Source organism: Type-F symbiont of Plautia stali (genome assembly GCF_059731105.1).
The window spans coordinates 341,552-396,897 of record NZ_AP035910.1 but is presented as its reverse complement, the minus strand read 5'-3'; the positions used below and the strand labels follow the sequence as shown (position 1 = coordinate 396,897).

56 protein-coding genes, 2 pseudogenes and 1 riboswitch (1 of these 59 cut by a window edge) are annotated in these 55,346 nt (G+C 55.9%); of the genes and pseudogenes, 34 read left to right on the top strand and 24 right to left on the bottom strand.

Translation table 11 applies throughout. The features are described 5' to 3' along the window. The first annotated feature begins 180 nt into the window (after positions 1–180). Positions 181–609 (top strand): MarR family winged helix-turn-helix transcriptional regulator, encoded by a 429-nt coding sequence (locus AC6I7A_RS21345; RefSeq protein ID WP_058957235.1) that lies wholly within the window; start codon positions 181–183, stop codon positions 607–609. 129 nt (positions 610–738) lie between these two features. On the opposite strand, the gene AC6I7A_RS21340 is transcribed toward AC6I7A_RS21345, so the two are convergent. Continuing rightward, positions 739–1,401 (bottom strand): glutathione S-transferase, encoded by a 663-nt coding sequence (locus tag AC6I7A_RS21340; RefSeq protein WP_153009190.1) that lies wholly within the window; start codon positions 1,399–1,401, stop codon positions 739–741. Between the two features lie 181 nt (positions 1,402–1,582). Here AC6I7A_RS21340 and AC6I7A_RS21335 point away from each other — a divergent pair, with 181 nt between their 5' ends. Then, on the top strand, positions 1,583–2,158 hold the full coding sequence (locus AC6I7A_RS21335; RefSeq protein ID WP_009092721.1) for a TetR/AcrR family transcriptional regulator: 576 nt from the start codon (positions 1,583–1,585) through the stop codon (positions 2,156–2,158). A 76-nt stretch (positions 2,159–2,234) separates the two neighbouring features. On the opposite strand, the gene AC6I7A_RS21330 is transcribed toward AC6I7A_RS21335, so the two are convergent. Continuing rightward, complete coding sequence (locus tag AC6I7A_RS21330) at positions 2,235–2,834, bottom strand: TetR/AcrR family transcriptional regulator (protein ID WP_046102852.1); 600 nt, start codon at positions 2,832–2,834, stop codon at positions 2,235–2,237. Between the two features lie 141 nt (positions 2,835–2,975). Between AC6I7A_RS21330 and AC6I7A_RS21325 the strand changes: the two genes are divergently transcribed. Beyond that, positions 2,976–3,368 (top strand): RidA family protein, encoded by a 393-nt coding sequence (locus AC6I7A_RS21325; protein WP_046102853.1) that lies wholly within the window; start codon positions 2,976–2,978, stop codon positions 3,366–3,368. A gap of 57 nt (positions 3,369–3,425) precedes the next feature. Here AC6I7A_RS21325 and AC6I7A_RS21320 read toward each other — a convergent pair whose 3' ends face one another. From AC6I7A_RS21320 to AC6I7A_RS21310, 3 genes are all read right to left on the bottom strand, one after another. Continuing rightward, a complete protein-coding gene (locus tag AC6I7A_RS21320) occupies positions 3,426–4,739 on the bottom strand; it encodes an NAD(P)/FAD-dependent oxidoreductase (RefSeq protein ID WP_058957233.1) in 1,314 nt (437 codons plus the stop codon). Positions 4,740–4,895: 156 nt separating this feature from the next. Beyond that, the gene (locus AC6I7A_RS21315) at positions 4,896–5,504 is read right to left on the bottom strand and encodes a dTMP kinase (protein WP_058957232.1); all 609 of its coding nucleotides are present in this window, start codon (positions 5,502–5,504) and stop codon (positions 4,896–4,898) included. Between the two features lie 95 nt (positions 5,505–5,599). Continuing rightward, positions 5,600–6,283, bottom strand: coding sequence for a hypothetical protein (locus AC6I7A_RS21310; RefSeq protein WP_058957231.1), 684 nt, complete (start codon positions 6,281–6,283; stop codon positions 5,600–5,602). A 278-nt stretch (positions 6,284–6,561) separates the two neighbouring features. Between AC6I7A_RS21310 and AC6I7A_RS21305 the strand changes: the two genes are divergently transcribed. Continuing rightward, a complete protein-coding gene (locus tag AC6I7A_RS21305; RefSeq protein WP_009092715.1) occupies positions 6,562–6,873 on the top strand; it encodes a cupin domain-containing protein in 312 nt (103 codons plus the stop codon). Between the two features lie 110 nt (positions 6,874–6,983). Here the strand turns inward: AC6I7A_RS21305 and AC6I7A_RS21300 are convergent, their stop codons facing one another. Further along, a complete protein-coding gene (locus tag AC6I7A_RS21300; protein WP_058957230.1) occupies positions 6,984–8,102 on the bottom strand; it encodes an ABC transporter ATP-binding protein in 1,119 nt (372 codons plus the stop codon). Positions 8,103–8,424: 322 nt separating this feature from the next. Here AC6I7A_RS21300 and AC6I7A_RS21295 point away from each other — a divergent pair, with 322 nt between their 5' ends. From AC6I7A_RS21295 to AC6I7A_RS21270, 6 genes are all read left to right on the top strand, one after another. After that, complete coding sequence (locus AC6I7A_RS21295; protein WP_058957229.1) at positions 8,425–9,645, top strand: extracellular solute-binding protein; 1,221 nt, start codon at positions 8,425–8,427, stop codon at positions 9,643–9,645. 41 nt (positions 9,646–9,686) lie between these two features. Continuing rightward, positions 9,687–10,994, top strand: coding sequence for a carbohydrate ABC transporter permease (locus AC6I7A_RS21290; RefSeq protein ID WP_058957228.1), 1,308 nt, complete (start codon positions 9,687–9,689; stop codon positions 10,992–10,994). 10 nt (positions 10,995–11,004) lie between these two features. After that, a complete protein-coding gene (locus AC6I7A_RS21285) occupies positions 11,005–11,856 on the top strand; it encodes a sugar ABC transporter permease (RefSeq protein ID WP_046102861.1) in 852 nt (283 codons plus the stop codon). Positions 11,857–11,859: 3 nt separating this feature from the next. Further along, positions 11,860–13,053 carry a glycoside hydrolase family 53 protein gene (locus AC6I7A_RS21280; protein WP_046102862.1) on the top strand — a complete coding sequence of 398 codons (1,194 nt, stop codon included), beginning with the start codon at positions 11,860–11,862 and terminating at the stop codon, positions 13,051–13,053. Positions 13,054–13,094: 41 nt separating this feature from the next. Beyond that, on the top strand, positions 13,095–15,155 hold the full coding sequence (locus AC6I7A_RS21275) for a beta-galactosidase (RefSeq protein ID WP_058957227.1): 2,061 nt from the start codon (positions 13,095–13,097) through the stop codon (positions 15,153–15,155). 226 nt (positions 15,156–15,381) lie between these two features. Next, complete coding sequence (locus AC6I7A_RS21270) at positions 15,382–15,696, top strand: PTS sugar transporter subunit IIB (protein WP_046102864.1); 315 nt, start codon at positions 15,382–15,384, stop codon at positions 15,694–15,696. Positions 15,697–15,801: 105 nt separating this feature from the next. Here AC6I7A_RS21270 and AC6I7A_RS21265 read toward each other — a convergent pair whose 3' ends face one another. Continuing rightward, a complete protein-coding gene (locus AC6I7A_RS21265; protein WP_058957226.1) occupies positions 15,802–17,064 on the bottom strand; it encodes a maltoporin in 1,263 nt (420 codons plus the stop codon). 265 nt (positions 17,065–17,329) lie between these two features. On the opposite strand from AC6I7A_RS21265, the gene AC6I7A_RS21260 reads away from it, so the two are divergent. Beyond that, on the top strand, positions 17,330–18,400 hold the full coding sequence (locus AC6I7A_RS21260) for a LacI family DNA-binding transcriptional regulator (RefSeq protein ID WP_058957225.1): 1,071 nt from the start codon (positions 17,330–17,332) through the stop codon (positions 18,398–18,400). 124 nt (positions 18,401–18,524) lie between these two features. On the opposite strand, the pseudogene AC6I7A_RS21255 reads toward AC6I7A_RS21260, so the two are convergent. After that, a pseudogene (locus AC6I7A_RS21255) lies at positions 18,525–19,298 on the bottom strand (COG4705 family protein). A gap of 393 nt (positions 19,299–19,691) precedes the next feature. On the opposite strand from AC6I7A_RS21255, the gene AC6I7A_RS21250 reads away from it, so the two are divergent. Further along, positions 19,692–20,939 (top strand): sensor domain-containing diguanylate cyclase, encoded by a 1,248-nt coding sequence (locus AC6I7A_RS21250; RefSeq protein WP_009092713.1) that lies wholly within the window; start codon positions 19,692–19,694, stop codon positions 20,937–20,939. 71 nt (positions 20,940–21,010) lie between these two features. On the opposite strand, the gene AC6I7A_RS21245 is transcribed toward AC6I7A_RS21250, so the two are convergent. Next, a complete protein-coding gene (locus tag AC6I7A_RS21245) occupies positions 21,011–21,391 on the bottom strand; it encodes a winged helix-turn-helix transcriptional regulator (RefSeq protein WP_009092712.1) in 381 nt (126 codons plus the stop codon). A gap of 98 nt (positions 21,392–21,489) precedes the next feature. Here AC6I7A_RS21245 and AC6I7A_RS21240 point away from each other — a divergent pair, with 98 nt between their 5' ends. After that, a complete protein-coding gene (locus AC6I7A_RS21240; RefSeq protein ID WP_058957224.1) occupies positions 21,490–22,218 on the top strand; it encodes an SDR family NAD(P)-dependent oxidoreductase in 729 nt (242 codons plus the stop codon). Between the two features lie 78 nt (positions 22,219–22,296). On the opposite strand, the gene bla is transcribed toward AC6I7A_RS21240, so the two are convergent. After that, positions 22,297–23,193 (bottom strand): class A beta-lactamase, encoded by an 897-nt coding sequence (gene bla / locus AC6I7A_RS21235; RefSeq protein WP_498004900.1) that lies wholly within the window; start codon positions 23,191–23,193, stop codon positions 22,297–22,299. Between the two features lie 160 nt (positions 23,194–23,353). On the opposite strand from bla, the gene AC6I7A_RS21230 reads away from it, so the two are divergent. Continuing rightward, positions 23,354–24,223 carry a LysR substrate-binding domain-containing protein gene (locus AC6I7A_RS21230; protein ID WP_471803811.1) on the top strand — a complete coding sequence of 290 codons (870 nt, stop codon included), beginning with the start codon at positions 23,354–23,356 and terminating at the stop codon, positions 24,221–24,223. A gap of 72 nt (positions 24,224–24,295) precedes the next feature. Here AC6I7A_RS21230 and AC6I7A_RS21225 read toward each other — a convergent pair whose 3' ends face one another. Both AC6I7A_RS21225 and AC6I7A_RS21220 read right to left on the bottom strand, forming a co-directional pair. Further along, positions 24,296–24,781 (bottom strand): glutathione peroxidase, encoded by a 486-nt coding sequence (locus AC6I7A_RS21225; protein WP_058957223.1) that lies wholly within the window; start codon positions 24,779–24,781, stop codon positions 24,296–24,298. Between the two features lie 171 nt (positions 24,782–24,952). Next, positions 24,953–25,753 (bottom strand): SDR family oxidoreductase, encoded by an 801-nt coding sequence (locus AC6I7A_RS21220; protein ID WP_058957222.1) that lies wholly within the window; start codon positions 25,751–25,753, stop codon positions 24,953–24,955. A gap of 357 nt (positions 25,754–26,110) precedes the next feature. On the opposite strand from AC6I7A_RS21220, the gene AC6I7A_RS21215 reads away from it, so the two are divergent. Further along, the gene (locus tag AC6I7A_RS21215) at positions 26,111–26,563 is read left to right on the top strand and encodes a GNAT family N-acetyltransferase (protein ID WP_058957221.1); all 453 of its coding nucleotides are present in this window, start codon (positions 26,111–26,113) and stop codon (positions 26,561–26,563) included. Here the strand turns inward: AC6I7A_RS21215 and AC6I7A_RS21210 are convergent, their stop codons facing one another. Beyond that, on the bottom strand, positions 26,564–27,043 hold the full coding sequence (locus AC6I7A_RS21210) for an Lrp/AsnC family transcriptional regulator (RefSeq protein ID WP_009092704.1): 480 nt from the start codon (positions 27,041–27,043) through the stop codon (positions 26,564–26,566). A gap of 432 nt (positions 27,044–27,475) precedes the next feature. Here AC6I7A_RS21210 and AC6I7A_RS21205 point away from each other — a divergent pair, with 432 nt between their 5' ends. Next, the gene (locus AC6I7A_RS21205; protein ID WP_058957220.1) at positions 27,476–28,102 is read left to right on the top strand and encodes a LysE family translocator; all 627 of its coding nucleotides are present in this window, start codon (positions 27,476–27,478) and stop codon (positions 28,100–28,102) included. A 156-nt stretch (positions 28,103–28,258) separates the two neighbouring features. On the opposite strand, the pseudogene AC6I7A_RS21200 reads toward AC6I7A_RS21205, so the two are convergent. Further along, positions 28,259–28,507: pseudogene (locus AC6I7A_RS21200) on the bottom strand (DUF2938 family protein); the annotation flags it as partial. 273 nt (positions 28,508–28,780) lie between these two features. On the opposite strand from AC6I7A_RS21200, the gene AC6I7A_RS21195 reads away from it, so the two are divergent. Beyond that, a complete protein-coding gene (locus tag AC6I7A_RS21195; RefSeq protein ID WP_058957281.1) occupies positions 28,781–30,121 on the top strand; it encodes an MFS transporter in 1,341 nt (446 codons plus the stop codon). A 534-nt stretch (positions 30,122–30,655) separates the two neighbouring features. Here AC6I7A_RS21195 and AC6I7A_RS21190 read toward each other — a convergent pair. Further along, positions 30,656–31,606 carry a hydroxyacid dehydrogenase gene (locus tag AC6I7A_RS21190; protein WP_046102874.1) on the bottom strand — a complete coding sequence of 317 codons (951 nt, stop codon included), beginning with the start codon at positions 31,604–31,606 and terminating at the stop codon, positions 30,656–30,658. Continuing rightward, a complete protein-coding gene (locus AC6I7A_RS21185) occupies positions 31,606–32,298 on the bottom strand; it encodes an RraA family protein (RefSeq protein ID WP_046102875.1) in 693 nt (230 codons plus the stop codon). Before AC6I7A_RS21185 ends, AC6I7A_RS21190 begins: the two co-directional genes overlap by 1 nt. Before the next feature lie 172 nt (positions 32,299–32,470). On the opposite strand from AC6I7A_RS21185, the gene AC6I7A_RS21180 reads away from it, so the two are divergent. The 5 genes from AC6I7A_RS21180 (at position 32,471) to AC6I7A_RS21160 (ending at position 37,072) form a co-directional block, all read left to right on the top strand. Continuing rightward, a complete protein-coding gene (locus AC6I7A_RS21180; protein WP_009093107.1) occupies positions 32,471–33,181 on the top strand; it encodes an IclR family transcriptional regulator in 711 nt (236 codons plus the stop codon). A 337-nt stretch (positions 33,182–33,518) separates the two neighbouring features. Continuing rightward, positions 33,519–34,502 (top strand): DUF1852 domain-containing protein, encoded by a 984-nt coding sequence (locus AC6I7A_RS21175; RefSeq protein WP_498004895.1) that lies wholly within the window; start codon positions 33,519–33,521, stop codon positions 34,500–34,502. 23 nt (positions 34,503–34,525) lie between these two features. Beyond that, a complete protein-coding gene (locus AC6I7A_RS21170; RefSeq protein ID WP_009093105.1) occupies positions 34,526–35,557 on the top strand; it encodes a methionine synthase in 1,032 nt (343 codons plus the stop codon). Between the two features lie 306 nt (positions 35,558–35,863). Beyond that, positions 35,864–36,493, top strand: a complete 630-nt coding sequence (locus tag AC6I7A_RS21165; RefSeq protein WP_058957219.1) for a LysE family translocator — start codon at positions 35,864–35,866, stop codon at positions 36,491–36,493. A gap of 141 nt (positions 36,494–36,634) precedes the next feature. Beyond that, entirely contained in the window at positions 36,635–37,072 is a 438-nt protein-coding gene (locus AC6I7A_RS21160; protein ID WP_009093102.1) for a GFA family protein, read from the top strand. A 42-nt stretch (positions 37,073–37,114) separates the two neighbouring features. Here the strand turns inward: AC6I7A_RS21160 and AC6I7A_RS21155 are convergent, their stop codons facing one another. Next, positions 37,115–37,444 carry a DNA topology modulation protein FlaR gene (locus AC6I7A_RS21155; RefSeq protein ID WP_318250623.1) on the bottom strand — a complete coding sequence of 110 codons (330 nt, stop codon included), beginning with the start codon at positions 37,442–37,444 and terminating at the stop codon, positions 37,115–37,117. A 442-nt stretch (positions 37,445–37,886) separates the two neighbouring features. Here AC6I7A_RS21155 and AC6I7A_RS21150 point away from each other — a divergent pair, with 442 nt between their 5' ends. The 6 genes from AC6I7A_RS21150 to AC6I7A_RS21125 all read left to right on the top strand — a co-directional run bounded on the left by AC6I7A_RS21150 (position 37,887) and on the right by AC6I7A_RS21125 (position 42,561). Further along, positions 37,887–39,005 carry an alkene reductase gene (locus tag AC6I7A_RS21150; protein ID WP_058957217.1) on the top strand — a complete coding sequence of 373 codons (1,119 nt, stop codon included), beginning with the start codon at positions 37,887–37,889 and terminating at the stop codon, positions 39,003–39,005. Between the two features lie 16 nt (positions 39,006–39,021). After that, positions 39,022–39,339, top strand: coding sequence for an ArsR/SmtB family transcription factor (locus AC6I7A_RS21145; RefSeq protein WP_009093099.1), 318 nt, complete (start codon positions 39,022–39,024; stop codon positions 39,337–39,339). 107 nt (positions 39,340–39,446) lie between these two features. Then, a riboswitch (TPP riboswitch) is annotated at positions 39,447–39,567 on the top strand. Positions 39,568–39,651: 84 nt separating this feature from the next. Further along, positions 39,652–40,635, top strand: a complete 984-nt coding sequence (locus AC6I7A_RS21140; protein ID WP_195910803.1) for an FAD-dependent oxidoreductase — start codon at positions 39,652–39,654, stop codon at positions 40,633–40,635. Then, a complete protein-coding gene (thiS, locus tag AC6I7A_RS21135) occupies positions 40,625–40,822 on the top strand; it encodes a sulfur carrier protein ThiS (protein ID WP_009093097.1) in 198 nt (65 codons plus the stop codon). The genes AC6I7A_RS21140 and thiS overlap by 11 nt, the downstream gene beginning before the upstream one ends. Before the next feature lie 2 nt (positions 40,823–40,824). Beyond that, the gene (locus AC6I7A_RS21130; protein ID WP_058957216.1) at positions 40,825–41,583 is read left to right on the top strand and encodes a thiazole synthase; all 759 of its coding nucleotides are present in this window, start codon (positions 40,825–40,827) and stop codon (positions 41,581–41,583) included. Positions 41,584–41,592: 9 nt separating this feature from the next. Beyond that, complete coding sequence (locus AC6I7A_RS21125) at positions 41,593–42,561, top strand: HesA/MoeB/ThiF family protein (protein ID WP_058957215.1); 969 nt, start codon at positions 41,593–41,595, stop codon at positions 42,559–42,561. Positions 42,562–42,569: 8 nt separating this feature from the next. On the opposite strand, the gene AC6I7A_RS21120 is transcribed toward AC6I7A_RS21125, so the two are convergent. After that, positions 42,570–42,983: an ASCH domain-containing protein gene (locus AC6I7A_RS21120; RefSeq protein ID WP_009093094.1), complete on the bottom strand. Its 414-nt coding sequence runs from the start codon at positions 42,981–42,983 to the stop codon at positions 42,570–42,572. Positions 42,984–43,220: 237 nt separating this feature from the next. Next, complete coding sequence (locus tag AC6I7A_RS21115; protein WP_009093093.1) at positions 43,221–43,763, bottom strand: DsbA family protein; 543 nt, start codon at positions 43,761–43,763, stop codon at positions 43,221–43,223. A 318-nt stretch (positions 43,764–44,081) separates the two neighbouring features. Here AC6I7A_RS21115 and AC6I7A_RS21110 point away from each other — a divergent pair, with 318 nt between their 5' ends. The 6 genes from AC6I7A_RS21110 to AC6I7A_RS21085 all read left to right on the top strand — a co-directional run bounded on the left by AC6I7A_RS21110 (position 44,082) and on the right by AC6I7A_RS21085 (position 50,549). After that, entirely contained in the window at positions 44,082–44,351 is a 270-nt protein-coding gene (locus AC6I7A_RS21110) for a hypothetical protein (protein ID WP_046102883.1), read from the top strand. A gap of 454 nt (positions 44,352–44,805) precedes the next feature. Next, on the top strand, positions 44,806–45,396 hold the full coding sequence (locus AC6I7A_RS21105; RefSeq protein WP_058957214.1) for a fimbrial protein: 591 nt from the start codon (positions 44,806–44,808) through the stop codon (positions 45,394–45,396). A gap of 54 nt (positions 45,397–45,450) precedes the next feature. Next, the gene (locus tag AC6I7A_RS21100) at positions 45,451–46,119 is read left to right on the top strand and encodes a fimbrial biogenesis chaperone (protein WP_058957213.1); all 669 of its coding nucleotides are present in this window, start codon (positions 45,451–45,453) and stop codon (positions 46,117–46,119) included. A 141-nt stretch (positions 46,120–46,260) separates the two neighbouring features. Further along, on the top strand, positions 46,261–48,705 hold the full coding sequence (locus AC6I7A_RS21095; RefSeq protein WP_058957212.1) for a fimbria/pilus outer membrane usher protein: 2,445 nt from the start codon (positions 46,261–46,263) through the stop codon (positions 48,703–48,705). 16 nt (positions 48,706–48,721) lie between these two features. Further along, complete coding sequence (locus tag AC6I7A_RS21090; protein ID WP_058957211.1) at positions 48,722–49,831, top strand: fimbrial protein; 1,110 nt, start codon at positions 48,722–48,724, stop codon at positions 49,829–49,831. 190 nt (positions 49,832–50,021) lie between these two features. Next, positions 50,022–50,549: a sterol desaturase family protein gene (locus AC6I7A_RS21085; protein WP_009093087.1), complete on the top strand. Its 528-nt coding sequence runs from the start codon at positions 50,022–50,024 to the stop codon at positions 50,547–50,549. On the opposite strand, the gene crtB is transcribed toward AC6I7A_RS21085, so the two are convergent. The 5 genes in view from crtB to AC6I7A_RS21060 are tightly spaced (at most 9 nt apart) and all read right to left on the bottom strand, a layout consistent with a single transcriptional unit that may run on beyond the window. Continuing rightward, positions 50,488–51,417, bottom strand: coding sequence for a 15-cis-phytoene synthase CrtB (gene crtB, locus AC6I7A_RS21080; RefSeq protein WP_058957210.1), 930 nt, complete (start codon positions 51,415–51,417; stop codon positions 50,488–50,490). The genes AC6I7A_RS21085 and crtB overlap by 62 nt on opposite strands. Further along, on the bottom strand, positions 51,414–52,892 hold the full coding sequence (locus AC6I7A_RS21075) for a phytoene desaturase (RefSeq protein WP_058957209.1): 1,479 nt from the start codon (positions 52,890–52,892) through the stop codon (positions 51,414–51,416). Before AC6I7A_RS21075 ends, crtB begins: the two co-directional genes overlap by 4 nt. Next, the gene (gene crtY / locus AC6I7A_RS21070) at positions 52,889–54,049 is read right to left on the bottom strand and encodes a lycopene beta-cyclase CrtY (protein WP_058957208.1); all 1,161 of its coding nucleotides are present in this window, start codon (positions 54,047–54,049) and stop codon (positions 52,889–52,891) included. Before crtY ends, AC6I7A_RS21075 begins: the two co-directional genes overlap by 4 nt. Then, positions 54,036–55,328, bottom strand: a complete 1,293-nt coding sequence (locus AC6I7A_RS21065) for a glycosyltransferase (RefSeq protein ID WP_058957207.1) — start codon at positions 55,326–55,328, stop codon at positions 54,036–54,038. The genes crtY and AC6I7A_RS21065 overlap by 14 nt, the downstream gene beginning before the upstream one ends. Positions 55,329–55,337: 9 nt before the next feature. Further along, positions 55,338–55,346 carry the 3' portion of a polyprenyl synthetase family protein gene (locus AC6I7A_RS21060; protein WP_009093081.1) on the bottom strand. The gene runs 900 nt beyond the window's last position, so only the last 9 of its 909 coding nucleotides appear in the window; the start codon falls outside the window, past its right edge; the stop codon is at positions 55,338–55,340.

Genomic DNA, 55,346 nt, shown 5'->3' with positions numbered 1-55,346 from the left:
ATGGTTCGTATACGAACGAAATGCAAAATACGCCTCTGCAGAGTGGTGCGCAACAAGTTTATCGGGTGATTATTTCATAGCTAACTAAATGTCGGGTTTTACTCATGATCTGGTTAAGTACTTAATGTTATGATTTGGCATCGAAAATTGGGGAACTTATCGCGTCACAACGGGAAGGCTATGAGTAACGATTTAGGTAATCTGTTTTTTCATCTTTCCAGGCAGCTTCTTCAGGAACATACTGCACTCTGGCAGCAACATCTGCCCGAACTCACCAAGCAGCAGTATGCGGTATTGTGCGCCGTGTCTGCGAAACCCGGTATCGAGCAGTTCGAACTGACGGAAGCCGCGCTGAGTTCGAAGGCAACGCTGGCGGAATTGCTGGTGCGGATGGAAAAGAAAGCGCTGATTAAGCGTGAGGAAGGAGAAACTGACAGGCGTCGTCGCTTTATTACCTTAACGCCTTCTGGCGAGCAAATTTTAAAAAAAGCGCGGCCTGTCGCTCAACAGACCGACGCACATTTTCTGAATCGTCTGCAGGCGTTGCAGCAGACCGAACTGGTTAACCTGTTGAAAATTATGTTAAAGAAAGAGAGTGTTCGCTCATAGCTCATCAGGGGAGTGGCGGGGCAGACCCGCAGCCCGCGACGTTGACCTTCCCTGTCAGTTGTCCGGGCAGGCTCAGAGCAGCGAACCCAATATTCAGACAAACCGCTCCCGCCATGATCTGACCCGGGACTAGGCTTCTGCGCCGGGACGGCCTGCGTCTACCATGGCCTGCCACTGCTGATAGCTGGGACGCTGCTGGATCTTCAGGTACCACGCTTTCAGCGCCTCACACTCCTCCGGAATAGCCAGATTCACCAGGGCGGCGAATATCATTCCACCGGTGACGGCGATATCGGCCATTGAGAAGGTGTTGCCCGCCACATAGGGCTGTGAGCGTAAAATGCGGTCAAAGTAGTGCATGCCCCTGAGCGCTTTTTCGCCCATCTTCGCACCCCATTCCGGATTCTGATAAAGCTCAACCTCGGGTCCCAGACCTGCGGTGGCATGATGGAAATAGACGCTTACCGCATCCAGAAATTCAATCTCGGCCCGTTTAGTCATCATATGAATCACCCCCTGTTCCAGCGGGGTCATACCCGTCAGAAGAGGATGCTGATCCTGCCGATCCAGATATTGCGTGATTGCCGTACACTCCGCGATCAGCGTCCCATCACTCAGTTCTAACACCGGCAGTGTGCCTGAGTAGTTGATGGCTAGAAAATCCGCCTTTTTATGTTCCCCTTTCCAGAGATTGACCGGAATAAATTCGACCTGAGAAAGCAGACCTTTTTCCGCCAGGGCTATTCTGACCCGGGCAGGATAGGGGCCGTCATACCAGTCGTAGATTTTCATCGAAGGTTGAGTTGAAACGTGTGATACAGCGTCTGAAGAAGTCATGATTTATTTACCTACCTGTCAAATGGTAGGTAGATTGTGGCCAGGGAAATTCGGCCTGTCAACATCTGTCTACCAGTTGGCAGGTAAAAATTTTTTCCTTATACTTCCTCCTCACGTTTCAGAGGAAAACAGCGTTATGAGCTTGAATGCGCGTGAGGCCATCCTGGCAGCCGCAAAGCGTGCTGCGCAGAATCATGGTTACAACGGGATAAATTTCCGCACCATTGCTGACGAAGTCGGCATCAAAAATGCCAGTATCTATTATCACTTCGCCAGTAAGGCAGACCTTGGCGCGGCTGTGGCAAATCGCTACTGGCAGGATACTGCACAGGCGTTACAGACCATCCGGGAGCAAAGTGCCTCTCCCGCTGAAGCCCTGAAGCACTATCCGCAAATTTTCCGGCGTTCTCTGGCTGACGCCAACAGGCTCTGTTTATCCAGCTTCATGGCGGCCGAATATGATGATTTGCCTGAAGAAGTGAAGCGTGAGGTGCAGTGTTTCGTCGACGCGAACGTGGCATGGTTGCATCAGGTGCTGAATGAAATGACGCCCGATGACGCACAAAAAAATGCGCAGCGTGCGCTGGCCATCTATACCGCGGTTGCCGGTGCGCAGTTAATTGCCCGCACGCGGCAGGATATTACCCTGTTCGATCATCTGATGGCGACCTATGAGGAGAGCGGCCTGATTCCGCAGCCGACGCAAGCCTGAATATCCCCGCCAGAACGCGTTGTTCAGCGACGGGCGGCAGCCGCTGAGCAGGATTCGCGTCACGACGGATAACGCCTCAGGTCTTAACCGCCTGATGGCGCAGGCCGCCTGCCAGTAGCGTGAAGGCTTCAAGCATCTCTGGGAGCGCCTTTTCCGGGTTGCTGCTGGCTGCAACCCAGAGTGCAGCATTGAGGGCGCTGCTGTTAAGCAGATGTGCGGCGGCGTCGGCATCGACCGGCTTAACCGCACCGCTTTCAATCAGCCTGACGAGACGTTCCCGTGTGGCCGCCAGGCAGCTGTTCTGGCTGGGCCACTGTGCAGGATCGCCCAGGAAAGCCGGGCCATCCCGCAACACGATGCGCTGGACTTCGGCATCCATCGCCAGACGAATGTAGGCGATCCCTTCGGCGATCAGCCTTTCCCACTCATCCGTTACCGAAGCGGCCGCCGCCTGAGCCCGCTGCGCCATTTCCCCATCGACCTGCGCCACCACCGCTGCCAGCAGCCCTGTTTTGTCGCCAAAATTGTGATAAAGCGCGCCGCGCGTCAGCCCGACGCTCGCCGTCAGTTCATCCATTGAGGCCCCGGCAAAGCCCTTTTCAGCAAAGGCTTTCCGTGCTGCTGCGATCAGTTTTGCACGGTTTGCTTCCATCGTTTCAGCGCGACTGGCTGCCATAAACTCCTCCAGCTCACATACGCCGCGTATATTATTTGACATACGGCGCGTATGTATTATTAATGTGACATACGCGGCGTATATTAAATCATTCCGGTTTGTGCCGCATCCTGCATTCATTCCGTAACCCGAGGAAACACGATGATCACGCGCGAACCCATTTTTCCCGCTCACCGGCACGCACTTTATCAGCAGCATGGCTATTCCGCGGCAATCCGCTCAGGCGATCTGTTGTTTGTCTCCGGTCAGGTCGGCAGCCGGGCAGACGGCACGCCGGAACCTGATTTCGCGGCCCAGGTCGCCCTCGCATTTGACAATCTGGCTGCGACGCTGGCGGCGGCAGGATGCACCTTTGATGATTTGATCGACGTCACCACATTTCACACCGATCCTGAAAATCAGTTTGCGACGATCATGCAGGTCAAAGCGTCCATCTTTCCGCAACCGCCTTATCCCAACTGGACCGCTGTCGGCGTGACCTGGCTGGCGGGGTTCGATTTTGAGATCAAGGTCATTGCCCGCATTCCCGGATAGCGGAAAGTTCTCGTCACACCATCCTGCCAGCGACACTGGCGTTCAGCGGGGCTGTGATCACTTCTCTTTACGTCCCAGGAAACGCTCTTTCATCAGCGAAAGGGCAATGTCGATATCCAGCACGGGCGAGGGCGGCATGAAACTGGCCTGGCCCAGCGACAGCATATCCGCAAGGTGCGGGTTATCCTGCTTCAGCATGAAGTCAGCCAGCAGCGAGCCCGTCACGGTCTGTTTCGATACGCCCGCGCCGTTACAGCCGCCCGCCGTGCAGATAAATCTGTTCAGCACCCCCCATTGCGGCGCGCCGTTGCGTGTCACGCTCAGGGTGCCGGACCAGGTGTGAGTGATCTTCACGCTGTTCAGGGTGGGATAGAGTTTGCTGAACAGGCGCTGATGGTGTTGCGTCGCCTGATGGGTTTGTGCCGCAGTGACCTGTCCCCGAAGCGCGGGAATAACATGCTGGCGAATCAGAAAACGGCGGTCGGAGGTGAAACGAAAGGTGGCACCGGCAATGGCATTCACCGGCGTGACGCCCCAGCTCTGCATCGGGGGCAGCGTCGCCAGTTGCGCGTCTGTCAGCGGTTCGGTGATGCTGGCGAAGGTGGCCATAGCGGCCTGACGGGCCAGGCCAGGGCGCAGTTCTGGCGATAACGCGTTGGTCGCCAGCATGACCTGAGCTGTTCTGATTGTGCCAAAAGGGGTGACCACTTCCGCCAGGCTACCGGTGCGAATCCCCAGCACGGGTGTATTTTCGAAGCGCTGAACATTTTCCGGTAAATGATGGTGCAGGCCGGCGATCAGCTGCGCCGGATTAACCAGCACACAGCCCGGCGTGAAGATCCCTTTGCTGTAAAAGCGGGTACCGAGTTTATGGTACAACTCATCGCTGTAAGCCAGCGTCCAGGGTTCATCCATGAGATCGAGATGGCGGCTGTATTCATTTAAAATACGATCGTTGCCCCGTTCCGCCTGACAGTGATATTTCCCCACCTTCTCCCAGTCGCATTGAAGGTTATGCTGCGAAATCACCTGCTCCAGCTGCCGGATGCCTTCCTGGAGCAGATTCCGGTAAGCATGCGCCTTTTTTAACTCCGCCGTGGAGCTGCCAATATTGTGGGGCAGTCCGATAACAAACCCTGAGTTGCGCGCCGATGCGCTCTCCCTTGTGGTAAAGGCATCGACAATAACGATTTTCAGCTCAGGTTTAATTTCTGCCAGGCGGCGCGCAAAAGCGACACCGGCGAACCCCGCGCCGACGATAACCCAGTCTGCCGTGATATCGCCTCGCAGAGCCGGTTGCGGTGCATAAGCGTGCCCGCCCGCAGGCCAGCCCGGTTCATTATGATTAAAAGGTAGTGATGCGTAGCGCAATTCCCTGTGCCCTATAGAAAAATAAAGGAATTTTATAAGGGAAAGCAGGATCGCAGTGCCAGCGGTAACCTGACGAAGATTGATTTCAGACAAATTTCGCGGGCAGAGGTCGCTATCCTCTTTACCGCCTTGCCAGCAGGCGATAAGGATTTCAGATTAAATCACCCGGATTATCTCAGCCGTGACCTGCATGGCGGCTTCATCCAGCGTGCCTTCATTACGGCATAAAACCCAGCCGGTGCGGGCAATTTCACGCTCGAACGCCCGCGTGCATTCGGCATGCTCTTCCAGCCTGTGAAGGACCGTGCTTCCCAGCCCGCGGGAACGTGCTGCGGCCCGTGACCATGAAATCTCAGGCGCGGTGACCACGCCGACATGCAGGTCCGGTATGCGCACGTCCTGCGCGTGGTTCATCTGCAAAATCTCTGCAAACGGGATCCGCCGGCGAAAGGCCGCGTCGGAGGGATACCAGCGATCCATCAGGATAATGCTGTCGGGCGGCTGGCGGGTCAGCACGTTGCGGGAAATCCACGCCCGGCTGGCCGCTAAGCGCTCACAAACTTCCCGTTCCAGATCCAGAGAGGGATCTCTGGCGAGCCGGTTGACCAGCGCCATGGTCTGCGCTCTGTCAGGATCGCTTTTTTTCTCGCAAAGCCGGACCACCTTTCGGTTGTCTGCCCTTAACCGTGCCGTGATCGCTTCCAGCAGGGTCGTTTTACCGGCACCTTTGGGGCCATCCAGAGAAACAAACAGCTGACGATTCATGGTCTGACTGACGGATGAGAGGGGATGTGGGTGAAATCTTTCTTTGCCAGAGACATCTTCTTTCCTGAATGAATGAGCTGATTCTGATCGCGCAATTAATCCTGCAAAGGATAACAGGTTGTCCAGTTGTAGTTGACCTCTGCCAGCATCAGTTCGCCTTCCACCTTCCCGTAATCGAGGGTCTGGCGGGCCAGAAAGAACTGCCGCAGCGGCGCGGGTAAATAAGCCGCGCCGTAGCGCAGCAGGGTCGAGTGCCAGAAGGGGGCCGGCAGGGCGCTGCCGGTGTGACGCTTCAGCAACTCTTCTTTCCAGCGGGAGTTGAGAACCTTTTCACAGAAGGCGTGACGCAGGTCTGTTGCCGGCGCGTCGGGGATGCCCGCCAGCAACAGCTGTCCCGGCAACGCGACTAAACGAAGATCTCTGATAACAATGTTTTGCGCGTGAAAACCGGACCAGAGCGCCCTGAGTTCAGCTATTTTTTCCGGCAAAGGTGCGTGCTCAATATAGAGCGGCAGGGTCAGGGGTAAAAAGGTAAAGTGCAGACCCTGCTCCGGCAAGGTATCGGCCAGAGGGTCATCTCCGGTAAGCTGTTTCAGTTCATCCAGCAAACGTGAAACCGCGGGGGGAACGGCGGGCTGAATGCCGGTTGCCAGGGCCAGCTTCACCGGGTCGTAATAGCTCTCTTTCTTAATCTCCCCAATCCCCGCGTTTTTCGCCCACATCGCGAGCGTTTTCTCACTGGCAGCGTGATAGAGGTTTTGCAGAGTCGCTGAATTCATGACACTCCTTCTGACAGTCGGGGGAAACAGAGACGCATCGTCAATATTATCCCTGCCATCGCGTTCGGGCCAGGCGATTCATTAAGTGATCATTCCGGAAGCGGTTAGCCTCACCACATACCGGGCTTTATCGGGGCGACCGGATCTCCTGATACCGCCTTAACCGGACAACATCGGGACAGATCGGGACAAGCGCGGGCATGAGTCTGGAATCCATGTTGTTGCTCTGCTATTCATGAGGCCGATGACGAAAACGTATGTCTGTTACCGGAGATAAAATGAATTTTTACCGCAGCACAGAATTTACCGGTTTGAAGGCCTGGGACGCTCAGCACATCGCGAGCTTCGGCAATACCAGCGTGAAACTTCACTGGACCGATCGGCCCTATAAGTGGCACATCAACGATGGGCAGGAGGTTTTTGCGGTGATGGATGGGTGTGTTGAAATGCAATATAAAGAACAGGGTGAGATTAAAAGCAGGGTTCTGAATACAGGCGATATTTTCTATGCCAGTGAAGGAACAGAGCATATCGCGCGTCCCCAGGGCGTTGCCCGCGTGCTGGTCATCGAGAAAGAGGGATCGGTTTAACCGGTAACCTGTTCCGCCGGGTCAGGAGGCGCATCAGACTGACCGGATAGGCCGCTCCGGCAGTAAAGGCCGTTTCCGGCCTTTTTTCCCGGACATATCAGTCAGCGATCTCAGGCTGCGCGCACCTGTGGCATCTCAATATCTGCGCTGATACGTGCTCCGTCAGCATCAAACACCATGCAGTGCTGCGGATGGAAAGTGGGACGCAGGGTCTGGTAGGGATGGAAGTGCACGTCCCCGGGCAGCAGCATTTTGAAACCATCATAACCGTGGCTCTGCCCAAACAGACAGGTGTTGTTGCCCAGACGTTCCACGACCTCGCAGTGAAAGTGGATGCTGAGTGGCGCATCACCGTTGATCTGAAGCTGTTCCGGTCGGATGCCCAGCGTGATTTCATCGCCAGGCTGCAGCTGGCGCAGAGGTAAAGGAAGCTGCAACCGGTGTTCCCCATCATTGATCAACGCGACCAGCCCCGCCGGGCCACACTGTTCCACGCGGGCGGGCAGAAAGTTCATCCTGGGTGAGCCGATGAAACCCGCCACAAAACGGTTAATCGGATTGTAATAGAGTTCCATCGGTGGGCCGACCTGTTCCACCTTGCCATCGTTCAACACCACAATCCTGTCGGCCAGCGTCATCGCTTCGGTCTGATCATGCGTGACATAGACCATCGTGGTTTTCAGCTCCTGATGCAGTTTTGCAATGTGCAGCCGCATATCGATGCGCAGCTCCGCATCCAGATTCGACAAAGGCTCATCAAACATAAATACCCCAGGATTACGCACAATGGCACGACCAATGGCCACGCGCTGACGCTGGCCGCCGGAAAGCTGCCGGGGTTTGCGATCCAGCAGGTGCGCAAGCTGAAGCGTCTTTGCAACGGTTGCGACCTGATGCTCAATCTGTGCCTTTGGCAGCCCATTCACTTTCAGGCCATAGCCAATATTTTCTGCCACCGTCATATGGGGATAGAGCGCGTAGGACTGAAACACCATTGCCACGCCGCGATGTGAGGGGGCGACATCATTCATCACCTCCTCACCGATCAGGATCTCCCCGTCACTGATCTCTTCAAGCCCGGCAATCAGCCGCAGCAGGGTGGATTTACCGCAGCCTGAGGGACCCACGAAGACCGCAAACTCTCCGGCTTCAATATTAAGCGCGATGTTTTTCAGCGTTTCTGTTTTACCAAAGCGTTTGGTCACATTTCTCAATCTGATGCTGGACATGCTGATCCTCATGGTATGGTTCTGGTGGCTTAAATGTAATACGTATACCAGATGGTCGATTTACATGTCAGCCGTGATGCTACCTGCCATGACTATAACGTTACGCCAGGAGGCGCCCTACCGCTGTTTTTGATTTCTGTAATAGCGATCACACATTGGCACGAAGGGGCTGGAGCGTTTCTGATGTTCCGCGTAGCGTAAGCGAAATTGCGATACGTTAATCACGTTGCATTTGCCTGATAACTCCCTGCCATCTGGAAAATTGTCAGGTTTATATCAGCGGAAATAACATTAAATGTAATACCTTCACATGAGGCCAGTAATGAAAATCAAAACCAGCGTGACGCTACTTCTGTCAGCATTGATGCTGAATCAATCCGTCTGGGCCGCTCAGCAACTCACAGTCTGGGAAGATATTAAGAAAGCGGATGGCATCAAAGCAGCGGTCGCTGATTTCCAGAAGCAGTTCAATGTTGATGTGAAAGTACAGGAGATGCCTTTTGCACAGCAGATTGAAAAGCTGCGCCTGGACGGGCCGGCCGGAATCGGCCCTGATGTTCTGGTCATTCCTAACGATCAGCTTGGCAGCGCGGTCGTGCAGGGATTACTGGCCCCACTGAAGATTGACGCAGCAGAGCAGGGCGCTTACACCCCTTCGGCGATGGCGGCCTTTACGCAGAATAAGGTGGTCTATGGCATACCCAAAGCCGTAGAAACGCTGGTGCTGATTTACAACAAAGATCTGCTGCCCGCGCCGCTGAAAACCCTGGATGAGTATCGCGCGTTCTCGCAGAAGCAGCGCGAGGTAAAACAGTATGGCCTGCTGGCGAAGTTCGACCAGATTTACTACAGCTGGGGCGTGATGGCTCCGATGGGCGCTTACATCTTTGGTAAAAATGCACAGGGTGCCATCAACACTCAGGATATTGGACTGAACACGCCGGGCAGTGTGGAGGCCGTGACCTACCTCAGGCGCTTCTTCAGCGAAGGATTGTTGCCTGGCGGCATCATGGGTGACAACGGACTCAATGCCATCGACTCGCTGTTTACCGAGAAGAAAGCGGCGGCGGTGATCAACGGGCCGTGGGCGTTCCAGCCTTATCAGGCGGCCGGGATCAACTACGGCGTGGCACCACTGCCGCTACTGCCAAACGGCAAGCCGATGAGCTCTTTCCTGGGCGTTAAAGGCTATGTGGTATCGACCTGGAGCAAAGATCAGGCGCTGGCACAGCAGTTCCTCTCCTTTATCAACCAGCCGCAGTACGTGAAAGCGCGCTATCAGAAAACCCAGGAGATCCCGCCGGTGACTGCGCTGATGAACGATCCGATGATTAAAGATGATGAGAAAGCGAATGCGGTCGCGGTGCAGTCAGCGCGCGCGTCAGCCATGCCAGGCGTGCCGGAGATGCAGGAAGTGTGGGGGCCGGCTAATGCGGCGCTGGAACTGAGCGTTTCCGGCAAGCAGGCGCCAAAAGCCGCGCTGGATAACGCGGTGAAACAGATCACCATGCAGATTGAAGCGATGCAGGCCAGTAATCAGTAAGGCCGGTTCACGGGATTACCCTACAGGATAAGGATCAGAGAGTGGCTATATCTTCCGAGGAACATCTGGTGACGGCCAGGCGTCCGCGTCGTCATGCGACGACCGGTGCACTGCTGGCACTGCTGCCTGGCTTCGGCCAGTTTTACCACCGCCAGTGGGCGAAAGGCGTCTGCTTTCTGATTCTGCTCAGCAGCTTTGCCGGCATCTTCCATGATTTTCTGCGAGAAGGATTCTGGGGTCTCTACACGCTGGGTGAAGCGGTGCCGCGTGATAACTCCATTTTCCTGCTGGCGGAGGGAATTATCAGTGTGCTGATAGCCGCTTTCGGCGTGGCGATCTGGGGGTTGTCGGTGCGCGACGCCTGGATCAATGGCGTTAAGCGCGACAGGGGAGAGCCACTTAACAGTGTGCGTCAGCAGTATCAGCTGCTGCTGCGTGACGGCTTCCCCTACCTGATGATCTCGCCGGGCTTTATTCTGCTGGTGTTTGTGGTGGTGTTTCCCATTCTGTTTGGATTCGCCATCGCCTTCACCAACTACAACCTCTATCACACGCCACCGGCGAAGCTGGTGGACTGGGTGGGTTTCAAAAACTTCATCAACATTTTTACGCTGTCAATCTGGCGCTCCACCTTCTTCGATGTGCTGCAATGGACCGTGGTCTGGACGCTGCTGGCGACCACGCTGCAGTGCACCGTCGGCGTGATGCTGGCGATTCTGGTCAATCAGAAGGACCTGCGCTTTAAGCCGCTGATCCGCACTCTCTTTATCCTGCCCTGGGCGGTGCCGGGCTTTGTCACCATTCTGGTATTTGCCGGGATGTTTAATGACAGCTTTGGCGTAATCAACAATGCGATTCTCGACTTCTTTGGCATCGCACCTAAAGCCTGGATGACCGACCCGTTCTGGACTAAAACCGCGCTGATCATGATGCAGACCTGGCTCGGCTTCCCGTTTGTGTTTGCGATGACGACCGGAGTGCTGCAGGCGATCCCTGAAGATCTCTATGAGGCGGCAATCATGGATGGGGCCAGCGCCTGGACACGACTGAAAACCATCACGCTGCCGCTGGTGCTCTACGCCATTGCGCCGATCATCATCACGCAATACACCTTCAACTTTAATAATTTCAACATCATCTACCTGTTTAACAATGGTGGTCCGGCGGTGGCGGGATCGAATGCCGGCGGCACCGATATCCTGGTGTCTTGGATCTACAAGCTCACCATGTCGTCGTCGCAATATGCCATCGCCGCCACGATCACCATTCTGCTGTCGATTTTCGTGGTAGGTCTGGCGCTCTGGCAGTTCCGCGCGACCCGGTCGTTTAAACAAGATGAGATGGTGTAAGGGAGCAGTTATGGCGAAGTCCGGCAGTATTAAACGCGAAAGGTGGATACGCCTGTCGCTGACCTGGCTGGTGGTGCTGGCCGTCTCGACCATCATTATCTATCCGCTGGTCTGGACGGTAGGCGCATCACTGAATGCGGGCAACAGTCTGCTCAGCAGCGCGATCATTCCGGAGAATGCGTCGCTGCAGCACTACCGCGACCTGTTCAACGGCACGGTCCCTTATCTGACCTGGTACTGGAACTCGATGAAAATCAGCTTCCTGACCATGGTACTGACGTTAATCAGCGTCAGCTGTACCGCCTACGCCTTTTCCCGCTTTCGTTTTAAAGGGCGGCAGAATGGCCTGATGCTGTTTCTGCTGCTGCAGATGATCCCGCAGTTTTCGGCGCTTATCGCGATTTTCGTCCTGTCGCAGCTGCTGGGATTAATCAACAGCCATCTGGCGCTGGTGCTGATCTATGTCGGCGGGATGATCCCGATGAACACCTGGCTGATGAAGGGCTATCTCGACTCGATTCCCAAAGATCTGGATGAGTCGGCACGTATGGACGGTGCAGGCAATCTCCGCATCTTTGCAGAGATCATCATGCCGCTGTCGAAGCCGATTCTGGCGGTGGTCGCGCTGTTCTCCTTTACCGGACCGCTGGGCGATTTCATCCTCTCCAGTACCATTCTGCGCACGCCGGAGCAGTACACGCTGCCGATTGGCCTCTACAACCTGGTGTCGCAAAAAATGGGTGCCAGCTACACCACCTATGCGGCCGGTGCCGTACTGATCGCCTTGCCGGTCGCGGTGTTCTATCTGGCCCTGCAGAAATACTTTGTCTCCGGCCTCGCCTCAGGCAGTACAAAAGGATAAATCATGTCACCAAAACGATTATTTCTCGCCCTGGCGCTGGCCTGGGCGACGCCGCTGCTCGCCGCCGGACAGCCAGACATCGCCTCTGCCGGACCGTGGCCTGCCGATTTTATCAGAGGGGCGGACATCTCTTCGCTGGCAGAACTGGAGAAGCAGGGCGCGAAATTCTATAACGCTGCGAATCAACAGCAGGATGCTATCGCCATTCTGAAAGCCAGCGGTATCAACACTATCCGGCTGCGGTTGTGGGTCGATCCTACCGATGACAACGGTCACACCTATGGCGGTGGCGGTAACGATCTGCCGACCACGCTGGCGCTGGCGAAGCGTGTCAAAGCGGCAGGTCTGAAGCTGTTACTCGACATACATTACAGCGACTTCTGGACCGACCCCGGCAAGCAGTTCAAGCCTAAAGCCTGGCAGTCGCTGACCTTTCCCCAGCTGGAAGTAAAGGTGCATGACTACACGCGCGACACCCTCGCCCGCTTCAAAGCAGAAGGCGTGATGCCGGATATTGTGCAGATTGGCAATGAGCTTAATGGCGGCATGCTCTGGCCGGAAGGCAAAAGCTGGGGCCAGAACGGCGGTGAGTTTGATCGGCTGGCGGGCCTGCTCAAGGCAGGCATCAGCGGGCTGCGTGAAAACCTCAGCGATCCGCATCAGGTGAAGATCATGCTGCATCTGGCTGAGGGCACCAAAAACGATATGTTCCGCTGGTGGTTCGACGAAATTGTTAAGCGCGATGTGCCGTTCGATGTGATCGGACTGTCGATGTACACCTACTGGAACGGCCCCATCAGTGCACTGAAAGCAAACATGGATGACATCTCCCGGCGCTACGACAAAGACGTGATGGTGGTGGAAGCCGCCTATGGCTACACGCTGGAAAACTGCGATAGCGCTGAGAACAGTTTCCAGGCCAGAGAGGCGCAGGCAGGCGGTTATCCGGGCACGGTCGCAGGGCAGGCGGCTTATCTGCATGACCTGATCACAGCGGTACTGGCGGTGCCGGATCATCGCGGTAAGGGCGTGGTGTACTGGGAACCGGCGTGGATCCCCGCGCCGGGTAATACCTGGGCCACGCCCGCAGGCATGAAATATATCCACGACGAATGGAAACAGGGTAACGCCCGCGAGAACCAGGCGCTGTTTGACTGTCACGGCAAGGCCCTGCCTTCGCTACAGGTTTTCAATTAACTATCAGCGTTGACGCTGATCTCTTCCTCTGAGGAACAGGTATGAATAAATTTCCCCCGCTCAGCGCCCGGGTTAACCGGCTGCTGCATGGTGCTGACTACAATCCGGAGCAGTGGATGCACCAGCCGGGCATTATTGATGACGATGTCGCGATGATGAAGCAGGCGAACTGTAACGTCATGTCGGTGGGTATCTTCAGCTGGGCTAAGCTGGAGCCGGAAGAGGGACGCTATGAATTTGGCTGGCTGGATGAAGTGATCGATTCGCTCTGGCTGGAGGGAATATCTGTGTTTCTTGCCACGCCCAGCGGAGCGCGCCCGGCCTGGATGTCGCAGGCTTATCCGGAGGTACTGCGTGTGGGGCGCGATCGCATACCCGCCCTGCATGGCGGCCGTCATAACCACTGTATGACCTCACCGGTGTATCGTCAGAAGGTGCAGGCGATAAACAGCAGACTGGCGGCGCGCTATGCGCATCATCCTGCGGTGATCGGCTGGCATGTCTCTAACGAGTATGGCGGGGAGTGTCACTGCGACCGCTGTCAGCAGGCCTTTCGCGGCTGGCTGCAGCGCCGCTATGAGACGCTGGATAATCTGAATCTCGCCTGGTGGAGTGATTTCTGGAGTCATACCTACAGTGACTGGTCACAGATTGTGTCGCCAGCGCCGCAGGGTGAAATGTCGATCCACGGTCTGAATCTGGACTGGCGTCGGTTTATGACCGATCAGGTGACGGACTTCTGTCGTGAGGAGATTAAACCGCTCAGACAGGCGAATCCTGACCTGCCCGCGACCACCAATTTCATGGAGTATTTCTACGACTACGATTACTGGAAGCTGGCATCAGCACTCGATTTTATCTCCTGGGATAGCTATCCGATGTGGCACAACGTCAGGGATGAGACCACGCTTGCCTGTTATACCGCGATGTACCACGACTTGATGCGCACCCTGAAACAGGGCAAGCCCTTTGTATTAATGGAGTCGACGCCAGGCGCAACGAACTGGCAGCCGACCAGTAAGCTGAAGAAGCCGGGGATGCATATTCTCTCTTCCCTGCAGGCAGTGGCGCATGGTGCGGACGCGGTGCAGTATTTCCAGTGGCGCAAGAGTCGGGGTTCAGTTGAGAAGTTTCATGGTGCGGTGGTCGATCATGTCGGTCATCTTGATACCCGCACCGGGCGTGAAGTCAGAGAGCTGGGCCGGATGCTGGCAGCGATGACGCCGGTCATGGGCAGTCGGGTTGAAGCGCGCGTCGCGATCATTTTTGACTGGGAGAGTCGCTGGGCGATGGATAATGCGCAGGGACCACGCAATCTGGGCCTGCATTATGAGCGCACGGTGAACGAACACTATCGTGCCTTCTGGGAGCAGGGAGTGGCGGTGGATGTGATTAATGGTGATAGCGAGCTCAGCGGCTACGATCTGGTAATTGCGCCGATGCTCTATATGCTGCGTGATGGTTTTGCAGCACGGGCCAGGCAGCATGTGGAGCGCGGCGGCCATTTTGTCGCCAGTTACTGGAGCGGCATCGTGAATGAGAGCGATCTCTGTTACCTCGGAGGATTCCCGGGTCCGCTGCGGCCATTACTCGGCATCTGGTCAGAAGAGATCGATAGTCTGACGGATGAGGAGTTCAACGGCGTGCGCGGGATACGCGGCAATGAGCTGGGGCTGAGCGGACCTTATCAGGCGCGTGAGCTTTGCGAGCATATTCATCTGGAAGGGGCGACGGCGCTGGCCAGTTACGAGAGTGATTTTTATGCCGGAACGCCAGCGGTGACCGTAAATCGGGTAGGTCAGGGTAAAGCGTGGTATATCGCGTCGCGTAATGATCTGTCGTTCCATCGGGATTTTTACGGTGCACTGATTAAGCAGCTGGAATTACCGCGCGCACTGCCGATTGAGCTGCCACCTGGTGTGGTCGTTCAGCGGCGTACCGATGGTGAACAGGCGTTTCTGTTTGTGCAGAACTTTACTGGCCAGACGCAGCAGGTGTTATTGCCTGCCGGGCTGAGCGATTTGATTGATGGCACACCCATGACAGGATCGCTGATGCTGGCAGCGTGGGGATGCCGTGTGTTGAGCCGACCGCTGGAATAGGGAGAGCACAGGCTCAGGGGGCCTATGCCCCCCATCACTTTAAGAGATGGCATTCTCTGCAGGAAGAGCGGGGTTTTTGCTGTTGATGCAGGGCTGGTTTTTTAGAGGCCGAGGACAGAAAAAGGCTATCTTCTGCGGGCAGTCACGGCATGGCCCGCTCGTTTTCGTGTATCAGTCGTGAGTGGCGGGCAGCAGCCCGCCTTTTTATCCTCTGAAGGAGAACAACATGGTAAGTCTGAAATCGTTTAAGCAATATTTCAGCCGGCAGCCGATTACGGCACAGGAGGTTGAAATAGACAACGCGCTACTGGAGCGGCTTGTCGAGTGCTTTGGCGGGCGTGACAATATTCAGCAGGTGGACGCCTGTATAACCCGGCTGCGGGTGAAGGTGACCTCACTGAAGGCGGTGGATACGGCCGGATTACAGAAGGCAGGGGCAATTGGTGTGGTCATTCTGGGACAGGAAGTCCATGCGATTTTTGGCAGGCAGTCCGACCCGTTGCGTCAGTTGCTGGAAGAGCGTTTCTTTCAGCCGGAATGAGGCACTGGTCTTAATCCGGGACAAAAAAATGGATAACCGTCGCCGGTTATCCATAAAGCCCCTGCATAAGAGCTTAACAATGACCCCAGGGAGGCGATGGCGCGGTTACCACCAGGCTTCGACCTGTACGCCGAAGTTCCAGGTGTTATTACTGGTGTTGTCTTTAAAGCTGTGTCCATCTTCTGAGTCATTCAGATAAGAGGCAAACAGGCGCAGTTCCGGACGAGACATAAATTCGGGACCGGCTGCCAGACCCAGTGCCAGCGTATATTTCTGTCCTGCTGCTTTGTAGTCGCTGCCCACTTTCTTTTCATCTTTCTGCCAGAAGCTACCCACTTCGCCGATGCCGCGGACATATTGCGTAAACTGATACTGACCGCGACCAACCAGCGACAGCAGGGTACTTTTACTCGTCTGGGCGGTGATATCGTCTGCTGATCCCCAGGTAAAGACCTGGTTCAGAGAAAATTTGTCGGTGACCGGCAGCAGACCGGTATTGATCACGCGGTAGCCGCTGGCGTTGCGGGTATCGTTATACATGTCATACCAGCCGCCGCCCTGCGAAATCATGTTCTGCGCCAGACCTTTATTGGCGTACTGGAACACCAGTTTCTGGTAGCCGCCCCACATGTCCTGACTGATTTCACTGGTGAGCATGACGCCATTATCCGCGTCATAGAGACCCCCATATTCCTTCTGTTTGTTGGTGGTGTTTGGCATGGCGTAATCAATACCAAACTCGGTCCAGGCTCCACTCCAGGGTTTCCAGCCGGCATAGCGCAGATCCAGGTAGTTAATGTTGACGTCGTTGTCGCCATCAACGCGGTAATCCACATCATTGGCATCGCCGCGAATCCAGGCAAAAGAGACAGCACCCGGACCCAGCGTGTAGTTTTCGATACCGGCACCCGAACCAGAGATATTCCAGTACTTTGTATCAATAATGTGCAGGTCATGACGCTGATAGTAGCGTTTACCGCCCCAGATCACGGCATCTTTGTCACCCGGCACCAGTCCTTTGATCTGCAGATTAAGCTGGCGCAGGCCAAACTGAGCATCGTCACCGAAGGTGGTTTCGTTATCATTTGAGCCGTCGGAGAACATACTGACCATGGTGTCGACATAAAAACTGACATCATCCTTCTTGTAAACCTCACTGCCCAGTTCGACCTCGCCGTAAGTATCCGCTTCGTTGCCGAGACGGCCGACTTTGTTCTTTTGATACTCTTCAATACCGCCATCCTGCGATACGCCCACCCCACCACGGAGATAGCCATGGAAATCAATGTTGTCGATAGCGGCATAGAGCGTCGGGGAAGTCAGGGCCGCAGCAAGCGCCACGGCAGCAGTACGTAACCTTGTTTCCATGTTATCCTCAGTTTTATTTGTAATACGTTCACATGACAGCGGCAGTAAACGCTTTTTGTCAGATGAGTGACAAATAAAATCGCGATAATGTGTGAGGTACTGCAAATAAAGCGGCGCTATTTGTAACGATTAGTGAATCAGATCACCAAATCTCAATATGTGAAGGTATTACTTTTACTTTTTATTCATGCAATGTGACAGCGGTGGGCTGGCTGACACCACGGCTGTGATACCATTCCGCCATTGGTCATCAGGGATGCGAATTATGAAATCAAAAAATGCCACCTTAGAGGATGTCGCCCGCCACGCTGGCGTCTCGTATCAGACGGTTTCGCGGGTTTTGAATAAGTCGGCAAACGTTTCGGAATCAACGCGGCGCAAGGTGGAACACGCTATTGAAACCCTGCGCTATGTACCTAACAGGCTGGCACAGCAACTGGTAGGTAAGCAGAGCACTACGCTGGGTCTGGTGACCACCTCGCTGGCGTTGCATGCCCCCTCGCAGGTGGCCGCTGCGGTTAAACGTTATGCTAATGCTGCTGACTACCAGGTGCTGATCGCCATGATTGATGAGAACGTCAATCAAAGCCTCCAGGATTGCATCAATGAGCTGAAGTCTCAGCGGGTGGACAAGGTGATCATCAACGTCCCGCTGGAGAGCCGCGATGCTGAGCAAATCGTGCAGGAGAATGACGATATCCTCTGTCTGTTTCTGGATGTCGATCCTTACAGCGCGGTGTTTAACGTTTCGTTTAACCCGGCTGACGGCACCCGTGCCAGCGTTAAATATCTCTATGAGCAGGGCCATCGCGAGTTCGCCCTGCTGGCCGGACCCGAGCAGTCGGTTTCAGCAAATCTGCGTCTGAAAAGCTGGCTGGATACGCTGGAGAGTTACCGTCTGAAGCCCGTCAGCATCAGCCACGGTAACTGGGACGCACAGAGTGGTTACAACGGTGTACTGCAGCTGCTGCGGGAAGCGCCCGGATTCAGCGCACTGCTGGTGGGCAACGATCAGATGGCGCTGGGTGTGCTGAGCGCGCTGCATCAGCGCGGCGTGGCGGTGCCGGGCCAGATCTCTGTGATTGGTTATGACGACACCTATGAAAGTGCGTTTTTTCATCCGGCGCTGACTACGGTGTCGCTGGACCTCGATTTGCAGGGCAAAGAGGCGGTTGCAAGGCTGTTGCTGGCCAGCGAACAGGATGAGCAGCGTTCTTCCTCGATTCTGCCGGCTAAACTGGTGGTGCGCAGTTCAACCGGTATGGCCGGACAGCAGCAGCGGGATTTAAAGCAGATAGCAGAACAACTGCGCCTCATCGCCAGCCGGCTTGAGTAGCCAGCCGGCATATTCTGTGGCCAGAGCAGGTACACCTGTTAACGGCAAATCCTGAAAAGCCGCCGGTGCAGGCGGCTCTGCCAGGGACTGAAGCAGGCGTGTGCCCGTTTTCCCGGTCGCGCGGTTAATGCGCGGTGGCGGTTTTCGCGGCCGGGCGCTGGGGCAGCAGCACCAGCAGCGCGATGATGATCAGGCCCAGCGTCAGTGAGGCACCGTAGCGACTCAGCGCGAGCCCGCCCGATGCAAGCGGTTTATCCAGAAAATCGCCCACCACTGCACCCAGAGGCCGTGTGAGGATAAAGGCCGCCCAGAATAGCGCAGTGCGCGAAAGCGAGGTAAAGCAACTCGCCGCCCAGATAAGCGCCAGCGCACCCGCAAACAGCAGAATACCGCCATCGTAACCCAGTCCTTCACTGTCTGCCGCCCAGTCACCTAATGCCGTGCCCAGCGTCTGGGAAAACATGATGGTCACCCAGTAGAAGGTCTCAGTGACGCCATTGTTCACCGAACTGACCGCCACCGTGCCGCAGGTTATTTTCCAGAGAAACAGAGAGAGGGTCAGCAGCGTGATCAGCAGCAGAGTGCCCCCCGGATAGCCAATATTCAGGGAGCGGTCGGCAAAATCTGCCAGCGTGGTGCCCACCGTGGTGGTTGCCACCACGGTGAACCAGTAAATCCATTTATTGAAACCGGGACGGTTAATCTGCACCACCACCGCGACCAGAAAGATAATGGCAAAAATCAGCGTTCCGGTCAGATATCCCAGATTCATTGACATGGTTACCGCATCGCCGCCGGTTTCACCCAGGGTTGTCGCCGCGATTTTGGTTAACTAGAATGCCGCGGTTACGGCAGGCACTTTACTCAGAGAAAGCGATGCTGTGTTGTTATTTTGCATAGGGTCACGCTCCGGAAAAAGCCCAATATGAGCTAACAGAGCAGGGATGTTATAAGAGTATTCTTAAGGAAAGATGAAGCGCCGGAAAGTGGGGCAGTTAACGCGACAGGGCTAAAGATTCCGGCCTGATGAGCCGATAAACAGGAGCTGATACCTCAGAGACTGCACCCTGTCATAAACGTTCTGCGCACATCCCTGTAAGGATCCCGGCCTCAGAAACAACGGCCAGCCAGGTCCGGGCGCCCGCCATGCGCGATGGCCGGTTTCGCCTCAGGCTCACCCAGTGACTGTCGCCTCCTGCCGCGTCAGACGGACATTTACGGTTATAATCAGGTCTGTAGCGACGAGTATTGAGCTTGTTTAGTATCGTCAGCAACATCGGAGTCGGCCGCCATGAACTTAATGATTAAACCCTCTTTCACTGCCGTCTGGTCTACAGACGCGCAGGGTATCTGCGTTGCCAGTCAGGAAACACCGGCTGGCCTGATGCCTGCCCTGAAGGGGGTGACGCTGAGTTCCTGGCTGGAACTGGCGCAGGCTGACGATGATGCAAAGATCGCGCTGCAGCTGACCGCGGCGCTGGAATATCTGACCCCTTTCTACTTTGAAGTGCCTATCCACTGTCTGGACGGCGAAACACGCCGCGTCGTGGTTTCCGGCCTGCCGGACAGTCTGCCTGGCACCTCCCACCAGAAGTACAACGGCTTCATCCTGGATGTGACTGCACAGCGTAAAGCGCTGGAGGATGCGGTGCGCACGGCGGCGGAATATCGCCTGCTGATCGAGAACAGTACCGATCTGATTGCCCATTGCGATGCGAATGGCAGATACGTCTCGATCTCGCCCTCCTACAGCGAAATGATAGGCTGGAGACCTGAAGAGGTGGTTGGTCAGTTGGTGGTCGATTTCCTGCATCCTGACGATCGCGAATCTGCCTCGGCAGCGCTGGCACATATCTTCAGCGGCGGAATGCTGCCGGATGTGGTTGAAGTACGTAAACGGCATCGTGACGGCCACTACCTCACGCTGGGCACCAAAGCCTGTGGTGTCAGCAATCCCTCTTCAGGCAAAAATATCGGTGCCGTGCTGGTTTCGCGTGACATCACGCGTGACAAGGAAAGGATGCGCAATCTCGAAGAGCTGGCGACCCGCGACCCGCTGACCGGGCTGCCTAATCGCGCCTGGATTAACGAGCAGATTGGCCGAATGCTGGCGGAGACAGAGGACCCGGCTTTCACCACCGTGATGTTTATCGATCTCAATGGATTCAAGGCAGTGAATGATCTTATGGGCCATGCGACAGGGGATGCCTTACTGCAGCAGGTCGGTGAACGGCTGCAGCGCTGCATGCGCCCGGGCGACTCGGTGGCCCGGATGGGTGGCGATGAGTTTATTGTGGCCGCAAAGTGCAGTCATCGCGGGGTGGCATCGGCCATCGCCCTGCGCATTATTGACAGCCTGGAGGCCCCCTTCGTCATCGATAACATGGACGTGCGCATCGGTGCAGCGATTGGCATCAGCCTGGCCCGCTTCGGAACGGCAACGGCGAAAATGCTGTTCGAGCGCGCCGACAAAGCGATGTATCAGGCTAAAGCCCGCCGCGATGGCTCCTATCAGTTTTTTGAGCAGGCAGCCCTGTGATCACTGGCTGTACGAATTCTGTCAGCCGCTGCGCTTAGCGCCATCTCACTCCTGTCTCCCGCACTTGAAGATCACGTCTGCTGTCCCGGCTCACGCTCATCATACCCCTCCTGAGCCTGCTGCATGGTTTCGCCATGTTGCTTCGCCCAGTTGACCAGCGCGACAAACGGGTCCTGCAAGGTTCTGCCCAGAGGCGTGATCGCATACTCCACCGCGACAGGTGAGGAGGCGATCACGTGCCGGCTTATCAGTCCGTTTCGCTCCAGACGGCGTAATGCCTCAGTCAGTGATTTGTGAGTAATGGGATCGAGCCTGCGCTTAATGGCATTAAATCGCGACGGCTGTGAGCACAACACGGTCAGGATTAACACCGACCATTTATTGGCAACCTGTTCCAGGATCGGGCGGGTACTGTTGATCTCTGCCAGCAGAGCGGTGATATCGGTGGCCATACGGTTTCCTCAAGGATATCTGGTGTACATCAGGTGCGTAATTGACACTAAATATACGAAATGTATCATCCATCGTTCAACCTCTTTACGGAGTGGCAATGATGAAACTGAGTGGAAAAGTGGTTCTGGTGACCGGTGGCAGCAGCGGTATTGGTCTTGCCATCACTCGCCGTTTTGTACAGGAAGGCGCACGGGTTTTTATTACCGCCCGACGCGAAGCTCAGCTGGCAGAGGCGGTTACGCTAACCGGCGGTCAGGCTGAAGCGATAGCGGGTGACCTGACGGATGCCAGCGATCTCGTACGTTTGTTCGGGACGATTCAGGCCAGAGCCGGTCGCCTCGATATCCTGGTTAATGCTTCAGGTGTGGCTGTACCGGCAAACCTGGATGAGACCTCAGCAGAGCATATTGACCTTATTTTTGGTCTGAACGTTCGTGCCATGGTGCTGACGGTACAGCATGCTGTCAGGCTCATGGAGGAGGGAGGGGCCATTCTGCTGATCGGTTCCATCGCGGGGGGAATCGCCAATCCGGGTTATGGAACCTATTCTGCCAGTAAGGCCGCTGTTCGCGCTTATGCCCGTACCTGGAACAGCGAACTGGCACCGCGCGGTATCAGGGTCAACACACTCAGTCCGGGCCCTACGGATACGCCGATGTTTGACCAGGCCAGCGATGAGGTAAGGCAGGCACTGAGCGCGCGAATACCGGCAGGGCGGCTGGGCGATCCGGATGAAGTGGCTGCGGCGGCCCTGTTCCTGGTCTCGGACGAAAGCCGTTACATCTGCGGCAGCGAACTGGTGATTGATGGTGGCATGACGGCCTGACGGCCCTGTGCTGAAACCGGTAAACCGGCCTGCCGGGGGCCGGTTTCGCTCACAGGACAGGTCTGAACCTGTCCGTTTTTATTGCTGGACAGCGTCCGCAATCACTCTGGCTGCGCTGGCGAGCACATCTTTACGCGCGGCGGCGCTTTTATCGTGCTGCGTAAAGTAGGTGGTCAGGACGAGGGGGGCGTAATTTTTCGGCCAGATAACGGCGATGTCATTGGTGGTGCCGTAGTCGCCACTGCCGGTTTTATCGGCCACTATCCAGTCTGCCGGAAGGCCCGCTTTAATACTGGCTGCCCCCGTGGTATTGCCCTTCATCCAGGCTGTCAGTGTGGCTTTCTGATCGTCTTTAAGCGCAGAACCTAAAACAAGTTTGTTAAGACTCGCTGCCATCGCTGAAGGGGTAGTGGTATCGCGAGGATCACCCGGAATCGCGGTGTTGAGGCCTGGCTCGTTTCTGTCCAGCCGGAACGTCGTATCACCAAGGGTTCGCGCAAACTGCGTGGCATGCTGCGGGCCGCCCAGATACGCCAGCAGCTTGTTCATCGCCGCGTTATCGCTGTATTGCAGGGCCGCCGCGCTCAGCTCCGCGAGGCTCATTGCCGAACCGATATGCTTCATGGTGACAGGATTGTAATTCACCATATCGTGCTGACTTATATGAATTTTCTTATTAAGTAAAGTATCAGCATTTTTATTTTTTTTTAACCCTTCGCTCTTTTTTAATATCGCAGCAACGGCCATCACCTTACTGGTACTGCACAGTGGAAATCTTTCGTTGCCGCGCCAGGAATATTGCACACTATCAGACGTATCAATGACGGCCAGGCCGAGCCGGCCTCCGGATTGACGTTCAAGTTTCTCAAACTGATTGTTCAGGGATTGCTGATCGAAAGCCGCATGTGCTGACGCTGAACATCCCGCTGCGGCGAATAACACTATTCCGGCCAGGCAGTTTTTAAATTTATTCATTATTAAACGTTCCCTATACAAAAATTAATTAAATCTGAATTGTCACAAGGCCGTGACTGAATATCGTTTCCCTTAATTACGGGCTCCAAAATAAATCAGTTTTCCGGCGAGTCAAAACGGTATAAATTGATGCCAGTCATAACTTTTTCTGGGGGCTATAGTGAAAGGGGATATTCCGCTTAACGCTTTGCGCGCATTTGAAGCCTCTGCCCGCCATCTCAACTTTACCCGGGCAGGCATGGAACTGTTCGTTTCGCAGGCGGCGGTCAGCCAGCAGGTCAGATTGCTTGAAGAGCGGTTAGAAACCACATTATTCAGAAGGCTTTCGCGTGGTCTTGAAATGACCGATGAGGCGCGACTGCTGTTTTCTGAGATTTCTGATGCCTTTCATCGGATTGAGAAAGCCTATCGTCAGTTTGAAGGGGGAGAAGTCAGGGAGGCGCTCACGCTCTCCTGTGTCGGCACCTTTGCGCTGGGCTGGCTTCTGCCGAAAATTGACGATTTCCGGCAACGCCATCCCGCTATCGAACTGAGTATTCAGACCAATAACAATGTGGTGAGCATCGCCGGAGAAGGTGTCGATTTTGCTATAAGATATGGTTCTGGCAACTGGTCGGCATCACATAATCAACTGCTGTTTGACGCTCCGCTGACGCTATTATGCCGGCCAGATACGGCGAAAAAACTTAACCGGCCTGAGGATATTACGGGCGAAAATTTATTGCGCTCTTATCGTCATGAAGAGTGGGAAAACTGGTTTGCTGCGGCGGGTATTCCCCCCTTCAGAATTAACGGGCCTGTTCTGGATTCATCGCGTCTGATCATTGATGCCGTATTGATTACCGGGGGCGTTGCGCTGGCACCGGAAATTATGTTTGAACCCGAAATAAAGCGCGGACTGCTCGTCAGGCCTTTTGATATTTATTCCGGCAATGACGGATACTGGCTGACCTGGCAAAGAGCCCGGAAAATAACGCCGTCGATGCAAATATTCCGTGAGTGGATTATTCAGACCATTATCAGACAGTAGCGCGCCTGATATCGCTGCGCTTCAGAACAGGGCAGAAGCCTGTCGGCGGGCGTTGATCTTCAGCAGGCGCGCTCATCGCGCTGGCAGCGCAGCGACAATCGCCGACTCCATCTTCTCCGGGGCGGTGATGGGGGCAAATCGCTTTAGCGGTGTGCCGTCGTGTCCAATCAGGAATTTCGTGAAGTTCCACTTGATTCGGCCACCCGGAATGCCGGGTAACGCCTCTTTCAGATAACGAAACAGCGGGTGTGCCGCGGCCCCGTTGACCTCCACTTTGCCGAACATCGGGAAACTTACGCCGTAATTGATGTGGCAGGTCTGTGCGATATCGTCAGCACTGCCGGGCTCCTGCCTGCCGAACTGATTGCAGGGGAAACCCAGTATCACCAGTCCCTGATCGGCATATCTGCGATAAAGGGTTTCCAGGCCAGCATACTGCGGTGTGAACCCACAGCGGCTGGCGGTGTTGACTACCAGTACCGTCCTGCCTGCGTAGTCTGCCATGGAGGCCGTCTGACCGTTCAGAAGCGGGGCCGTGAATTGATAAAAGGACGTCATGTCGGAAACCTCAGAACAAAACCGTGTAAGGCGCGATTGTCGCATGGCGCGGCGGGCGGATCATCTGCTGAGCGGCAGCCACCGCAGAGACAAACGCCCGGAGAATGCACTGCTTCGGGCGCCGGGGCGGATAAGACCTGCCGCCCTGATCCTCTGCGCGAGGCAGAGGAATCAGCCGTTGTCGCGGAATCCGGGATAAAGACTCATGCCACCATCTATAAAGAGCGTCGTGCCATGAACGTAATCGGAAAGATCGCTGGCAAGCCAGACTACCGCATTCGCCACATCTTCAGCCGCACCGATGCGGCCATAGGGGATCAGTTTTAACAATGCTTTGCCCGCCTCACCCTGGGTGGTCTCCTCATTAATGGCGGTCGCGATAGCGCCAGGCGCAACCGAGTTAACGCGGATACGCGCCTCACCCACCTCCTGCGCCAGCGTCTTCATCAGCAGGTCTACGCCGCCTTTGGAGGCGGCATAGTTAACGTGTCCGGCCCAGGGAATGAGCTGATGAACCGAACTCATATGAATAATCTTCCCTGCCGCTCTGCTGATCTCCGGACTGTGTCCCTGATCGCGGAACTGGCGCAGCGCAGCCCGCGCGCACAAAAACTGCCCGGTCAGGTTTACATCCAGAACGGTATTCCACTCCTCCAGTGTCATATCGATTGAGGGGGCATCTTTCTGCAGGCCTGAGTTAGCCACCAGAATGTCCAGTCTGCCAAACTCAGCAAGGGTCTGCGCAAAGAGATTGTCGACATCCGCCTCTTTCGACACGTCGCCTTTCACCGCGATGGCACGACCGCCACCGGCCCGAATTTTTTCTGCCAGCTCTTCGGCAGGCTCGGCCTGACTGTGATAGTTAATGACCACAGCGGCCTCTTCCTTTGCGAGGGCTTCTGCACAGGCATAGCCGAGGCCTGAACTGGCACCGGTCACCAGCGCAACCTGATTTTTGAGAGATAGATTCATGAGGCTTCCTTATTCAGTAAAGAGTCAATTTATGTTGTGACCGGCCGTTCTGTTCTGTGCGTCACTCAGCGGGAGCTGCGCCGTAAGAGGCTGGGGCACTCAGCTGTTTTTTTGCCACCAGACTCTGCATGAGGCGGAACCGCGACCTCTCGCTGCCACGATCAAAAAGGGCGCAGGGTGATGAATCACTGAATTATAGATGCGAAGTAGAGGCTTAGCCGTGAATGCGTGACGAGCCCTCATCCGGGCATTGTGAGACTTGTCCACTCTTATTTATCCGGTGCATGAGTGCTAGGGGGGATGTCGCTGACCGGATTTCGTTTTATTCTGACGGTTAAAAGAAAAACGGAGGCTGGCATGATTAGGGTAGAAAAAGCCGATCCCTGCGCCCCGGAGTCGCAACGGCTGATAAATGCGCTTTCAGCCGAGCTCGCGGCGATAACCGGCGATGATGGCAGGCGACACTTTGCAATGGCTGCTATGGATGAGGAGAGGGCGCTCTGGGTGGTGGCCAGAAATCATCAGGGTGTGGCTGTCGGCTGCGGCGCTATCCGACCGCTTACAGAGACGGTTGCCGAACTGAAGAGAATGTATTCAGACCGCAGTGACGCCGGGATCGGCAGGGCATTACTGACCTTCCTCGAAGAGTCGGCGCTGGGAAGGGGATATACGGAAATCTGGCTCGAAACCCGTGCTGTGAACCATAAGGCTGTCCGTTTTTATCAGAACAGCGGATACAACCGCATCGCAAATTATGGGCCGTACATAAACCGGGAAGAGGCGGTGTGCTTTGCTAAGGTGCTATCGTAGTCATCCTTGCACAGACGCTTTATTTACAGGATAAGTCACGAGTGGTTTGATCTCTTTAAGGACAAACATACTCTGCATCTCTTTGATTCCCGGCAATCTGCGCACCACTGACATGGCAAAATCGGCATAGGAATCCAGATCCGATGCGACAACCTGCAGAAGGAAGTCGGCATCCCCACCGATGCTATAACAGGCAACAACGTCCTCAAGCGCCGTGACTTCCTCTTCAAACTTTCTGGCCTGCGCTTCACTGTGGCTGTCAATGACTACCCGAATGAAAACCATCACGCCCAGACCAATCTTTTTGCGATCCAGAACAGCGCGGTAACCCTTTATCACTTCATCTTCTTCAAGCCTGCGCACTTTGCGCCAGCAGGGAGAAGCTGAAACGTTGATCTTCTCCGCCAGTTCCTGATTGGTGACGCGCGCATCGTTCTGCAGAACTTCCAGAATCTTCACATCTGTCGGGCTGAGTGCCATTTAGGGAAATTCCTTTCTTAATGTAATCAATAAGTGGTTATTTCTACCTGAAAACCTGCGCCGGGTAAATGAGATAGGTGACTCTTTCCTCTTTGTTTACGGCATAATTGATTCACCGTTCAGGAGAGATAAGGCAGGATACGATCCTGTTCAGAGGTCATGCATACTCTTCTCTTTCTCAATCACCTGAATTTATTTTCTGGCTCAAGGCAAAAAAAGAGGGTTTTAAACCTGACTCTTCTCATTATGACCTGCATAAGCGTCTGCTTTACGTTATGCAATTTAAACGCGGGTGTCAGAGTTTTAATTTCCCTGGCTCCGTTAATTTTCTCTGAAGCGTTCTGGTGGTGTCCAAAACATTAAAGATTATTGCTCCATGAATTAGCGGCGCTTTTCGCCGTCCCTCTCTCTTCTATTTAAACAGGAATGACGATGTCTGGAATCGCTCAGGTAATTTCTTATGTTGCAGCTCTCGGTCTGGCTGCTGCCATCCCCGGCCCCGGAATGACGGCGTTGGTTGCACGTAGTGTCTGTGGGGGTGCTGTTTCCGCTTTTGCTATGCTGGCAGGACTTATTCTGGGGGATTTGATCTATTTAACACTGGCGATATTTGGTCTGGGGGTGATTGGGCAGACTAATGACACTATCTTCACCCTGATTAACTATGCTGCTTCACTCTATTTATGTCTGCTGGCATGGCAGTTCTGGTGCAGTCAGCCGGAGGCGATAAATATTGCACAGAAAACGACAAACAAAGAACTGGCAACAGCCTGGTTTTCAGGGCTGACCATAACGCTTGGGAATCCCAAAACTATCGCTTTCTATCTGGCGATACTGCCTCTTGTCATTTCTCTGGATAATGTGTCATTAAAAATGTGGGGAGGAATGCTGGTGCCAGTGACCGTATTGGTCCTTTTAAGCGTTGGCGCAGTTTTTATTCTTGCCGCGCTCAGAATACGCCATCTGCTCACCAGTGAAAGAGCGCAAAGACGCCTTTTTCGTCTGGCCGCATCCATTATGATTCTGGCTGCGTCTGGAATGGTAATAAAGAATCTTTAACTTCCGGTTATATATCCGCAACCCGCTCCCCTGAGAATCGTTGAATGAATGGGCGCTCTGTTCTTCCGCAATCTTAAAGAGCCACACGCCGTTTTCGCTCAGGAGAATGCAGTGGCATCAAATGCAGCGCGTTTCAGGCAGAGCCTCCATCCAACGCTAATAAGTCAGCAAGGTTGTGATTGAGAGTCCGCATCCATACGCTATATGCGTAAGAAGGCTAAGCAGTCGGGCTCGCCAGGGACGGGGCGTTCGCGACGCCGCGAAGCCAAAACCCAGCGCGGGCTGAAGCACGATAAAGGGAGCGGATAGCGTTAGCAGACCAGTCAGCAGAGCCGTCCTGAATGAGGGATCATGAAACCAGGCCGATCCATCCAGAACAAGCGGTATAAAAGCAAAAAGTATTCCTGGATGTCGGCCTTTGTTCTCATTACTCTCTCCCCTCGCATTATCCCCGCAAAAAATCTGTCCACTCTTTATCCTGGTAACGACATGCCCGTCACATAAACCAGATGTGCTGAATACTTTTTTGTGACAAATAACACAACCTGATTACATCTTCCGGCGGAGACGCTTTTTTATCGTGATAATGGTTTTACTGAGTACATTAATGTTTTACAGGGTACAACAATGCGTTTTGCGTATCACGCGCAAAACGATGACAAAAATGTGAGGATCATCATGTCTGAAAAACAGCACATCACGACTTTCTCTGCCGATATCGAGCAGCAGACCGTAAAAAAGGTGGTCTGGCGCATTTTGCCATTTCTGATTGTCTGTTATCTGATTGCCATTATTGACCGCGGCAACATAGGCATGGCTTCGTTGCAGATGAACGAAGATCTGGGGTTGTCCAAAGCGGTATTTGGCCTGGCGAGCAGCCTGTTTTTCGTTGGTTACTTCCTGTTTGAAGTCCCCAGCAACCTTGCGATGCAGAAGATTGGTGCAAAGATCTGGATCTCGCGCATCATGGTCTCCTGGGGCATCATCTCGGTCTGTACGGCCTTCGTCGAAAGCGCCAATACGCTCTATGTTCTGCGCTTCTTACTGGGTGCCGCTGAGGCAGGATTCTTCCCGGGCGTCATTCTTTATCTGACCTACTGGATCCCCGGCAAATACCGTGCACGCGTCATCGCGACCTTCATGGTGGCTATCCCTGCCGCGAACTTTATCGGCTCGCCTATCTCAGGTCTGATTCTGTCACTCGATGGCTGGCTGGGCATGCGCGGCTGGCACTGGCTGTTCATCCTGGAAGGCATTCCGGCCGTGGTGCTGGGTGTGGCCGCTTTCTTCATGCTGAGCAACCGCCCCTCTGATGCCAGCTGGCTGAATCAGGAGCAGAAAGCCTGGCTGAATAACACGCTGGAAGCGGAAAACGCGAAGAAAAAAGCGATTGGACACATCTCCCTGTGGAAGCTGCTGCGCCATAAACATATCTGGGTAATGGCGCTGATTTATGCAGGTGCCTCGGCGGCAGGTTCAACGCTGAGTGTCTGGTCTCCGCAGTTGCTGAAATCTTTCGGGCTGGACAACTTCACTACCGGTTTAGTGAATGCGATCCCTTACGGTCTGGCTTCTGTTCTGATGATTGTCTGGGGCAGAAGCTCTGACCGCAGCGGCGAACGTCGCTGGCACACTGCGCTGACGCTGTTTTTAATCGCAGGCGGTCTGCTCTCTGCATTCCTGACCAACACGCTGACCGGCAGCGTCGTGATTCTGTCGCTGGTGCTGATTGGTGCTTACTCAATGAAAGGGCCTTTCTGGGCGCTGGCTTCGGGCTGGATGTCATCCACGACGGCTGCGGCGGGTCTGGCTGCTATCGGGGCGATGGCTAACCTGATTGGCGGAGGATTGATGGTTAACGTTTACGGCATCATCAATCAGGCCACCGGCAGTCACACCCTGGCAATGCTGCCACTGGCTGTGCTCTGCAGCGTCGGCGGCATCGCCGTGCTGGTTATGGGACGCACCAAAAAATTAAACATTGAAGTTGAGAATACCGCTTCACCCGTCAGTAAATAACGTTGTCAGCCCGGAGACGCTGCTCGCCGCGTCTCCGGGCTTCTCCCTTCACTCCTCCTCCTGCCGCCTCTTTTTCCTGATCGATCTCTTTGTGTGCAACACCCCCTCGCTTACTCAACAGCCATGTTAACTCGCCCATCTTTTCACTGAGCCACGCCTGGCGCTCCTGTAAGCCTGTGGCAGGTTGTCATCCCCCCTGAATGCCATCTGACGAAAGCGGGCCGTATGCAGGGGCTCACCCTCGGCTGGAGGAAGAGTGGTGTAAGGAGCGCTGGTTCAGCCAGAAGGGAGGTGCTGACAGTGAGTCTGGCCCTGCAGGGACAGGTGACGCTATCTGCGGGTGTTTAAAGCTGGAATGCCGCGATGTGGCATCTGAATGCTGATCGCGTCTGTCAGGGGCGTGTCAGGCCACAGAGAGGGCAGAGGGAAAGTTTCAGAGGCCAGGGCAGTAATGCGGCAAGGGCAGAGGGGAGAACGCATAAAAAAACCGGCTAAACGGCCCAGGCGCCTGTTTAGCCGGTCAGGAAAAGCCGATCAGGAAACCGGACTTTCGTCTTTCACCGGTTCTGCCAGCACGTTCAGCACGTTTGTGGCTGCCACGGTACCCATCTTCACGTAGGAGTTATCACTGACGCCACCAATGTGTGGCGACAGAATCACGTTGTCGACATTCTGCCAGATATGCGGGGCGGTCAGCGGTTCTGTGGCAAAGCTGTCCAGCGCCGCCGAGGCGATCGTGCCATCATTCAGTGCCGCGATCAGGGCTTCATCATCGATCAGCCCCCCGCGAGCCGTATTAACCAGAATGGCGCCTTTTTTACACAACGCCAGCGACTCAGCATTGATCATCTTTTGTGTCTGTTCTGTCAGCGGGCAGTGCAATGAAATCACATCTGACTGCCGCAGCAGATCGTCCAGCGAAGAGGAGACACACTCATCCGGGAAAGTGCGCGCATAGGGATCATAGGCCAGGACGTTCATGCCAAAAGCGCGGCCGATACGGGCCACGCGACCCCCTATCGCCCCCAGACCCACCAGCCCGAGGGTTCTGCCCTCCAGCTCCACGGATTTGTGGGTCGATTTATCCCAGTGTCCCTGACGCATGCGTTGATCCAGGGGGATCACCGATTTAGCGCAGGCCAGGATCAGCGCCCAGGCGTGCTCTGACACGGCAGCCGCGTTGGCACCCGGGGCCGACTGAACACTGATATGACGCTCAGCGGCGGCTTTCTGATCGATGACATCGATGCCACTGCCGTGTTTGGAGATAACGCGCAGAGCGGGGGCGGCGTCCATGATGCGGGCGTTAATCTTGCCATAGCGTACGATAATCCCCACCGGGTTGTGCTGCTGGCAGAGCTGAACCAGAGTCTCTTCGCCCGGCTGTTTGCCTGCATACACAATCGTGAAATCGTCGAGCAGGCTCACTGCCTGCGGCGCCAGATCGCTGGCGGTAACCAGAATGACAGGAGAAGAGGTCGTCATTACAGCACCTCCCCGTCAACCAGCATGCCAGCCGTAAGCAGCGCTTTCTCTAACCAGGGCGCGCGGAGATCGCCATCGCGAATGGCGGCGATGCGGCTGGTTTCGAAATCCAGTTTTTTCTGCGCCAGTTCGATCAGAGCCGGAACGGCTTCACGAGGCAGCACAACCACGCCATCGATGTCGCCAATCACCAGATCGCCAGGCTGAATCGCTGCGCCTGCTACTGAAACAGGGAAGTTAACCCGTCCCGCCACCGATTTGGTCGGGCCACAGGGATTCAGGCCCGCTGCAAATACCGGGAAGCCATTGGTGCTCAGTGCATCGGCATCACGAACCGCGCCATCGATAATAATCCCGGCAATGCCAGAGGCCTGCGCCTGAGTAGACATAATTTCGCCGATTAATGCGCAGCTGATGTCGCCTTTGCCATCAACCACAATCACATCGCCCGGCTGGGCAATAGCCAGTGCGGCGTGGATAGCGAGGTTGTCACCCGGTCTGACTTCAACGGTGATAGCGGGACCGGCAACTTTCATGGTGTGGGAAAGCGGTTTTACGCGTCCGTGCAGCGTTCCGCGTCGCCCGGCAACATCTGCCAGTATCGCGGCCTGAAACTGAGCAGCCTGTTTTACGAGCTCTGGCGCGATACGGGTAATGTCGCGATTGATGAAGGTGTTATCTGCATGTGGCATAGATCATCCTCTTTCGTTTTACCAGGTACAACTTTGTTGTACAATATAAAACTACTATATCTATGTTAATTTGGATCACACCAGTGTTAAGCATTCATTTGTGATGTAAATACGATGTGAATCACAAATTACAGGGTAAACTGCCTGCCGTCGCAAACAGGAGAACCTGCTAATGGGGAATGAAGGCGTAATTGCCGTAGAAAAAGCGCTGGCGCTACTGGATTGTTTCAGGCCTGGCGAAGAGTCACTCACGCTGACCGCGCTGGCCCAGCTTTCCGGGTATCACAAAACGACGGTTTATCGCCTGATGAACTCACTGGAACGCATGAATTACGTCATCCGGCGCGACAACGGGGTTTATACCCTGGGACCGAGACTGCTCTATCTGGGCAAGCTCTATGAACAATCCTTTCATCTTGCCACTATCGTCCAGCCTGAGCTTCATGCCCTGGCGACGGCCACGGGTGAAAGCGCCACCTGGTATGTCATCGAGAAGGATCAGCGACTCTGTCTGTTCCGCGCGGAACCGTCAGAAGGCTTGCGGGAAACGCGTCTGCCCGGAACGTTTCTGCCGCTGGACAATTCAGCCATCGGAAAGGTGCTCCGCTGCTGGGGACGCAGAGAACCGCTGTTTGAGACTCAGCCGGAACTTCCGTTGTTTACCTCCGGTATCCGCGATCCGCATATCGCCTCATTATCACTTCCGGTGTTTGGTGAGGGCGACAATATGCTCGCGGCCCTGGCCCTGACCGGACCCGCTTCACGCCTGACAGAGGCGAAACGCGACGGCGGTCTGGGTAAACTGATGAAAGAGGCGGCGCACAGGCTTTCCCTGAAATCGGGTGCGCGAAAAGCCTTCTGCGATGATTTTTATAAGATCTAGCGCAGCGCACCAGCGGTAACGTTACCGCTGGTGAGATAAGCCCGGCACCCGTGCAGATTTGCCGCGACGCCGGGTTCTGTGCGAAGGTGACAGGCCCGCGCACGGGTGCGGGTAAATGAATGTCCCGCCCGATCGTGAAAAATCCCCCGCTTTCCCGTCTCTACATGAATTTCCTTCATGTTCGTTGAAATTTAATCACTTTTTTTCACCCGCCCGTTGAGGCATAAAGTAAGAATTGTTAATAACTTTGAGAAATATGAATGCTTGTTAAGGGATAGCAAAGCTGCATAACCCTCTCAGCAACAATTCATATCAGCGACCAGGATACCCGATAGCGATGAACAACGATTTTGCCTTTACCATCAAGCGTATTCGTTTCGACGAAAACTATAACCCTTCAAAAAATACGCGCGCGACGACGAACTTTGCGAATTTAGCGCGTGGCGAAAAGCGTCAGGAAAATCTGCGCAACGCCCTGGTGATGATCGATAATCGTTTTAACTCGCTGGCGCACTGGGATAATCCAAAGGCTGACCGCTATTCCGTTGAACTGGAGATCATTTCTGCGGAGCTGAATCTGCAGGGTGGCGCTGACGGCGAAGCGTTTCCGGCTATCGAAATTTTAAAAACCTATATCGTGGATCATCACACCGGTGAGCGCAGCGAGGGCATTGTGGGAAATAATTTCTCATCCTACGTGCGCGATTATGATTTCAGCGTGGTGCTGGCAGATTTTAATAAAGGGCAGACTGAATTCAGCACGCCCGCGGATTTTGGCCAGCTGCACGGCAACATTTTTAAAAGCTTTGTTAACTCAGCGGTCTATAAAGAGAATTTCAGCAAATCACCGGTTATCTGCCTGAGCGTATCCAGCAAAAACACCTATGTGCGCACCGGCAATCAGCATCCCATTCTGGGCATTGAATATCAGCAGGATGCGCCCTCACTGACCGACTTCTACTTCGGGAAAATGGGCCTGAAAGTGCGTTTCTTTATGCCGCAGGGCAGCGTTGCGCCGCTGGCGTTCTATTTCCACGGGGATCTGCTCAGCGATTACACCGACCTTGAGCTGATCGGCACTATCAGCACCATGGAAACGTTCCAGAAGATCTATCGCCCTGAAATCTATAACGCGAATTCCGCTGCCGGTCACTGCTATCAGCCGACGCTGCAGCATCAGGATTATTCTTTAACCCGGATTGTTTACGATCGTGAAGAGCGCAGCCGGCTGGCTGTTGAGCAGGGGAAATTTACTGAGGCCTATTTCATTAAGCCTAACCAGACCCTGCTGGCGCAATGGTCCGCTGAATCCGTTCTTTAATTAAAATTAAAAGGTCACCTGCTATGAAAACCTTATTACCGACATCCACCGCTGGCAGCCTGCCAAAACCCTCCTGGATTGCACAGCCAGAGGTGCTCTGGTCACCCTGGAAACTGCAGGATGATGAGTTAGTGGCGGGTAAATTAGATGCGCTGCGTCTCTGCCTGGACGATCAGGTGCGGGCGGGAATCGATATCGTCAGTGATGGTGAGCAAACCCGTCAGCACTTCGTCACGACCTTTATCGAACACCTCAGCGGCGTGGATTTTGAAAAGCGCGAAGTGGTGCGTATCCGCAATCGTTATGATGCCAGCGTCCCGACCGTGGTGGGTGAAGTTTCCCGTCAGAAGCCGGTCTTTGTCGAAGATGCAAAGGTTTTACGTAAGCTGACCGATCGTCCGATTAAATGGGCGCTGCCGGGGCCGATGACCATGATCGATACCCTCTACGACAACCACTACAAAAGTCGCGAAAAACTGGCGTGGGAATTTGCAAAAATCCTCAACCAGGAGGCAAAAGAGCTGGAAGCCGCAGGCGTGGATATTATTCAGTTTGATGAGCCGGCTTTTAACGTCTTTTTCGACGAAGTCAACGACTGGGGCATTGCGGCACTAGAGCGCGCTGTCGAAGGGCTCAAGTGTGAAACCGCCGTGCATATCTGCTATGGCTATGGCATCAAAGCGAACACCGACTGGAAGAAAACGCTGGGAACCGAGTGGCGCCAGTATGAAGAGGTCTTCCCGAAACTGCAGCGCTCATCGATCGATATCGTCTCGCTGGAGTGCCAGAACTCGCGGGTGCCGATGGATTTGATCGAGCTGATTCGCGGTAAAAAAGTGATGGTCGGCGCCATCGATGTGGCAACCCATAATATTGAGACGCCGGAAGAGGTCGCCAGTACGCTGCGCAAGGCTTTGCAGTTTGTGGATGCCGAAAATCTCTATCCTTCGACCAACTGCGGCATGATCCCGTTGCCGCGTCATGTTGCCAATGGCAAGCTCAACGCGTTGAGCGCAGGCGCAGAGATTGTCCGCAGAGAAATTCTGGGCAAATAAGCGCTTCCTGAGCCCGTTCAGTCCGGCGAATGATTTCATTCTTACAATGCGATCGGCCGGACTGACTCTTAATCCTGCTTTTGCCCGTCTCATTTCCCGCTAAACCTCTTCAGCACTGCGCCCGTACGCGATGACAAATGCGCATATAAACCGCTCAGCCTGCCGGATTTCATCCGGACTCTCATCCGACCTGATCTTTATCACCGCTGAATGAGATTCCGCCCATCAGGCGGACGACAGCATTACTGGTAAATGTTCGCCACAACCGATATAACAGATTGATAACAATCAATCTCAGAGGCGGTTATGGCACTTTCGCATGAATTACTCCTGATTTTCACCACCTACTTTGTCGCCACGGCCAGCCCGGGTCCCAGCAATATGGCGATAATGGGAACGGCGATGAAAAAGGGCAGGGGAGCCGCCCTGGCGCTGGCAGCAGGCGTGGTGAGCGGCTCAATGATCTGGGCGCTACTGGCCGCCTGTGGCGTGCTGACGGTGCTGGCCACCTTCGCAAAGTTGCTGATTGTATTGAAGGTTGGCGGCGGGTTATATCTGCTCTGGCTGGCATTTAAAGCGGGTAAATCGGCCCTGCGCCGCATGGAAGCAACAGGCATTGATGCCAGCACTGAGCGGGTCGCCTGGGGCAGACTGTTTCGCCAGGGAATACTCATGCATGTCGGCAATCCCAAGGCGATTCTTACCTGGGTGGCGATCATGTCTTTTGCCCTGAAGCCCGATATGGCTGCCTCCACGGTACCGCTGATCATCGCTGGCTGTGCAACGATCTGTCTGCTGGTGTTCGGTGGATATGCGCTGCTCTTCTCGACGGCGGTGATGAGCGCGTTCTATCGCCGCATCCGTCGTGGACTGGAGGCGCTGTTAGCCTGCTGCTTTGCGCTGGCGGGGCTGAAACTGGTGTTCAGTCGCCACTAAGTCGGGGATGGCCGTTCGCGACTTCTGCATGAAAATGGCACACCCTGTGCTGATGCAAAAAACGGTTTCGCCAGGGTGTCACTGCAATCAGGGGGGCATCCGCAGCGGTGGCCTCTGTCATTACATCAACAAGGCGGTGAAATGAAAGGCTCGTGCTTATGTGAAACGGTGGTTTTTGAACTGGCAGCGCCACCCACGCTTTACTACCGTTGTCACTGTTCGCTGTGCAGAAAGCAGAGCGGAACCGGTTATAACCTGGCGACGCTGGTGAAAGCGGGGGAGTTCCGCTGGACTGGCGGAGAAGATCATCTGGCGTCATGGCAAAAAGCCAGCGGTTATCGCAACGATTTCTGCACCCGCTGTGGCTCCACCGTGCCCAACCCGCTGCGGGACAGGCCTTATGTATGGATTCCTGTGGGTTTACTCAATGAGGCGGTGGATATGCAGTGTGTCGGCGACTTCTGCACCGATGATGCGATGCCCTGGGACACGACCCGCTCAGCAACCACCCATGCCGGACCGGTGCCGTCGCTGACGGCGCTGCTGACCCATCTGAAACTTGCTGATGAATCGCCATAGTTTCTCTGACGGTTTCTGTCTGCATTCCTGGCCGTTGGCTGGTTATGCTCCAGAGTGTTTTAGCTGAAGTCCCCACTCTTCCGCGCAGAGATTCATGGCGCGAGGAGAACTGAGCAGCAGTTTTGGCAGCGTGAGCGAGTCATAGATCTGCCTGTGCCGCTTCCGGTTCTGAGGGGCGATGCGGGCAATGTAGTTTATCATCGCCAGGCTTACCGGCTCTCTGTGAGTCCTGAGTCCCCCGATCCGCGGCGTGGAGGAGTAGCATCGCCGGACATAGCGCAGCAGCGCTAAAGGCACGCTGACATCCAGAAGAATCAGTCCGGTGGCCCGGGCGAGCCGTGCTTCAATACACTTGGTGTAGTTGCCTTCCATGATCCATCTCTCCTGACTGACTGCTTCGGCGTGTAAACGAAGGAACACGTCCGGCTCCCTGGGCACCCACTGACTGCCTGGAATATGATGCAACTGATCCAGGTGCACCACAGGCAGACCTGTTTTGCGTGACAGGGCCTCAGCCAGCGTGGATTTTCCGCTGTTAGAAGGCCCGAGAATACAGATGCGTGGTCCCAGCGCGTCTGACGAGATTAGCCTGTTCACAAATAGCTCCCTGTTAATTCCGATAAATGCGCTATGAGGGTAATTGTGTCTGCATCCGGAACAGCAATCCTACCCCACAGGTTCATCGCCTGGCGATAAGTCTCTCATAACCTGATAAAATCGGGCACAGGACAAATAAAAATCCCACAAACACATTTACAAATTTAAATGTGTAAATATAATGTCGCCTCTTCATACACCAGAGGATTTTTTTGTCATGCCATCACTTTTTACTCCCCTGAGCCTGGGCGACCTTCAGCTCCGTAACCGCATCGTTCTGCCGCCGCTGACCCGCTGCCGCAGTGAGCAGCCGGGCAATGTTCCCGGTCCGATGATGGTGGAATATTATCGCCAGCGCGCCGGCGCCGGACTGATGATCACTGAAGGCACCCAGATTGAGCCTCGCGGGCAGGGCTATGCATGGACGCCGGGGATACACAGTGAAGCGCAGATTGCGGGCTGGAAAAAAGTCACCGAAGCAGTGCATCAGGAAGGTGCCACTCTTTTCTGCCAGCTCTGGCACGTGGGGCGGGTGTCCCATAATGAGCTTCAGCCAGGAAAAGAGGCCCCGGTTGCGCCGTCAGCGATAGCCGCCGATAACGTCCGGGTCTTTATTGAAACCGGACCGGGTACCGGAATGTTAACCGCGCCCAGCGAGCCGCGGGCGCTGACGAACGCGGAAGTAAAAGAGATTGTGGCGCTTTACCGGCGGGCGGCGGAAAATGCCAAAGCGGCCGGGTTCGATGGTGTTGAGCTTCACTCCGCCAACGGCTATCTGATTAATCAGTTTATTTCTGAGCACACCAACTTCCGCACGGATGAATATGGTGGCTCGCCTGAGAATCGTCTGCGTTTTCTGCGTGAAGTGGTTGAAGCGGTAAGTTCGGTCTTTGGCAGTCATCGTGTCGGCGTCCGGTTTGCCCCGCTTTTCAGCAGCACGGACGAAGATCGTGTCTATCTGGGCCTGGTCGAACGCGATCCGCATGCGACTTATATCCGCGCCGCGCAGCTGCTCAATGAGCTGGAAATTGGTTATCTCTCTATCGCCGAGGCGGACTGGGATAACAGTCCTGACCTGCCGGAGAGCTTCCGTATTGCGCTGCGGGAAACCTTCCGCTCGCCCATTATCTACTCAGGCCGTTACACCGCCGAAAAAGCACAGCGGATGCTGGATAAAGGGTGGGGCGACCTGTTTGGTTTTGGCCGCACCTTTATCGCCAACCCCGATCTGCCCGCGCGGATTAAAGCAGGCAATCCGCTGAATCCTGTGGATCACACCTCCCTGTATGGCGGAACGGAGAAAGGGTATACTGACTACCCTGTTTATCCATCCTGATGTTTTGTGAGGCGGCATGTCACCCGAAGAGGCCCTGAAGTTACTGGCCAATCCCACCAGAATGGCCGTGCTGATGTGGCTCAAAAACCCTGACGAAGCGTTTGCGGGCTATGCCCAGCTCTATCCCTTCGACCAGTATGGCGTCTGTGCCAGTCTCATCCAGGACAAGGCGGGCTTATCGCAGCCCGCCACCTCGTTATGCCTGAAAGCCCTGCAGAGTGCCGGACTGGTGGAAACCAGCAAAGTGGGTAAATGGACCTACTATCGCCGCGCCGAACCGCGTATTCGGGAAGTCACCGACGCAGTGACGCACTCCCTGCAGGCGCTGCTATAGACGTCGCCGCGCGCCTCTGATCCGGTAGCGACATCTTTCCTTGTCTCTCTCTTTCTGCGTCGCGCCCCTGCACACTGCTTGACGAAGCTGTTCGCTTCACTTACAACTAAACCCGTCAGGGGAGTCTCGCCGGAGAGACTGAGAGGCTGATAGCGCACCCGCGCGGCTCAGCGACCCTTAGAACCTGACCCAGTTGATACTGGCGTAGGAAGACGGGTATCGCATCAGATACTTGCCGCAGGAGCGCATTCGCGTCGCTTCTGCCTATTCCCTCTGTATCACGGGTCTTCGTTAACGGATAACGAGGCGAATGTGACCCACTCAATCCTGAATCTCTCTTCTTCTGTGGCGGGCAGCCAGGGCCGCTGGTCGGTGCTGGGCAGCGGCGTCGCCGGACTCTGTGTCGCCACCCTGCTGGCGGAACGGGGAGAAGCTGTCGAAATTATTACTCAGCCTGACTGCCGGGCAGCCTCGCACTGGGCGGGCGGCATGCTCGCGCCCTGGTGCGAGGCAGAAAGTGCACCGCCAGAGGTGATCGAATGGGGCCAGCATGCCGCGGGCTGGTGGGCAAAGCGTGTGGATGGCGTGCAGCAGCAGGGCACGCTGGTGGTTGCACCGCCGCGTGACAGCCGTGAGCTGACGCGTTTTGCCAGCATGACGCAGCAGCATCAGTGGGTGGCCCCCGGCGACGTTGAACCGGCGCTGGAAAACCGCTTCGCTCGCGGCCTTTTCTTCGCCCGGGAAGCGCATCTCGACCCGCGTCGGGCGCTGCAGCAGCTGCAGGATAGGCTCAAAGAGGCGGGCGTGCCGTTTCACAGCGGTCAGCCCGGCGGAAAGATTATCGACTGTCGCGGCATCCACGCCGCCGATCAGCAGCCCGCGTTGCGTGCCGTGCGCGGCGAAATGGTGATCCTCCATACCCCCGACATTTGCCTCTCCCGTCCCGTCCGGCTGCTCCATCCGCGCTTTCCCTGCTATCTGGTGCCTCGTGCCAATGGGCTCTTCATGCTGGGTGCCACCATGGTCGAAAGCCATGACAGCAGCCCGATTAGCGCGAAAGCGATGATGGAGCTGCTGAGCGCCGCTTACAGCCTGCATCCGGCGCTGGCTGAAGCACGGATCGTCGAGAGCGGTACCGGGTTGCGTCCTGCTTACCGGCAGAATCTGCCGGAGGTGCGCTACGAAAATGGCCGCTTCTCGCTCAACGGCCTCTACCGACACGGCTTTTTACTGGCCCCGATAATGGCTGAAAACCTTATGCGGCGACTGACTCAGGAGACACCCCATGCGAATTGAACTCAACGGACGCGCGATTGAAACCGGCGCAACGACCCTGGCGGAGCTGATGCAGGAGCAGCAGATCGATCCGCGCACCGTCGCCACCGCCCTGAACGGTGAGTTTGTGCCGCGCACCCGTTACGCCAGCCAGCGACTTGAGGCCGGGAATCAGCTGGAAATTCTGTCCCCGATGCAGGGAGGTTAATCATGTTTTATCAGTTTGCACCGACATCCCGTTTTCTGCTCGGCACCGCCGGTTACCCCTCGCCGGAGATTCTGCATCAGGCGATCGACGCGTCAGGCGCGGAGATCATTACCGTCAGCCTGCGACGGGAGGGGCGGGAAGGCGCGGCCTTTCGCACGCTGCTGCAACAGATCAACAAACGCATTCTGCCGAATACGGCCGGCTGCCATTCGGTTAAGGAGGCGGTGACCACGGCGCAGATGGCGCGTGAACTGTTTGATACCCCCTGGATCAAGCTGGAGGTGATAGGTCATGCCGACACGCTGCAACCCGACCCCTTTGCCCTGGTGGAAGCCGCCCGCATTCTCTGCGCTGACGGATTTCAGGTGTTTCCCTACACCACGGAAGATCTCATTGTCGGTGAAAAACTGCTGGAAGCCGGCTGTGAAGTGCTGATGCCCTGGGGGGCGCCGATTGGCTCCGGCCAGGGACTGCGCAATATTGAGGGGCTGCGCGCCATGCGTGCCTGGTTTAAGGATATTCCGCTGATTATTGATGCGGGGATCGGCGCGCCGGGCCAGGCGGCTCAGGCGATGGAGATGGGCTTTGATGGCGTGTTGCTCAACACGGCCGTAGCAAAAGCTCGCGATCCGGTCCGGATGGCCGGTGCCTTTGCCGCCGCGATCCATGGCGGGCATGAGGCGTTTCAGGCCGGGCTGATGGAGCAGCGCGATATGGCGTCGGCCTCCACGCCCCTGTTTGGTCTGGCACAGTTCAGTTAAGGAGCGACAATGGATCGTTATCAGCGACAGACGATGTTGCCGGAAATTGGTGATACGGGGCAGCAGCGACTGAGCAGGGCGCGGGTGCTGGTTGTGGGCGCGGGCGGCCTCAGTGCCACGCTGCTGCCCCTGCTGGCAGGTGCCGGAGTAGGGTTCATTCGTCTTTACGACGGCGATCGGGTTGAACTGCATAACCTTCACCGTCAGACGCTGTTTGGTGTGGACGATGTCGGGCAGCCAAAAGCCCTCTGCGCGCAGCGGGCACTGGCGCAGCGAAACCCTGAGTGTGAAGTCGACGCGCATCCGCAGTCACTGAGCGCCAGTCTGCTGCCGCAGGCGCTGGCGGAGATTGATGTGGTGGTGGATGCGGCGGATAACTTTGCCATTACCTATCAGCTTTCGGACGCCTGTTATGCGCGCGGCCTGCCGCTGATCTGCGCCTCAGTGCTGGGGCGTAAAGGCTATGTCGGCGGATTCTGCGGCGGTGCGCCCGGCTATCGCGCGCTGTTTCCGCACTTGCCCACTGCATCGGCTGACTGTAACACCGCGGGCGTTATGGGGCCTGCGGTGGCCACGCTGGGGGCCATGCAGGCACAGATGGTGCTCACGGTATTGCTGAAACTGACGCCTTCACCGCTGGGTTGTATGATCCACTGCGACCTGGCCTCGTGGCATATGCGACAGTTCCGCTTTGACGATGCCCCGGAACCGGAGGCGCCGGGCACGCCGTTCATCGACCTGGCCATGCTCACTGGTGAGGACTGCATTGTGGAGTTGCGCAGCGCCGAAGAGGCCCCGGTCAGCGTGGCGGAAGGGGCGTTGCGCATTCTGCCAGAGCAGATCGCCGGCTGGCAGCCGCCTGCCGATCGACGCGTGGTACTGGTGTGCGCCAGCGGAATGCGGGCCGCGCGTGCGGCTGAACATCTTGCCGCACGCGGGGTCACGCGTCTGGCGCTGATGGCGGCAAAGGCGCTGTAACTGCCGGTTCAGATCACCTCGACCAGCTGGAACGTTTCGAAAATCAGCTCCATCTCAGGGTGAAAAGAGCCTTCCCGCTGAAAGTATCGCTGATGTTCCTGACGCCAGTAGTCGAGGCTGAGATCGCCTTCACCTTCTAGCATTGCCATCTCCGGCGTCACCCGGTCAAAGCGCGTCAGGAACAGCCCGGTGGTGCGGATCACGCAGACGGGCTGCTGTTCACCGTTGAGAACAATGCTGTAACCGCCCGGCTGGGGCAGTTTTTCCTGATCCTGCCAGTTGGCTGCCGACCCACAGGTGGCCACTTTTTTACCCGCAATAATCAGCGTACTTAACGCGTTCGCCAGCTCGGGTGAATCACCAAATGCATCGACCATCGCATCCGGATATTTTTCCTGCAGTTGTTCCAGCGTCATCGCCATCAGCAAATCCTTATGAAAGTGGGTGCGTGCCTGCCTGCATCATTGCAGAGGCACCGAAAAGGTGTGCAGCCGTTCTCTCTGCAACAGCGCTATCTGAGGAGCAGGCTGCTTGTCGCCGAACAGCTTACCCGGCATTCCGGCAGGAAAACAGGCGAATCTCCGGGATAAGCCGTTTCGCCCGCCGATGTCGTGCACAAGCGTCGCTGTCAGGCAAAGCAGTGACTCAGGAGAGACGAACTAGCGTTTCAGGAAGCTCGCCCACTGCTCAATGTCATCACCGCTGCTAATCTCAGGCTGCACCAGGCCATTGACCATAAAGGTAGGAGAGACGTGAATGCCATTCTGGCGGGCGTATTTGCAGTGCCACTTGATGGCATTCTGCAAATCGGGCCGATCAAATGCCGCCATGGCGTCGACGCCACTGTAGGTTTTCAGGCGTTCCAGAATCTGATTCGGGGTGGCATCGCGGTTCGGACCGGTGCAGTGGTCGGTAAATTCAAACTCTTCGCGGTGATCGGCAACGGCCTGCATCACCTGTCTGGCGGCCGTTTTACTTTCGCAGGCCGCGGCGAGGATATAGCGCACAATGAGACCCGAATAGAGGTGCCACGGCTGGGACTGCAGACGGATCTTCAGAGTGATGTTCTCTTCGCCTGCGTGCGCCAGTAAGGCGTCGAATTTATTGAAAGCGCGAACGGAAAACGGACAGGTAGGTTCCAGAAAGACTTCGAAGACCGCAGGACCCTGACCCCAGACCAGAACATCAGCGTGCTGATTCATTAACCACTCCTTAAGTTTAAACGTAACGGGAAGTCGTTTTACTCTGGCAAATCTGCGGCACAGCAGCCAGTTAAGAATGGGGCTCAATTGTTACAAAAATCGGCAATCAGAAGCGGAGCCGCAGGTAACAGGCGACAGGCAGGCCTCTGAATCGTTAGAATTATCCGCTCTGGCAATCTTCGCCGCGGGTTCTGGACGGCCGCTGGCGAGTCGCTATAGTTAATCAGCAGCGTTCATTCGCCTGAATGAGAAGATCCTTTCTGTGACTTCCCTGTCGGGGATACACGGGAAGCGGATACGTGTTAGAAGAGGCTAAATTTGTATACCGATCTCACCTGGAAAACACTCTATCGCATTATTAACCAGACGATCGCGGACATGCTGGATGAGCAGCAGACCCTGGATGTCCTGTCACTGCGCGCCCGTCTGCTTGAACGGGCGGAAAAAGAGGAGGATGAGGTGATGGTGCTCTGCTACTGGCAGGCCTGTAAAATACTGAGGCGTTTACCTGCCACCGTGACTGCCAGCCAGTTAATGCTGGCTGCCCGCCATGCTTTTCGTGCGCCGCTGGATAACGATCTGCCCTGAGTGAAGCGGACTGGTGCGCGTCAGCCATGAACATAACAGAAAGGGCGACGCCTGAACCGGAGAGAGGTCCCTGCGGGTCATAGCGCAGAGCGCCCATTCATACCTGATTTAACGATGGACTGCTTAAAGATCCCCATTCTGGAATTCATAAATATTTTTTGAAAATATAATGGGTAATTAAAGTGATCATATTATTCATCACATCCTGTCTTTTATTTTCCGACTATTTAAGTCGGGATTGCTGGAATTGATCCTGCTCAATTAACCTCCTCAATATTAAATCTCAGCCCCGGATAAATCTGCTCGTTTAAGTTTCGTCTACCTTTGTTTAATTAATATACCCGCAACATAATAAACAGCGCGTTATTATGTTGGCGCATTATTATCGATGCATATTTATCCATCTGGTGGTTGGTTGCGGCCACTTTGCATGTTCTGAAAAGAGAAACAGTTGATGAATATCAGAAAACGTATTCTGCCAGTGGCGCTGGCGGGCCTTATGATTTCCGGATCAGCATTCGCCACCCCGACTGACGGCCCATCCCCTATTAATACGAATCCGGGAACGGCAGCGGGAACGCAGGGAGCCGGTGGTGAAGTTAAATTTACCGGTGAAATTACCGATGTATCCTGCAACGTGACAACCGCCAGTAGTAAGCAGAGTATTGATTTAGGTAAATGGGCCAAATCCTATTTCGAAAGCCGTACGGAAACCACTGAAACGCCGTTCACTATTTCAGTCACAGACTGCCCGACATCCGTCAAAAAAGTGGCGGTGTTGTTCGATGGCGATAAAGACAGTGGCGACAGTACCCTGCTTAAAGTTGCCAGCGGCGGGGCGTCCGGTGTCGGCGTGAAACTTTATGAAGCTGACCGTCTGACTCAGGTGGCTATCGGCGCCGTCTCCAAAAACGTTGATGTAGTGGCAGCCAGCACGGGGGGGCACGCCGATTTAAAATTCTATGCTGATTACAAAAGTGACGGTGCCGCTATTAATGTGGGCGCGGCCAATGCCGTATCAAATTTTGTGATGGTTTATAACTGATTCATAGCAGGGGCAACCCTGCTTTCCCTCCGTAATTCAATGGCGTAACGCTCTATGATTAAGGTAATAAGAATTATTTCGCTCATTTCGGCGTGTCTGCTTCATCTCGCGGCGCATGCAGGTGTGGTGATGGGAGGGACCCGGGTTATTTTTGCTGAAGGAAAAAAGGAAGCCACGCTGTCGGTAACAAATCAGGATAAAACGACACCCTATCTGATCGAATCCTGGATCGAGAATGCCGATAAAAATAATCACACCCGCGTCCCTTTTATTGTGACGCCCCCGCTGTTTCGCCTGGATGCCAATAAAGAGAACCTGCTCAGGATTAATTATCTGGGCATGCCACTGCCGAAAGATCGGGAGTCTGTTTTCTGGCTGAATGTCAAATCGATCTCACCCACACCGCGCGATAAAAGCAATCAGCTGCAGGTCAATATTAAATCGAAATTTAAACTCTTTTTCCGGCCAAAAGGGCTGGCGGGAAATCCGGCTGACGCCTGGCAGGACATCGCGTTTCGCCAGCAGGGCAACCAGCTGATTGCGCATAACCCGACGCCCTATTTCGTCTCCTTTTATACGCTGAGCGTGAATCATCAGGCGATCAACGATCCCGGCATGATTGCTCCGGGTGAAGATCGTCACTGGACGGTCAGCCATGCCGGCCCGGTGAGCTGGTCTGCCATCAATGACTATGGCGGCGTTACTGAAGAACGTACACGCTGATGGGTTTTGTTGTGGTTTTACTGATCTGATGCCGGGGCCTTAACCGTGAAAGTGACGCAGCACGCGCAGTTAAAGAAGAGAAAATATGCAAAGACGAAGCATGCCTCTTCATGGCTGGCGGGTGTACCGGGAGTGATACTGATGGTGTTCTGCCCGTTGCGGGCTGCCCGCGCCGACGACTACTTTAATCCGGCGGCGCTGGAGTTTTCATCCGATCAACACACGGCCGCCGATCTGCACTATTTCGCCCGTGAGGGCGGCCAGCAGCCCGGCACCTATCATGTCTCGCTGTTGCTCAACAACAAAGTGATTGATAGCCGTGATGTCTCTTTTGTTGAGGGCAAAAACGGGCTGATTCCACAGCTGACGGTAGCCGATCTCTCCGCGATGGGGGTAAACGTTGAGGGTTTCTCTGCATTCAGCCACCTGAAGAAAGATGAGGCGATTGCTGAGCTGGGCGATTACATTCCCGATGCCTCAAGTGACTTTGATTTTGCGCACCAGCAGTTAAACCTTTCCATTCCCCAGATTGCCCTGAAGATGAAAGATCGTGACTATGTCGATCCCGCCAGCTGGGATGAGGGCGTATCAGCGGCTTTCGTTGACTATAACCTCTCTGGCAGCAGCGGCCGCAATCAGAATGACCGCTGGAACTCGACGCTGCTGAGCCTGCGCAGCGGGGCTAATCTTGGCGCATGGCGTCTGCGTAATACGTCCAGCTGGCGTTACGATCTGGTCAGTCACTGGCAGTCTCAGACGACCTGGCTGGAGCGGGATCTTAAGACGCTGAAAAGCCAGTTCCGGGTCGGTGATACCTACACCTCGGGTGACGTGTTTGACAGCGTGCAGTTTCGGGGGGTACAGATGATGTCTGATGACACCATGCTTCCCGAAAGTCAGCGCGGCTTTGCCCCGGTGATCCATGGCATCGCCCACAGTAATGCGCGGGTGACGGTGAGTCAGCAGGGTTATGTGATTTATGAAACCGTGGTCGCACCGGGTGCTTTTGAGATCAAAGATCTCTATCCCACCGCTCAGAGCGGCGATCTTGATATCACTATCCATGAAAGCGATGGTTCGGTGCGCACCTTCACCCAGCCTTACTCTGCGGTGCCTTATATGCTGCGTCAGGGACATCTGAAATATAGCGTCAGCGGCGGTCGTTATCACTATTCAGGCAGTCACAATCTGCGCTCACCTGAATTTGTCCAGTCCACGCTGTTTTACGGACTGCCGCATGACTTTACCGCCTTTGGTGGCGTACAGCTCGCGCAAAACTATCATGCTGTGGCGGCGGGTCTGGGCAAGAGTCTGGGTGATTTCGGCTCGCTGGGAATGGATGTGACCGTTGCCAGCACCCGGTTACCGCAGGGGCTGAGCCGAAGTGGTCAGTCAGTGCGCGCGCAGTATCAGAAAAATTTTGCCTCCACGAATACCACTTTCAGCATGGCCAGCTATCGCTACTCCTCCAGCGGATTTTATGCTTTCAGCGAAGCCAATGCGCTCACCAGCCCGGCGAGTTTTGTCGATAACAAGCGCAGTCGTTCAGAAATTGCCGTCTCCCAGGGTATCGGTGACGCTGGCAGTCTCAGTGCGTCTGCCTATATGCAGCGCTACTGGCGATCAAACAGAAACGATCGCACCCTGCATCTGGGTTTCTACAGCAATTATAAAGCCATCTCCTGGGGAGTGGCCTGGTTTTACACCGACTCGACCCAGGCCCGGAAAGCTGACCGCGCTATCTCCTTCAATATTTCGGTTCCACTGAGTGCCTTACTGCCAGACAGTTCGGTCAGTTACAGCATGAATGCCAGCAATCGCGGGGATGTCTCGCAGCAGGTCGGCCTGTCAGGCAGTGCATTGCAGAACAATAACCTGCACTACACCCTGCAGCAGGGCCACGACAGTCAGGGGCAGAATGTGAACAGTAGCGGCTCGCTGGACTATCGCGGCAGTCAGGGCAGCGTCAGTGCCGGAGTTGGTCACGATCGTCACAGTACGCAGTACAGCTATGGCCTCTCGGGCGGGATCGTGGCCCATGCGCACGGCGTGACGCTAAGCCAGCCGCTGGGGGATACCTTCGCGATTGTCCGGGTTCCGGATACCGCCAATGTGGGCATCCAGAGCGGCAGCAATGTGTTCACGGACGGCCGCGGCTATGCAATTGTGCCTTCACTCTCGCCGTATCATGAAAATGCCATCGAACTGGAAACTGAAACGCTGCCCGACAATGTAGACGTGGAAATGGATGGACAAACGGCTATCCCGACCCGCGGGGCGATTGTGCTGGCTGACTACGCGACCCATGTGGGGAACCGGGTGCTGTTCACGCTTACCTGGCAGCATACCTTCCCGCCTTTTGGTGCCACTGGGCAGATTGCAATCCATGCCGGGGGGAATCAGAGCAGCACAAGCGGCATTGTCGCAGAAAAGGGCGAACTCTATCTGAGCGGTGTGCCCGCTCAGGGGACGGTTGAAGTGAAGTGGCAGGAGGAGGGGAAACAGAAAAGCTGTCGCGCGCCGTTCCGCCTGTCTGACGCCAGCGGCATGAATCCGGTCAGACTGGTCTCTGCGGTTTGCCAGTAATTCACAGGAGTTTCAGATGAAATCAGTTCAGCGTGTCATTAAAGGGATCGTGCTGCTCATCCCGGCACTGGTCTGCTGGCCCTCTCTGGCCCAGGAGTCGTGTCAGGGGGTGAGCCAGGTGGTCGTGCAGGTGCATAATGTCAATTATGTGCCGGGCGCCGCTGACGGCACCCCCATCTCTGCGCAGATGCCCGTGCAAAGTACTAATGCGTTTACCTGCAATAAAAACAGCGGTGAGCAGGGCTATGCCTGGAAAGATATGGGGTTTCAGATTAATGCTGAAGAGTCAGGATTACAGACCTCAATTGCAGGAGGGCACACGACGCCAATCTATCGCGTACCGGGTGTTGAGAGCATCGGATTCGCGATTGGATTTAAAGAGCCTTCATATTGCAACAGCGGCTTTTTCGATACCACCGGCAAAGGCAAAACCAGTTCGGTCTGTAACTCGCAGGTCAGTCCACAGTTCAACGCGGCACACGACATCAAACTGCAGTCCTATGTGGTGTTTTACAAAATTCCGGGGCAGCGTTCCCCGCTGAATCCAGGCAACCAACCCGCGAATGTCGGTGAGGTAAACATCGGTAATGCCAGCCTGAAGGTAGGGAACAGTGCGGCCAGCAGCCAGCCGATCAACGACAGGCCGCAGCTCTTTCTCTCCAGCTTCACGGTGCAATATGGCAGCTGTGCCGTTGTCACATCCCAGTCTGCGATTAACGTGGAGATGGGAAAAGTGAGTAAGGCGGAGTTCACCGGCATCGGCAGCCGGGCGGGAAGCGAAAAAAGTTTCCGGATTCAGGTGATGTGCGAACACAGCGCCGCAGTCAAAGTCGGCTTTTTTGGCATGGCGACCGCTGGCGACAAAAATGCCATCAGCCTGACACCACAGAGTAACGCCGCGTCAGGGGTGGGCATTGCCCTGACCTATGGGCCCGGTCTGCAGGTCGCAGAAGGCCAGCGCGTGCCGCTGAATGTGCCGACCGATCAGCTGCCGGTGCTGACTACCGTCTCCTCACCCAATCAGGCGAAGTCGATGTCGTTTAACGCCCAATATATTCAGACCGACAGCCAGGTGATGGCGGGTAAAGCGGACGGGACCGTCACCTTTAATCTGGTGTATAACTGAGCCGTTGCCGCTGACGCGGATTCACCTGTTATGGCGACCGGTTTCCCTTCCGGGTCCGGCTATCTGGGTTATCCGCTTCATCATCTGCAGTAATTGTTAAAACCCGCCAAACCCGCCCGGCTGTTTTGGCCAATCTCTGTTAAAATTGAACCTCTGCGCCACTTTGCAGGATGCATGTTCGGGAGAAGCTATGTTGTGGATTTGGAATGCCCTGATTGTTCTGGTCACCGTGATCGGCATGGAGATTACGGCTGCGCTGGCGCACAAATATATTATGCATGGCTGGGGCTGGGGCTGGCATCTGTCGCATCATGAGCCGCACAAGGGCTGGTTCGAGGTTAACGATCTTTATGCTGTGGTGTTCGCGGGCCTGTCGATTTTACTGATCTGGCTGGGCAGCACGGGCGTCTGGCCGTTGCAGTGGATCGGCGCCGGGATGACGCTCTATGGCCTGCTCTACTTTATTGTTCATGACGGCCTGGTTCACCAGCGCTGGCCCTTCCGCTATGTTCCGCGTCGGGGTTATTTACGTCGGCTCTATATGGCGCACCGGATGCATCACGCGGTGCGCGGAAAAGAGGGGTGTGTCTCGTTTGGCTTCCTCTATGCGCCACCGCTGTCAAAACTGCAGGCGACGCTGCGTGAACGTCACGGCGTTAAACGGGGCGCTGCCAGAGGTGAGCGGGGCGTGGAGCAGGACGCGCCATCCGGGAAGTGACCGCCTGACCTGACGCCGCCATCAGCATGACCAGTTTCTCGGGTGTGCTGGTGGACAGGCGCTGATCCCACGCCGCTGGCCCTGCCTGAATCACCTTCATGCCGATTTTACGATAGACCTGCTTCGCGGTTGCGATAGCCCATGCCGATCGCAGCGGCAGGCCTGGCAGACCTGCCGTGGCCGAGTAATAGTAGGGCTCCGCCGTTTCAACCAGGCGACGGGCGACGCGGCTCAGCGCCTGACGGTGTTGCGGCGCGGCCAGATTTTCCCGTGTAAGCCCCTCCTCAGCCAGCCACGTTTCAGGCAGATAACAGCGGTCTGCGGCCGCATCTTCGACGATGTCGCGGGCAATGTTGGTCAGCTGAAACGCCAGGCCGAGATCGCAGGCGCGATCCAGCGTGGCCCTGTCGCGCACCCCCATGATCTGCGCCATCATCAGACCGACCACGCCCGCCACGTGATAACAGTAGCGCAGCGTGTCGTCCAGGGTCTGATAGCGCGTCTCACGCACATCCATCGCAAAACCGGCCAGATGAGCAAAGGCGTAGTCAGGCAGAATATCGTGCGCCATCGCCACCTCCTGAAAGGCCGCAAAGGCAGGCTCATGCATCTGCAACCCGGCATAAGCCTGGCGGGTTTTTGTCTCCAGCTGCGCCAGACGCTGTTCGGCGGAGAGTCGCGACGGCGTATCATTGCTGAAACCCAGCACCTGATCGTCAATCACATCATCACAGTGACGGCACCAGGCGTAGAGCATCAGCACACTGCGTCGGGTTTTGGCATCGAACAGTTTCGATGCCGTGGCAAAACTTTTTGAACCCACTTCCATGGTTTCTACAGCATGATCGAGCAGTGACGGACTGTTCAAGCCAGATCCTCCAGCATCAATCCTGCCGTGGCTTTCGCCGAGCCCACCACGCCGGGAATGCCTGCGCCCGGATGCGTGCCTGCGCCGACCAGATAGAGGTTACTGAGGTGTTTGTCGCGGTTATGTGGCCGGAACCAGGCGCTCTGGGTCAGGATGGGTTCAACCGAGAAGGCGGAGCCCTGATAGGCGTTCAGCTCATCGCGGAAATCGAACGGCGTAAAGATGCGGTGCGTCACCAGCTGACTGCGCAGGCCCGGCATGTAGTGCTGTTCCAGATAGTCAAAAATACGGTCGCGCAGGCGCGGACCTTCAACCGCCCAGTCGATATCAGCCGTGCCGAGATGCGGCACCGGGGCCAGCACGTAGTAGCTGCCGCAGCCTTCCGGAGCCAGGGAGGGATCGGTGACACAGGGGGCATGCAGGTAGAGCGAGAAGTCCTCGGCCAGGCCATCACGATTGAAGATCTCATCGATCAGTTCACGATAGCGTGGGCCGAAGCAGACGGTGTGGTGAGCCAGCTGGTCATGATGATGATTCAGGCCAAAATAGAGCACAAACAGGGAGTTGCTCATGCGCTTGTTCTGCAGTGTCTTTCCCTGAGCCACAGAAGGGGAATGCTGACGCAGCAGATCATGGTAGGTGTGAACCACGTCTGCGTTGGAGGCGACGGCGCGGGTCGGGAGTACCCGACCATCTTCGAGATGGACGGCCGTAATCCGGTTTTCCTGCGTTTCCAGCCGGGCCACGCTGGCATTCAGTTCCACTTCGCCACCCAGATCTTCGAACAGTTTCACCATGCCCTGCACCAGTGCGCCCGTGCCGCCGCGCGGGAACCAGACTCCCCATTCACGTTCCAGCGCATGAATCAGCGTGTAGATGGAGGAGGTGGCAAAGGGATTGCCGCCGACCAGCAGCGAGTGAAAGGAGAACGCCTGACGCAGATGTTCATCCTCAATGTAGCTTGCCACCTTGCTGTAGACACTGCGCCAGGCCTGCAGTTTTGCCAGCTGCGGCGCGGCACGCAGCATGTCGCGGAACGAGAGAAACGGCACGGTGCCCAGTTTCAGATAGCCTTCGGCGAACACGGCGCGGGAGTAAGCCAGAAAACGGCGATAGCCTTCGACATCACGCGGATTAAAGGCGGCGATCTGCGCTTCCAGTTCGGGCTGATCGTTGTCATAACTGAAGACCCTCCCTGACTCCCAGCAGAGACGATAAAAGGGCCTGACCGGCAGCAGCTCAACATAGTCAGCGAGCTTTTTGCCCGCCAGCGTAAATAACTCTTCAATCGCGCTGGGATCGGTGATCACCGTCGGGCCGGCATCAAAGGTGTATCCCTGATCCTGATAAACATACGCCCGGCCGCCTGGCTTATCGCGCTTCTCCAGCAGTCGGGTGGGAATGCCTGACGCCTGAAGGCGAATCGCCAGCGCCAGACCACCAAAGCCTGCGCCAATTACTGTCGTTCTGTTCATTGCATCGCCTGTTGACGGTGAGGAGTCATGATAGCCTGTAACGCCGCCAGTACGGGGACCGGGGGCTTGCCGCTTAAAATACGCAGCCGATCAGGCAAAGTAAGTTTTCCCGCATAAAAACGGGCGATCAGACCTTCGGGAAGGCCATAAAAACGTTGCATCACCTGCCAGCGCTGCCCGGCTGGCCCCGCCAGAAACAGCATCCGGTTCAGCATGCGAAAGAAGCGCTGCTGCTGCCAGGCCTGGGAGGCCACCTGTCTGATAGTGGCGTTGAGTGAGGCCGATGTCATTACGGGCATCTCCGCCAGCCGATCAGCCAGCGCCACTGCCAGCGGCAGTGAGTAGCCGGTGGTGGGATGAAACAGCCCGGCGCGTAAGCCGCTGCACGGCAGGTCACGCTTTTGCCAGAATGCGTCAACGTCGCCTGTCAGCGTGATGGGCAGGGCACCCTGTTCTTCGCGCAGCAAACGGGCCAGCTGCCAGCCCTGCTGCGCCGCATAGTCACGAATATTCTGGCGGGCGCGCTCCCCGTCCAGCGTGGCGTGGTCGATATAATGGGTGTCTTCAATCAGCAGCGTATCGGCCGAAAAGGGCAGGCTGTAGACAAAGCGATAGCCGGCCTGCTGGTCAACCGTGGCATCCATAATAATTGGCGCGGTCAGCCCGTGTGGAGCACCCAGCTGCCACTCCTGGCCGACAAACGACTGGAAGCCCATGCGCAGCGCGCCATCGGGCTGGTAGCCCCGGCCATCAATCACGGCATCCGCTTCCACTACCCGCCCATCCTCCAGCGTAACCGAGTGTGAATCGAGCGTTGCGACACGCGTATTCAGCAGCAGGTCAGCGGCAAAGTGATCGCGCATGACCTGAGCGAAGCGCTTTGCGGTGACACAAAAATAGCCACTGTTCAGATGGCGCTGACGTTGCGGAAAGCGCACCTCATAACCGGGCCAGTGATGCACCACCAGCGGGGCGATCCAGCGGTGCTGCGCTTCAGTCAGGTCGTCTGCATGAAAGGACCAGGTGTGATGGGCGCCAGGCTGACTCTCCGCGTCAATCAGCAGTATGCGCAGCGACGGCCGCTGCTGGCGGAGGCGCAGCGCAATCAGCCCGTTGGCCAGCCCCGCGCCCACCAGGATCAGATCATACCGTGGCATAGGCACTCCCGTTCAGCACGGGCTGGCGGGTCAGCATCGCCTGCTCGACGATGTCCGCTGCCAGCGAGGCGCCACCCGCCTGACGAAGCGCGGCGCGCAGGGGCTTCATCTGCTCAGCATAGTGCGTATCCGTCAGTAAGGTCTGCAGCTGGCGGGCCATGGCGTGACTGGTGGTAAAGCGTGAGGCGCGGCGGCCGATACCGTGCCAGACCACCCTGGCTGCCACGCCCGGCTGATCAAAGGCCAGCGGGATTGTCAGCAGTGGCGTCAGATGGTTAATTGCATCCAGCACCGTGTTCATGCCGCCGTGGGTAATAGCCAGGTCGGCCTGGGCCAGCGCGGCGGCCTGGTCAGCAAAATCGACAACCTGAACATGACTGGCCTGCGCCAGTTTCTCTGCCTGAAACGGCGACAGGCGGCCACAATGGGCCAGCAGTAACTGCGCGTCGATCTCCTGACAGGCGCGGACGATCGTTTTAAACAGGCCGTAACGGTGTCCCTGCAGGGTGCCAAGGGAAGCAAAAATGCGCGGCCTGTTGCCATGCGGAAAATAGCGCGGCTGTGCGGCCTGGGGCGCGTCCGGGGCGCGCAGCGGGCCAACAGCATGAAAATGGTCGGGCAGCGCCTGACGGGGAAAATCCAGCGCCGGGATCAGCTGGCTGATCTGTGCCAGCGGAGAAAAACAGTGGTGCAGCTTTTCCCGCGGTGATAGCCCCATCGCATGGGCGTTACGGGCGATCACCCTGTCGTGGCGGCGCATCAGCCAGTCGTAGATTTTTTCACTGGCACGATAACGTTCGCGCGCCTGGTCGCTGGTGCCATAATCAAACGGCATCACTGCCAGCGGGAAATCCGCTTCACGGTTAAGCGGCAGGGCACAGGCCACCGAAACATAAGGCAGATCGAGTGCTTCAGCGGCCAGCGCGCCGGCCGGCTCCATCTGATCGACAATCACGCCATCCACTGCCAGCGTATTCAGCACCACCGGCAGTTCGCGACAGAGCATATCGCTGCTGCGCGCCATATCACTGATCAGTTTCAGCATCGACGGGCCAAGGGGGTGTGCAGCCAGCTGCAGCGTATGCGCCAGACTCCCGGCAGGATGCGAGGTTAAGCCCAGCGGAAAAAAGCCGATGCGGCGGTCGGTGAGCAGTGCGCTGACGTCCGTCTGCTGAATAAAGGTGATACGGTGTCCGCGTGCTATCAGGGCCTGGCTGAGATGCTGAAGCGCCTGCACATGGCTATAGAAGGGCGGTGCAATAACCGCAAAGTGGCTCATGCAGCATCCTTAACTGAC

Bases quoted from the DNA above. Each gene is read 5' to 3' on its own strand.
- AC6I7A_RS21345 (WP_058957235.1), top strand. From the start codon at position 181: ATGAGTAACGATTTAGGTAATCTGTTTTTTCATCTTTCCAGGCAGCTT.
- AC6I7A_RS21340 (WP_153009190.1), bottom strand. From the start codon at position 1,401: ATGAAAATCTACGACTGGTATGACGGCCCCTATCCTGCCCGGGTCAGA.
- AC6I7A_RS21335 (WP_009092721.1), top strand. From the start codon at position 1,583: ATGAGCTTGAATGCGCGTGAGGCCATCCTGGCAGCCGCAAAGCGTGCT.
- AC6I7A_RS21330 (WP_046102852.1), bottom strand. From the start codon at position 2,834: ATGGCAGCCAGTCGCGCTGAAACGATGGAAGCAAACCGTGCAAAACTG.
- AC6I7A_RS21325 (WP_046102853.1), top strand. From the start codon at position 2,976: ATGATCACGCGCGAACCCATTTTTCCCGCTCACCGGCACGCACTTTAT.
- AC6I7A_RS21315 (WP_058957232.1), bottom strand. From the start codon at position 5,504: ATGAATCGTCAGCTGTTTGTTTCTCTGGATGGCCCCAAAGGTGCCGGT.
- AC6I7A_RS21310 (WP_058957231.1), bottom strand. From the start codon at position 6,283: ATGAATTCAGCGACTCTGCAAAACCTCTATCACGCTGCCAGTGAGAAA.
- AC6I7A_RS21305 (WP_009092715.1), top strand. From the start codon at position 6,562: ATGAATTTTTACCGCAGCACAGAATTTACCGGTTTGAAGGCCTGGGAC.
- AC6I7A_RS21300 (WP_058957230.1), bottom strand. From the start codon at position 8,102: ATGTCCAGCATCAGATTGAGAAATGTGACCAAACGCTTTGGTAAAACA.
- AC6I7A_RS21295 (WP_058957229.1), top strand. From the start codon at position 8,425: ATGAAAATCAAAACCAGCGTGACGCTACTTCTGTCAGCATTGATGCTG.
- AC6I7A_RS21285 (WP_046102861.1), top strand. From the start codon at position 11,005: ATGGCGAAGTCCGGCAGTATTAAACGCGAAAGGTGGATACGCCTGTCG.
- AC6I7A_RS21280 (WP_046102862.1), top strand. From the start codon at position 11,860: ATGTCACCAAAACGATTATTTCTCGCCCTGGCGCTGGCCTGGGCGACG.
- AC6I7A_RS21275 (WP_058957227.1), top strand. From the start codon at position 13,095: ATGAATAAATTTCCCCCGCTCAGCGCCCGGGTTAACCGGCTGCTGCAT.
- AC6I7A_RS21270 (WP_046102864.1), top strand. From the start codon at position 15,382: ATGGTAAGTCTGAAATCGTTTAAGCAATATTTCAGCCGGCAGCCGATT.
- AC6I7A_RS21265 (WP_058957226.1), bottom strand. From the start codon at position 17,064: ATGGAAACAAGGTTACGTACTGCTGCCGTGGCGCTTGCTGCGGCCCTG.
- AC6I7A_RS21260 (WP_058957225.1), top strand. From the start codon at position 17,330: ATGAAATCAAAAAATGCCACCTTAGAGGATGTCGCCCGCCACGCTGGC.
- AC6I7A_RS21250 (WP_009092713.1), top strand. From the start codon at position 19,692: ATGAACTTAATGATTAAACCCTCTTTCACTGCCGTCTGGTCTACAGAC.
- AC6I7A_RS21245 (WP_009092712.1), bottom strand. From the start codon at position 21,391: ATGGCCACCGATATCACCGCTCTGCTGGCAGAGATCAACAGTACCCGC.
- AC6I7A_RS21240 (WP_058957224.1), top strand. From the start codon at position 21,490: ATGATGAAACTGAGTGGAAAAGTGGTTCTGGTGACCGGTGGCAGCAGC.
- bla (WP_498004900.1), bottom strand. From the start codon at position 23,193: ATGAATAAATTTAAAAACTGCCTGGCCGGAATAGTGTTATTCGCCGCA.
- AC6I7A_RS21225 (WP_058957223.1), bottom strand. From the start codon at position 24,781: ATGACGTCCTTTTATCAATTCACGGCCCCGCTTCTGAACGGTCAGACG.
- AC6I7A_RS21220 (WP_058957222.1), bottom strand. From the start codon at position 25,753: ATGAATCTATCTCTCAAAAATCAGGTTGCGCTGGTGACCGGTGCCAGT.
- AC6I7A_RS21215 (WP_058957221.1), top strand. From the start codon at position 26,111: ATGATTAGGGTAGAAAAAGCCGATCCCTGCGCCCCGGAGTCGCAACGG.
- AC6I7A_RS21210 (WP_009092704.1), bottom strand. From the start codon at position 27,043: ATGGCACTCAGCCCGACAGATGTGAAGATTCTGGAAGTTCTGCAGAAC.
- AC6I7A_RS21205 (WP_058957220.1), top strand. From the start codon at position 27,476: ATGTCTGGAATCGCTCAGGTAATTTCTTATGTTGCAGCTCTCGGTCTG.
- AC6I7A_RS21195 (WP_058957281.1), top strand. From the start codon at position 28,781: ATGTCTGAAAAACAGCACATCACGACTTTCTCTGCCGATATCGAGCAG.
- AC6I7A_RS21190 (WP_046102874.1), bottom strand. From the start codon at position 31,606: ATGACGACCTCTTCTCCTGTCATTCTGGTTACCGCCAGCGATCTGGCG.
- AC6I7A_RS21185 (WP_046102875.1), bottom strand. From the start codon at position 32,298: ATGCCACATGCAGATAACACCTTCATCAATCGCGACATTACCCGTATC.
- AC6I7A_RS21180 (WP_009093107.1), top strand. From the start codon at position 32,471: ATGGGGAATGAAGGCGTAATTGCCGTAGAAAAAGCGCTGGCGCTACTG.
- AC6I7A_RS21175 (WP_498004895.1), top strand. From the start codon at position 33,519: ATGAACAACGATTTTGCCTTTACCATCAAGCGTATTCGTTTCGACGAA.
- AC6I7A_RS21170 (WP_009093105.1), top strand. From the start codon at position 34,526: ATGAAAACCTTATTACCGACATCCACCGCTGGCAGCCTGCCAAAACCC.
- AC6I7A_RS21165 (WP_058957219.1), top strand. From the start codon at position 35,864: ATGGCACTTTCGCATGAATTACTCCTGATTTTCACCACCTACTTTGTC.
- AC6I7A_RS21160 (WP_009093102.1), top strand. From the start codon at position 36,635: ATGAAAGGCTCGTGCTTATGTGAAACGGTGGTTTTTGAACTGGCAGCG.
- AC6I7A_RS21155 (WP_318250623.1), bottom strand. From the start codon at position 37,444: ATGGAAGGCAACTACACCAAGTGTATTGAAGCACGGCTCGCCCGGGCC.
- AC6I7A_RS21150 (WP_058957217.1), top strand. From the start codon at position 37,887: ATGCCATCACTTTTTACTCCCCTGAGCCTGGGCGACCTTCAGCTCCGT.
- AC6I7A_RS21145 (WP_009093099.1), top strand. From the start codon at position 39,022: ATGTCACCCGAAGAGGCCCTGAAGTTACTGGCCAATCCCACCAGAATG.
- thiS (WP_009093097.1), top strand. From the start codon at position 40,625: ATGCGAATTGAACTCAACGGACGCGCGATTGAAACCGGCGCAACGACC.
- AC6I7A_RS21130 (WP_058957216.1), top strand. From the start codon at position 40,825: ATGTTTTATCAGTTTGCACCGACATCCCGTTTTCTGCTCGGCACCGCC.
- AC6I7A_RS21125 (WP_058957215.1), top strand. From the start codon at position 41,593: ATGGATCGTTATCAGCGACAGACGATGTTGCCGGAAATTGGTGATACG.
- AC6I7A_RS21120 (WP_009093094.1), bottom strand. From the start codon at position 42,983: ATGGCGATGACGCTGGAACAACTGCAGGAAAAATATCCGGATGCGATG.
- AC6I7A_RS21115 (WP_009093093.1), bottom strand. From the start codon at position 43,763: ATGAATCAGCACGCTGATGTTCTGGTCTGGGGTCAGGGTCCTGCGGTC.
- AC6I7A_RS21105 (WP_058957214.1), top strand. From the start codon at position 44,806: ATGAATATCAGAAAACGTATTCTGCCAGTGGCGCTGGCGGGCCTTATG.
- AC6I7A_RS21100 (WP_058957213.1), top strand. From the start codon at position 45,451: ATGATTAAGGTAATAAGAATTATTTCGCTCATTTCGGCGTGTCTGCTT.
- AC6I7A_RS21095 (WP_058957212.1), top strand. From the start codon at position 46,261: ATGGTGTTCTGCCCGTTGCGGGCTGCCCGCGCCGACGACTACTTTAAT.
- AC6I7A_RS21090 (WP_058957211.1), top strand. From the start codon at position 48,722: ATGAAATCAGTTCAGCGTGTCATTAAAGGGATCGTGCTGCTCATCCCG.
- AC6I7A_RS21085 (WP_009093087.1), top strand. From the start codon at position 50,022: ATGTTGTGGATTTGGAATGCCCTGATTGTTCTGGTCACCGTGATCGGC.
- AC6I7A_RS21075 (WP_058957209.1), bottom strand. From the start codon at position 52,892: ATGAACAGAACGACAGTAATTGGCGCAGGCTTTGGTGGTCTGGCGCTG.
- crtY (WP_058957208.1), bottom strand. From the start codon at position 54,049: ATGCCACGGTATGATCTGATCCTGGTGGGCGCGGGGCTGGCCAACGGG.
- AC6I7A_RS21065 (WP_058957207.1), bottom strand. From the start codon at position 55,328: ATGAGCCACTTTGCGGTTATTGCACCGCCCTTCTATAGCCATGTGCAG.